General features: G+C 65.3%; 50 protein-coding genes, 2 tRNA genes and 1 pseudogene (1 of these 53 only partly in view). 32 read left to right on the top strand and 21 right to left on the bottom strand.

Annotated elements, in window-relative coordinates:
* Nucleotides 1-96 precede the first annotated feature (96 nt).
* Nucleotides 97-1026 (bottom strand): class I fructose-bisphosphate aldolase, encoded by a 930-nt coding sequence (locus tag DFP89_RS02350; RefSeq protein ID WP_114347753.1) that lies wholly within the window; start codon nt 1024-1026, stop codon nt 97-99.
* Nucleotides 1027-1149: 123 nt separating this feature from the next.
* Between DFP89_RS02350 and DFP89_RS02345 the strand changes: the two genes are divergently transcribed.
* Nucleotides 1150-1356: a hypothetical protein gene (locus tag DFP89_RS02345; protein WP_114347752.1), complete on the top strand. Its 207-nt coding sequence runs from the start codon at nt 1150-1152 to the stop codon at nt 1354-1356.
* Between the two features lie 58 nt (nt 1357-1414).
* On the opposite strand, the gene DFP89_RS02340 is transcribed toward DFP89_RS02345, so the two are convergent.
* On the bottom strand, nt 1415-2611 hold the full coding sequence (locus DFP89_RS02340; RefSeq protein WP_114347751.1) for a phosphoglycerate kinase: 1197 nt from the start codon (nt 2609-2611) through the stop codon (nt 1415-1417).
* Between the two features lie 202 nt (nt 2612-2813).
* Between DFP89_RS02340 and DFP89_RS02335 the strand changes: the two genes are divergently transcribed.
* The 4 genes from DFP89_RS02335 to DFP89_RS02320 all read left to right on the top strand — a co-directional run bounded on the left by DFP89_RS02335 (nt 2814) and on the right by DFP89_RS02320 (nt 5102).
* Nucleotides 2814-3323, top strand: coding sequence for a peptidylprolyl isomerase (locus DFP89_RS02335; RefSeq protein WP_114347750.1), 510 nt, complete (start codon nt 2814-2816; stop codon nt 3321-3323).
* A complete protein-coding gene (locus tag DFP89_RS02330) occupies nt 3313-3906 on the top strand; it encodes a peptidylprolyl isomerase (protein ID WP_114347749.1) in 594 nt (197 codons plus the stop codon). Before DFP89_RS02335 ends, DFP89_RS02330 begins: the two co-directional genes overlap by 11 nt.
* 150 nt (nt 3907-4056) lie before the next feature.
* The gene (locus DFP89_RS02325) at nt 4057-4626 is read left to right on the top strand and encodes a DUF2585 domain-containing protein (protein ID WP_114347748.1); all 570 of its coding nucleotides are present in this window, start codon (nt 4057-4059) and stop codon (nt 4624-4626) included.
* A 14-nt stretch (nt 4627-4640) separates the two neighbouring features.
* Complete coding sequence (locus DFP89_RS02320; protein ID WP_114347747.1) at nt 4641-5102, top strand: YaiI/YqxD family protein; 462 nt, start codon at nt 4641-4643, stop codon at nt 5100-5102.
* Nucleotides 5103-5132: 30 nt separating this feature from the next.
* Here DFP89_RS02320 and tyrS read toward each other — a convergent pair whose 3' ends face one another.
* On the bottom strand, nt 5133-6371 hold the full coding sequence (tyrS, locus tag DFP89_RS02315) for a tyrosine--tRNA ligase (protein WP_114347746.1): 1239 nt from the start codon (nt 6369-6371) through the stop codon (nt 5133-5135).
* A 56-nt stretch (nt 6372-6427) separates the two neighbouring features.
* Here tyrS and DFP89_RS02310 point away from each other — a divergent pair, with 56 nt between their 5' ends.
* The 9 genes from DFP89_RS02310 (at nt 6428) to DFP89_RS02270 (ending at nt 12344) form a co-directional block, all read left to right on the top strand.
* A complete protein-coding gene (locus tag DFP89_RS02310) occupies nt 6428-7543 on the top strand; it encodes an anhydro-N-acetylmuramic acid kinase (RefSeq protein ID WP_245948569.1) in 1116 nt (371 codons plus the stop codon).
* Nucleotides 7544-7697: 154 nt separating this feature from the next.
* Nucleotides 7698-8564, top strand: coding sequence for a hypothetical protein (locus DFP89_RS02305; RefSeq protein WP_114347744.1), 867 nt, complete (start codon nt 7698-7700; stop codon nt 8562-8564).
* 142 nt (nt 8565-8706) lie between these two features.
* A tRNA-Asp gene (locus DFP89_RS02300) sits at nt 8707-8783 on the top strand.
* 28 nt (nt 8784-8811) lie between these two features.
* Nucleotides 8812-8888: transfer RNA gene (locus tag DFP89_RS02295), tRNA-Asp, on the top strand.
* A gap of 133 nt (nt 8889-9021) precedes the next feature.
* Complete coding sequence (locus DFP89_RS02290) at nt 9022-9498, top strand: SspB family protein (protein WP_114347743.1); 477 nt, start codon at nt 9022-9024, stop codon at nt 9496-9498.
* Nucleotides 9499-9689: 191 nt separating this feature from the next.
* A complete protein-coding gene (gene fumC, locus DFP89_RS02285; RefSeq protein WP_114347742.1) occupies nt 9690-11084 on the top strand; it encodes a class II fumarate hydratase in 1395 nt (464 codons plus the stop codon).
* Nucleotides 11085-11089: 5 nt separating this feature from the next.
* Complete coding sequence (locus DFP89_RS02280; RefSeq protein ID WP_114347741.1) at nt 11090-11302, top strand: DUF4169 family protein; 213 nt, start codon at nt 11090-11092, stop codon at nt 11300-11302.
* A complete protein-coding gene (locus DFP89_RS02275) occupies nt 11295-11561 on the top strand; it encodes a ribbon-helix-helix domain-containing protein (protein WP_114347740.1) in 267 nt (88 codons plus the stop codon). Before DFP89_RS02280 ends, DFP89_RS02275 begins: the two co-directional genes overlap by 8 nt.
* Before the next feature lie 39 nt (nt 11562-11600).
* Nucleotides 11601-12344, top strand: a complete 744-nt coding sequence (locus DFP89_RS02270; protein WP_114347739.1) for a YebC/PmpR family DNA-binding transcriptional regulator — start codon at nt 11601-11603, stop codon at nt 12342-12344.
* A gap of 40 nt (nt 12345-12384) precedes the next feature.
* Here DFP89_RS02270 and DFP89_RS02265 read toward each other — a convergent pair whose 3' ends face one another.
* On the bottom strand, nt 12385-13248 hold the full coding sequence (locus DFP89_RS02265; RefSeq protein ID WP_114347738.1) for a LysR family transcriptional regulator ArgP: 864 nt from the start codon (nt 13246-13248) through the stop codon (nt 12385-12387).
* Nucleotides 13249-13346: 98 nt separating this feature from the next.
* Between DFP89_RS02265 and DFP89_RS02260 the strand changes: the two genes are divergently transcribed.
* Both DFP89_RS02260 and DFP89_RS02255 read left to right on the top strand, forming a co-directional pair.
* The gene (locus DFP89_RS02260; RefSeq protein WP_114347737.1) at nt 13347-13943 is read left to right on the top strand and encodes a LysE/ArgO family amino acid transporter; all 597 of its coding nucleotides are present in this window, start codon (nt 13347-13349) and stop codon (nt 13941-13943) included.
* 37 nt (nt 13944-13980) lie between these two features.
* Nucleotides 13981-14907 (top strand): DMT family transporter, encoded by a 927-nt coding sequence (locus DFP89_RS02255; RefSeq protein ID WP_181870213.1) that lies wholly within the window; start codon nt 13981-13983, stop codon nt 14905-14907.
* Nucleotides 14908-14957: 50 nt separating this feature from the next.
* Here DFP89_RS02255 and DFP89_RS02250 read toward each other — a convergent pair whose 3' ends face one another.
* A complete protein-coding gene (locus tag DFP89_RS02250; protein ID WP_114347736.1) occupies nt 14958-17039 on the bottom strand; it encodes a serine/threonine protein kinase in 2082 nt (693 codons plus the stop codon).
* A gap of 139 nt (nt 17040-17178) precedes the next feature.
* Between DFP89_RS02250 and tssH the strand changes: the two genes are divergently transcribed.
* Together tssH and DFP89_RS02240 are read left to right on the top strand one after the other, a co-directional pair.
* Nucleotides 17179-19953: a type VI secretion system ATPase TssH gene (gene tssH, locus DFP89_RS02245; protein ID WP_114347815.1), complete on the top strand. Its 2775-nt coding sequence runs from the start codon at nt 17179-17181 to the stop codon at nt 19951-19953.
* 33 nt (nt 19954-19986) lie between these two features.
* A complete protein-coding gene (locus DFP89_RS02240) occupies nt 19987-20619 on the top strand; it encodes a hypothetical protein (RefSeq protein ID WP_114347735.1) in 633 nt (210 codons plus the stop codon).
* Here the strand turns inward: DFP89_RS02240 and DFP89_RS02235 are convergent, their stop codons facing one another.
* The 4 genes from DFP89_RS02235 to DFP89_RS20645 all read right to left on the bottom strand — a co-directional run bounded on the left by DFP89_RS02235 (nt 20620) and on the right by DFP89_RS20645 (nt 30962).
* Nucleotides 20620-22560 carry a caspase family protein gene (locus tag DFP89_RS02235; protein WP_114347734.1) on the bottom strand — a complete coding sequence of 647 codons (1941 nt, stop codon included), beginning with the start codon at nt 22558-22560 and terminating at the stop codon, nt 20620-20622.
* Entirely contained in the window at nt 22560-28073 is a 5514-nt protein-coding gene (locus tag DFP89_RS02230) for an MBG domain-containing protein (protein ID WP_181870212.1), read from the bottom strand. Before DFP89_RS02230 ends, DFP89_RS02235 begins: the two co-directional genes overlap by 1 nt.
* Nucleotides 28024-29781 carry a ShlB/FhaC/HecB family hemolysin secretion/activation protein gene (locus tag DFP89_RS02225; protein WP_114347732.1) on the bottom strand — a complete coding sequence of 586 codons (1758 nt, stop codon included), beginning with the start codon at nt 29779-29781 and terminating at the stop codon, nt 28024-28026. Before DFP89_RS02225 ends, DFP89_RS02230 begins: the two co-directional genes overlap by 50 nt.
* Nucleotides 29782-30269: 488 nt before the next feature.
* Nucleotides 30270-30962, bottom strand: a complete 693-nt coding sequence (locus DFP89_RS20645) for an OmpA family protein (protein ID WP_245948568.1) — start codon at nt 30960-30962, stop codon at nt 30270-30272.
* Nucleotides 30963-31090: 128 nt separating this feature from the next.
* Between DFP89_RS20645 and DFP89_RS02215 the strand changes: the two genes are divergently transcribed.
* The 4 genes from DFP89_RS02215 (at nt 31091) to DFP89_RS02200 (ending at nt 37622) form a co-directional block, all read left to right on the top strand.
* The gene (locus tag DFP89_RS02215; RefSeq protein WP_114347731.1) at nt 31091-31858 is read left to right on the top strand and encodes a PP2C family protein-serine/threonine phosphatase; all 768 of its coding nucleotides are present in this window, start codon (nt 31091-31093) and stop codon (nt 31856-31858) included.
* Nucleotides 31855-32736: a M15 family metallopeptidase gene (locus DFP89_RS02210; RefSeq protein ID WP_114347730.1), complete on the top strand. Its 882-nt coding sequence runs from the start codon at nt 31855-31857 to the stop codon at nt 32734-32736. Before DFP89_RS02215 ends, DFP89_RS02210 begins: the two co-directional genes overlap by 4 nt.
* Nucleotides 32737-32799: 63 nt before the next feature.
* Nucleotides 32800-35187 carry an ImcF-related family protein gene (locus tag DFP89_RS02205; protein ID WP_181870211.1) on the top strand — a complete coding sequence of 796 codons (2388 nt, stop codon included), beginning with the start codon at nt 32800-32802 and terminating at the stop codon, nt 35185-35187.
* Nucleotides 35188-35279: 92 nt separating this feature from the next.
* A complete protein-coding gene (locus DFP89_RS02200; RefSeq protein ID WP_114347728.1) occupies nt 35280-37622 on the top strand; it encodes a type VI secretion system Vgr family protein in 2343 nt (780 codons plus the stop codon).
* A 141-nt stretch (nt 37623-37763) separates the two neighbouring features.
* Here the strand turns inward: DFP89_RS02200 and DFP89_RS02195 are convergent, their stop codons facing one another.
* A complete protein-coding gene (locus DFP89_RS02195; protein ID WP_114347727.1) occupies nt 37764-38192 on the bottom strand; it encodes a VOC family protein in 429 nt (142 codons plus the stop codon).
* A 153-nt stretch (nt 38193-38345) separates the two neighbouring features.
* Here DFP89_RS02195 and thyX point away from each other — a divergent pair, with 153 nt between their 5' ends.
* Nucleotides 38346-39251 carry an FAD-dependent thymidylate synthase gene (gene thyX / locus DFP89_RS02190; protein WP_114347726.1) on the top strand — a complete coding sequence of 302 codons (906 nt, stop codon included), beginning with the start codon at nt 38346-38348 and terminating at the stop codon, nt 39249-39251.
* Between the two features lie 175 nt (nt 39252-39426).
* Here the strand turns inward: thyX and choV are convergent, their stop codons facing one another.
* From choV to choX, 3 genes are all read right to left on the bottom strand, one after another.
* Nucleotides 39427-40482: a choline ABC transporter ATP-binding protein gene (choV, locus tag DFP89_RS02185; RefSeq protein ID WP_114347725.1), complete on the bottom strand. Its 1056-nt coding sequence runs from the start codon at nt 40480-40482 to the stop codon at nt 39427-39429.
* Entirely contained in the window at nt 40475-41326 is an 852-nt protein-coding gene (gene choW / locus DFP89_RS02180) for a choline ABC transporter permease subunit (RefSeq protein ID WP_114347724.1), read from the bottom strand. Before choW ends, choV begins: the two co-directional genes overlap by 8 nt.
* 106 nt (nt 41327-41432) lie before the next feature.
* Entirely contained in the window at nt 41433-42386 is a 954-nt protein-coding gene (gene choX, locus DFP89_RS02175; protein ID WP_114347723.1) for a choline ABC transporter substrate-binding protein, read from the bottom strand.
* A gap of 130 nt (nt 42387-42516) precedes the next feature.
* Between choX and betI the strand changes: the two genes are divergently transcribed.
* From betI to betA, 3 genes are all read left to right on the top strand, one after another.
* Nucleotides 42517-43086: a choline-binding transcriptional repressor BetI gene (gene betI, locus DFP89_RS02170; RefSeq protein ID WP_114347722.1), complete on the top strand. Its 570-nt coding sequence runs from the start codon at nt 42517-42519 to the stop codon at nt 43084-43086.
* Nucleotides 43083-44540 (top strand): betaine-aldehyde dehydrogenase, encoded by a 1458-nt coding sequence (betB, locus tag DFP89_RS02165; protein WP_114347721.1) that lies wholly within the window; start codon nt 43083-43085, stop codon nt 44538-44540. The genes betI and betB overlap by 4 nt, the downstream gene beginning before the upstream one ends.
* An 84-nt stretch (nt 44541-44624) precedes the next feature.
* Nucleotides 44625-46277: a choline dehydrogenase gene (gene betA, locus DFP89_RS02160; protein ID WP_114347813.1), complete on the top strand. Its 1653-nt coding sequence runs from the start codon at nt 44625-44627 to the stop codon at nt 46275-46277.
* A gap of 1 nt (nt 46278) precedes the next feature.
* Here betA and DFP89_RS02155 read toward each other — a convergent pair whose 3' ends face one another.
* Nucleotides 46279-46809 (bottom strand): YceD family protein, encoded by a 531-nt coding sequence (locus DFP89_RS02155; RefSeq protein WP_114347720.1) that lies wholly within the window; start codon nt 46807-46809, stop codon nt 46279-46281.
* Nucleotides 46810-46923: 114 nt separating this feature from the next.
* Here DFP89_RS02155 and DFP89_RS02150 point away from each other — a divergent pair, with 114 nt between their 5' ends.
* Nucleotides 46924-47379, top strand: a complete 456-nt coding sequence (locus tag DFP89_RS02150) for an outer membrane protein assembly factor BamE (RefSeq protein ID WP_114347719.1) — start codon at nt 46924-46926, stop codon at nt 47377-47379.
* 72 nt (nt 47380-47451) lie between these two features.
* Here the strand turns inward: DFP89_RS02150 and msrB are convergent, their stop codons facing one another.
* Nucleotides 47452-47841, bottom strand: a complete 390-nt coding sequence (gene msrB / locus DFP89_RS02145; RefSeq protein ID WP_114347718.1) for a peptide-methionine (R)-S-oxide reductase MsrB — start codon at nt 47839-47841, stop codon at nt 47452-47454.
* A gap of 107 nt (nt 47842-47948) precedes the next feature.
* On the opposite strand from msrB, the gene DFP89_RS02140 reads away from it, so the two are divergent.
* Together DFP89_RS02140 and tgt are read left to right on the top strand one after the other, a co-directional pair.
* Complete coding sequence (locus tag DFP89_RS02140) at nt 47949-48707, top strand: GNAT family N-acetyltransferase (RefSeq protein WP_114347812.1); 759 nt, start codon at nt 47949-47951, stop codon at nt 48705-48707.
* A gap of 43 nt (nt 48708-48750) precedes the next feature.
* Entirely contained in the window at nt 48751-49881 is a 1131-nt protein-coding gene (gene tgt, locus DFP89_RS02135; protein WP_114347717.1) for a tRNA guanosine(34) transglycosylase Tgt, read from the top strand.
* 18 nt (nt 49882-49899) lie between these two features.
* Here tgt and DFP89_RS02130 read toward each other — a convergent pair whose 3' ends face one another.
* Nucleotides 49900-50355, bottom strand: coding sequence for a hypothetical protein (locus DFP89_RS02130; protein ID WP_147273258.1), 456 nt, complete (start codon nt 50353-50355; stop codon nt 49900-49902).
* A gap of 217 nt (nt 50356-50572) precedes the next feature.
* On the opposite strand from DFP89_RS02130, the gene rnd reads away from it, so the two are divergent.
* Both rnd and DFP89_RS20640 read left to right on the top strand, forming a co-directional pair.
* Nucleotides 50573-51745: a ribonuclease D gene (rnd, locus tag DFP89_RS02125; protein ID WP_181870222.1), complete on the top strand. Its 1173-nt coding sequence runs from the start codon at nt 50573-50575 to the stop codon at nt 51743-51745.
* A 477-nt stretch (nt 51746-52222) separates the two neighbouring features.
* Nucleotides 52223-52348, top strand: a pseudogene (locus DFP89_RS20640) (IS3 family transposase); the annotation flags it as partial.
* A gap of 2 nt (nt 52349-52350) precedes the next feature.
* Here the strand turns inward: DFP89_RS20640 and DFP89_RS02115 are convergent.
* From DFP89_RS02115 to hisA, 3 genes are read right to left on the bottom strand one after another with little or no spacing between them, the layout of a single operon-like run.
* Nucleotides 52351-52662: a phosphoribosyl-ATP diphosphatase gene (locus DFP89_RS02115; RefSeq protein ID WP_114347714.1), complete on the bottom strand. Its 312-nt coding sequence runs from the start codon at nt 52660-52662 to the stop codon at nt 52351-52353.
* Nucleotides 52659-53420 (bottom strand): imidazole glycerol phosphate synthase subunit HisF, encoded by a 762-nt coding sequence (gene hisF, locus DFP89_RS02110; RefSeq protein ID WP_114347713.1) that lies wholly within the window; start codon nt 53418-53420, stop codon nt 52659-52661. The genes DFP89_RS02115 and hisF overlap by 4 nt, the downstream gene beginning before the upstream one ends.
* Before the next feature lie 27 nt (nt 53421-53447).
* Nucleotides 53448-54164: a 1-(5-phosphoribosyl)-5-[(5-phosphoribosylamino)methylideneamino]imidazole-4-carboxamide isomerase gene (hisA, locus tag DFP89_RS02105; RefSeq protein WP_114347712.1), complete on the bottom strand. Its 717-nt coding sequence runs from the start codon at nt 54162-54164 to the stop codon at nt 53448-53450.
* A 180-nt stretch (nt 54165-54344) separates the two neighbouring features.
* Here hisA and DFP89_RS02100 point away from each other — a divergent pair, with 180 nt between their 5' ends.
* Nucleotides 54345-54731, top strand: a complete 387-nt coding sequence (locus tag DFP89_RS02100; RefSeq protein WP_114347711.1) for a DUF2147 domain-containing protein — start codon at nt 54345-54347, stop codon at nt 54729-54731.
* A 71-nt stretch (nt 54732-54802) separates the two neighbouring features.
* On the opposite strand, the gene hisH is transcribed toward DFP89_RS02100, so the two are convergent.
* Nucleotides 54803-55432 carry an imidazole glycerol phosphate synthase subunit HisH gene (gene hisH, locus DFP89_RS02095; RefSeq protein ID WP_114347710.1) on the bottom strand — a complete coding sequence of 210 codons (630 nt, stop codon included), beginning with the start codon at nt 55430-55432 and terminating at the stop codon, nt 54803-54805.
* Nucleotides 55432-55974, bottom strand: partial view of an imidazoleglycerol-phosphate dehydratase HisB gene (gene hisB / locus DFP89_RS02090; protein WP_114347709.1) — the 3' portion only. It continues 45 nt past the right edge of the window; only the last 543 of its 588 coding nucleotides appear in the window; its start codon lies off the right edge, out of view; its stop codon occupies nt 55432-55434. The genes hisH and hisB overlap by 1 nt, the downstream gene beginning before the upstream one ends.

The following is a 55974-nucleotide window of genomic DNA, read 5'->3' as shown; positions in this document are numbered from 1 at the left end:
AGGAAAAGGGCGCCCATCGGACGCCCCATTCTTTCATGCCGAAATATCCCGGGGTGTGGGGCAGAGCCCCACGACGCCAGAACTCAAGCCTCGAATTCAGGCCTTGCCCAGATAGATGTCGACCAGCTTCTGCAGCATCTCCAGCGCATCCTCGCGCGAACGCTGGAAGCTGTTGCGCCCGATGATCGAGCCGTTGCCGCCGCCGTCGCGGATGGCACGCGCATCGTCAAAGACCGCGTCCGCACCCTTGGCGGCGCCGCCCGAGAAGACGACGATGCGGCGGCCGTTGAACGAGGCTTCCATGCAATGCGCCACGCGCTTTGCCTGGGTCGCGACGTCGATCTTCTTGTCCTCATAGACCTTTTTCGCTTCGGGCAGCATCAGGTGATCCGTGGAAAGCTTGATCTTGATGATATGGGCGCCGATCAGCGCGGCGATCTGGGCGGCATAGGCCGCGACATCGATGGCGGTCTCGCCGTCCTTGGTGATCGCCTCGCCGCGCGGATAGGACCAGATGACGGTCGCCACGCCCTTGGCGGCGGCTTCCTTGCGCATCTCGACGATCTCTTCGAACATGTCCAGCGCCATGTCCGAGCCCGGATAGATGGTGAAGCCGATGGCCGCGCAGCCCAGACGCAGCGCGTCATCGACCGAGGCGGTGATGGCCTGATTCTTGCCCGCCGTGTTCGACATCAGCGAATTCGCGGAGTTCACTTTCAGGATGGTCGGGATCTGGCCGGCAAAGGTGTCGGCGCCGGCCTCGATCATGCCCAGGGGCGCGGCATAGGCGTTCAGCCCGGCATCGATGGCCAGTTGATAATGGTAATGGGGGTCATAGCCGGCCGGGTTCGGCGCAAAGCTGCGCGCCGGGCCATGCTCGAAACCCTGATCGACCGGCAGGATGATCATCTTGCCGGTGCCGGCCAGCTTGCCGGTCATCAGCATGCGCGCGAGCTGCGCCTTCACGCCGGGGGTTTCCCCCTCGTAATTGGCCAGGATCTTGCGGACGGTGTCGGTCATCGGCATCGGAGGCTCCATTTTGTTTGCTGGCTGCTTAGCAGACCGGCGGGCAAGGGCAATCAGGGTTGCGCTAACGGGAACCCCAGAGCCGCGCCAGAGTTGAAAAAAGACCAGTATGGGGGAAATGTCATGGCCAATGAAGATCCTGACAGCATTCCGGAACAATTCCGCCAGAACCGGCCGTTCTTCATGGTTTTCGCTCTGGCGATCGTGATCGCGGTCGGCGCCTTCCTTTACGTCCTGTTCTCGGATGCCGAGGAAAGCGATGTCGGGCGCAACATGCCGCCCGCGACAGGCACATCCGCGCCAGCGCCAGCCGCGCCGGCGACGAACTGAGCGGAAGATGCAAAAGGGGGCCGCGCGGCCCCCTTTCGGTTTCGATGCGAAAGACGCCTCAGCGCTTTTTCAGCGCCGCGACGCCGGGCAGGGTCTTGCCCTCCATCCATTCGAGGAAGGCGCCGCCGGCGGTCGAGATATAGGTGAAATCATCGGCGACCCCGGCCTTGTTCAGCGCCGCCACCGTATCGCCGCCCCCGGCGACCGAGATCAGCTTGCCCTCGCGCGTCAGCCTTGCCGCGGCCTGCGCCGCGGCATTGGTCGCGGCGTCAAAGGGCGGGATTTCAAAGGCACCCAGAGGGCCGTTCCAGATCAGCGTGCGGCAGCCCTCGAAGACTTCGGTGATCGCGTCCACGGTCTGCGGCCCGGCATCAAGGATCATCGCATCGGCGGGGCATTCCTCGTCGGGCAGGATCTCATGGGCGGCGCCGGCCTTGAACTCGCGCGCCACCACCACATCGACGGGCAGATGGATCTCGCAGCCGGTCCTGGCGGCCTTTTCGAGGATCTCGCGGGCGGTGTCGGCCATGTCGCGTTCGGCCAGCGACTTGCCGACCTCGGCGCCCTTGGCGACCATGAAGGTATTGGCCATGCCGCCGCCGATCACCAGATGATCGACCTTTTCGATGAGGTTGGACAGCAGGTCGAGCTTGGTTGAGACCTTGGCGCCGCCGACCACGGCGACGACCGGGCGCTGCGGATTGCCAAGGGCCGCGTCCAGCGCCGTCAGCTCGGCCTCCATCAGCCGGCCGGCGGCGGCGGGCAGCAGATGCGCCACGCCCTCGGTTGAGGCATGAGCGCGATGCGCGGCGGAAAAGGCGTCATTGACATAGATCTGGCCCAAGGCCGCCAGCGAGGCAGCACAAGTCGGATCGTTAGTTTCCTCGCCCGGATAGAAGCGGGTGTTTTCCAGCAGCAGCACATCGCCGGGTTTCAGATCGGCGACGGCGCGCTTGGCGGGGCCGCCCACGGCCTCGTCCGAGAATTTCACCGGCTGGCCAAGCGCGGCCTCCAGTGCCGGCAGGACGATTTTCAGGCTCATGGCATCGACTCGTTTGCCCTTGGGACGGTCGAAATGCGCCATCAGCACCGGAATGCCGCCCTTGGCCTGAATATCCTTGATGGTCGGCACGATCTTTTCGATCCGGGTCGCGTCGGTCACCTGTCCGTTTTCGACCGGAACGTTCACGTCCACGCGTACGAGCACGACCTTGCCGTCAAGGTCGAGGTCGTCGATCGTGTTGAAATCCGCCATGTCACATCCTTTCGTGATCGGCCGTCGCCCCTTGCGCGGTTTTCCCGCTGATCGCGGCCCTGCGCGGTTTTCCCGCATCATGACATTCTCGTCAACCGGCACGAGAACCGTGCCCGGCGGCAAGCTGCGCATCGCGCCCGGCGTTGTCTGATCGGTCCGAAAGGCTTAAGTCTGCGCCGAGGCTTTCACCAAGGAGAACCCCATGGCCGAGATCAAGGATCCCGAAAACACCGTCATCATCGAGCTGAAGGACGGCCCGGTGGTGATCGAACTGCTGCCCGACGTGGCCCCCAAACATGCCGAGCGGATGAAGGAACTGGCCCGCGCCGGGAAATACGACAATGTGGCCTTTCACCGCGTGATCGACGGCTTCATGGCCCAGACCGGCGATGTGGAACATGCCAATATGGAAAACAACTACAATCCGGGCCGTGCGGGCACGGGTGGCTCGGACCTGCCGGACCTGCCGGCCGAGTTCTCGCGCCTGCCCCATGACCGTGGCACGCTGGGCGCTGCGCGCTCGATGAACCCGAACTCGGCCAACAGCCAGTTCTTCATCAACTTCAAGGATAACCATTTCCTGAACGGGCAGTACACGGTCTATGGCCGCGTCATCGACGGCATGGAGCATGTGGACAAGATCGTTCGCGGCGAGCCGCCGGCGAATCCGGACCGCATGATCTCGGTCAAGGTGGCTGCCGATGCTGAATAAGTTCCTGATCCCCGCCATGGTTCTGGCTGCGGGTGCCGCGCAGGCCGAGGGTCTGCCGGGCGTCTCGGACGGCCCCGGCCCGAATCTGGTGATCGAGGTTGCCGACAGCGCCGGTCAGTCCAAGGGCAAGATCGTGCTGGACCTCTACAACGACAAGGCCCCCAAGCATGTCGAGCGTCTGCTGACGCTGGCGAAATCGGGCGCCTATGACGGGGTGGTGTTCCATCGCGTGATCGACGGCTTCATGGCCCAGACCGGCGACGTGGAATTTGGCAAGCATGGCAGCGATACCGCGCGTGCGGGCATGGGCGGCTCGTCCATGCCGGACCTGCCGGCCGAGTTCAACGATGTGAGCTTTCAGGCCGGCACCGTCGGCATGGCGCGTTCGCAGGACCCCAACAGCGCCAACAGCCAGTTCTTCATCGACCTGGCCCCGGCGACCTTCCTTGACGGGCAATATACCGTGGTCGGTCAGTTGGTCGACGGCTGGGACGTGCTGAACGCGGTGAAAAAGGGCGATCCAGCCGCCAATGGCGCCGTGGTCGACCCCGATCACATGCTGAAAGTCACGGTCGAGGAATAAGCGGCATCGCCGCGCGAATTGGCCCCGTGCAGCCGCGCGGGGCTTTTTCATGCCTGCATGCTGATGCCGCACATGCGAATTTGCCGCATTCCCGCGCCAAAATTCCGCAGGCCATGGACAGCGGCCTGCGCTGTGCTTACTCGCCCGCATATGTTGACACGCAAATCCCTTCCATACTGGATCACGGCGCTGATCGTCGCCCTTGCCGCGTTTTGGCTTTTGTGGATCGGGCGCGAGCCGATCTGCAAATGCGGCTATGTCAAGCTCTGGCACGGCGAGACCATGAGTTCCGAGAATTCGCAGCATCTGGCCGACTGGTACACGCCCTCGCATGTCATCCACGGGCTGCTGTTCTATGCCGGACTGTGGCTGGTGGCGCGGCGACTGTCCCTTGGCGGGCGGCTGGCCATCGCCACGCTGATCGAGGCGGCATGGGAGATCGTCGAGAATTCGGATGCGGTGATCGAGCGCTATCGCGCCGTCACCATCTCGCTGGATTATTACGGCGACAGCGTTCTGAACTCGGTTGCCGATATTCTGGCGATGATGCTGGGCTTTTTCCTGGCCTCAAGGCTGCCGGTCTGGGCCTCGGTTGCGCTGGTCATTGGCTTTGAGGCGCTGACCATGTATCTGATCCGCGACGGGCTGGCGCTGAACGTGCTGATGCTTATCTCGCCGCTGGATGCGGTCCGCGACTGGCAGGCGGCGCTGCCGCGCTAGGAATGGGGGCAGGGATGACCACGCTTTATATCGACGCCGATGCCTGCCCGGTCAAAGCCGAGGCCGAGCGGGTGGCGACCCGCCTGCGCCTGCCGATGGTGCTGGTCTGCAATGGCGGCTTGCGGCCCTCGGCCAATCCGCTTGTGTCGCTGGTCATCGTGCCCGAGGGGCCGGATGTCGCTGACCAATGGATCGCTGAGCATTGCGGACCGGGGGATGTGGTGGTGACCTCGGACCTGCCTTTGGCCGATCGCTGCATCAAGGCCGGTGCGCAGGTCATCCAGCACAATGGCGAGGTGCTGACCCAGGCCAATATCGGCCCGCGGCTGGCGACGCGCGACCTGATGCAGGATCTGCGTGCGTCGAACCCGTTCATGCAGGGCGGCGGCGCGGCATTTTCCAAGGCGGACAGGTCGTATTTCCTGCAATCGCTGGACCGGGTGATGACGGCAGCACAGCGCCTGGACCGCAGTTGAAAAGGGCCGGGGTTTCCCCCGGCCTTTCGCTTATCCCACCTGCACCATGCGGTGCTTTTTCTTTCCGACCGAGACCTTCAGCCCGTCCCCGATCAGCGCCGCATCCACGGCGAATTGCGGGTCGCTGACCGGCTCGTTGTTCAGCCGCAGCCCGCCCTCGGCGATCAGGCGCTTGGCTTCCTTGCCCGATGCGGTGATGCCGGTCTGGGTCAGCAATTGCACCACCGCCAGCGGCAGCGCATCGGCGCCGATCAGCGCAATCTCAAGATCGCCGCCGGCGCCGCCTTGCTCAAAGACCTCGCGCGCGGTGGCTTCGGCCGATGCGGCGGCCTCGGCCCCGTGCAGAAGCGTCGTCACCTCATTGGCGAGGATGATCTTGGCGGCGTTGATCTCGGAGCCGGAAAGCGCGCCAAGACGGTCGCATTCCGCCACCGGCAGCTCGGTATAAAGCTTGAGGAAGCGGCCAACATCTGCGTCCGTGGTATTGCGCCAGAACTGCCAGAACTCATAGGGCGACAGCATGGCGCCGTTCAGCCAGACCGCGCCGCCCTGCGACTTGCCCATCTTGCGCCCGTCCGAGGTGGTCAGCAAAGGCGAGGTCAGACCCCAGATCTCGCCCTCAAGCACGCGGCGGGTCAGGTCGATGCCGTTGACGATATTGCCCCATTGGTCGCTGCCGCCCATCTGCAACCGGCAGTCATAGCGCCGGTAAAGCTCAAGGAAGTCATAGGCCTGCAGGATCATGTAGTTGAATTCAAGAAAGCTCAGCGACTGTTCGCGATCCAGACGCGACTTGACCGATTCAAACGACAGCATCCGGTTGACGCTGAAATGCCGGCCGATATCGCGCAGGAAATCCAGATAGTTCAGGCTGTCCAGCCATTCGGCATTGTTCAGCATCATCGCCCGGCCATTGCCGTAATCCAGATAGCGGGCAAAGACCTGCTGCATGCCGTCGATATTGGACTGGATGGCGTCGGGGGTCAGCAGCGGGCGTTCCTCGCTGCGGAAGCTGGGGTCGCCCACCTTGGTGGTGCCGCCGCCCATCAGCGTGATCGGGCGGTTGCCGGTCTTTTGAAACCAGCGCAGCATCATGATGTTCAGCAGATGCCCGACATGCAGGCTGGCCGCCGTGGCGTCATAGCCGATATAAGCCGTGACCGGACCGTTGATCAGGGCGTCATCCAGCGCCTGCAGATCGGTGCAGTCCGCCAGATAGCCGCGCTCCGTCATGACATGGAGGAATTCGGATTTGGCACGGTAGGTCATGGGCTGTTCCTTTCGAATGGCGCGGATATACCGGGGGAAAGGGCAAAGGGAAAGCCATGAGACAGGGAATGCTGCGCGCATTGGGGATGATGTCGGGCACCTCGCTGGACGGGGTGGATGCGGCGATCATTGAGACCGACGGCGCACGTATCGCAGCATTCGGGCGCAGCGCCTATCGCGCCTATTCGGATAACGAGACCGCGGTTCTGCACGCAGCCCTTGGGCAATGGCCGGGCGGCCCTGTCGTGCCCGACGCGGCCAACCTCTCTGTCGCCGCCCATGCCGCGCTGGCCGAGGATTTCCCCGAGGCCGAGCTGGTCGGCTATCACGGCCAGACGCTGGCCCATGATCCGGGCGGGCGGGGCACCCATCAGGCGGGCGATGGTGCGGCGCTGGCGCGGCGGCTGGGCCGTCCGGTGGTCTGGGATTTCCGCAGCGAGGATGTGCGTCGGGGCGGCGAGGGCGCGCCGCTTGCGCCCTTCTTTCACTGGGCCTGCGCCGAATGGGCGATGGGGCAGGGGCTGCTGCCTTGCGCACCGGTGGCCTTCTTGAACCTTGGCGGGGTCGGGAACCTGACATGGGTCGATCCCGCCGCCCCGGCACCCGAGTCGCCGGGCGCCTGCATCGCCTTTGATACCGGCCCGGCAAATGCACCGCTGAACGACCTGATGCGCGCCCGCCGACAGGCCGCGCGTGACGAGGGCGGCCGGCTGGCTGCCGCGGGGCAACCCGATGAGGGGATCATTGCGCGTTTTCTTGAGCATCCGCATTTTGCCCGGTCCTTGCCGAAATCGCTGGACCGGGATGCCTTCCCGGGGCTTGGGCACGATGTCCGGGATCTTTCTGACGCAGATGCCGCAGCGACCCTGACCCATGCGGCGGCGGCGGCGGTGGCGGCGGGGGTGGCGCTGTTGCCGCGCCCGCCCGAACTGGTGCTGGTCTGTGGGGGCGGGCGGCACAATGCGGCGATGATGGCGGCGCTGGCCGGGCGGCTCGATGCCCGCGTGGCTCCCGTCGAAGAGGCGGGGCTGGATGGCGACATGCTGGAGGCACAGGCCTTTGGCTGGCTGGCGGTGCGGGTCTTGCGCGGGCTGCCGACCTCGGGTCCCGGGACGACGGCGGCACCGGGGCCGGTTTGCGGCGGGCGCATCAGCCATCCGCGCGGGTGCTGAGCGCCCCCTGCGCGGGTGATTTCGGCGATGTGAACGCATGCCATGCAAAAGCTCGGGAACGATGCGGCGCATGGCGACGTTTGCCCTTTATGCGAAGACCGATCCCCAAAGGATGCGGCCATAAAAGACCGGACTGCCGAAAAGGACCTTGCCCATGAAATCTCTTGTCATCGCCGTGACGGCTCTGGCGCTTGCGGGGACTGCCATCGCGCAGACCGAACTGCCGAAGGCGCCCGTTCCCTCGACCGAACAGCAGGTTCAGGATGCGGCGAAGGCGGCGGATCAGGCGGCCGATACGGCTGCGGCGGCAGCCGAGACTGCGGTGTCCGAGGCAGGGGCCGCAGCCGAGAAGGCGGCGGATGAGGCAGCGGATGCAGCGGCCCGGGCCGGTGATGCGGCGGCGCAGGCTGCCAAAGGGGCAAGCGAGGCCGTGGCAATCGAAGCGACCGATGCGGCAAAGCAGGCGGCCGAAGAGGCTGCCGCGGCTGCCGACAAGGCCGCCGCCTCGGCCAGCAAGGCGGCCGATGCCGCCGCAGATGAGGCAGCCAAGGGCGCGACAGAGGCCGAGGACGCGGTCGAGGGCGCAGCCGATCAGGCGACCGGCGAAATGGCCGAGGGTGAACCCGTCGCGCCCCCCGTCATTGCCCCCGACGTGAATGCCCCGGCGATCTCCGAGGCCGATCCGGGCGTGCTGGGCAGCTGGGTCACCAGCCGCAATATCTGGACGACCAACCAGCCCTCGACCACAGTCTGGGTCGATCCCGCGCTCGATCAGCGCCCGGCGGAATGGCAGAACATCGCCAAGATCAACGACATCGTGCTGGGCGATTCGGGCGAGCAGGTCGTCGGCTATATCGCCGATATCGGCGGCTTTCTGGGCATCGGCGCGAAAAAGGTCCTGTTGGGGCCGGATGCGATCCACCTGCTGACCATTGGCGACGAGACGTTCTTCGCCACCAACTACACCAAGGAAGAACTCGAGGCGCTGCCCGATTTCGACGAAAAGACCGTGCGCAAGTAACGTCTGCCTGCAGCGCTTGTCATGGTCTGGGGCGTCCCTATTGGGGCGCCCCGCATTTTTTCCCAATATCGGTCTTGACGGGCACCGCCCCCATGCGTAAACCCCCTCGCACCCCGGACGGCGATCCGGGCACATGGTCTGCGCGGTTGTAGCTCAGTCGGTTAGAGTACCGGCCTGTCACGCCGGGGGTCGCGGGTTCGAGCCCCGTCAACCGCGCCAGAACCATGAACATCGCCGGAAACGATGCGCGGTTGTAGCTCAGTCGGTTAGAGTACCGGCCTGTCACGCCGGGGGTCGCGGGTTCGAGCCCCGTCAACCGCGCCATTTTCCAGCCTTGAAGTGATCAGGCGCCCTTGTGGCGCCTTTTATGTTTACGCTGGGGCAACTTGGGTTCGGCAGGGGCTTTTCAACCCGATTCAATTCCCTATGCTGACCAGCAAGTACGACGGAGGATGTCATGGCACGCGGAATCGATTACGGCGGAATGATGCACCGCGCCATGCAACGGCTGATCGCCGAGGTCCTGCAGGCGGTCGCGACCGAGGGCCTGCCGGGCGACCATCATTTCTTCATCACCTTCGATACCCGCGATTCGGATGTCGAGATGGCGGACTGGCTACGCGAGCGCTATCCCGAGGAAATGACCATCGTCATCCAGCATTGGTTCGAGAACCTCGAGGTCACGCCCGAAGGCTTCCGCATTACCCTGAATTTCGGCAATTCGCCCGAGCCGCTTTACGTCCCCTTCGACGCGCTGCGCACCTTTGTTGATCCTTCGGTGGAGTTCGGCCTGCGCTTTGAAAATCACGACGATGACGACGACAGCGACGAGGACGAGGACGAGGACGACGGCGATCTTGAGCTGGACGACGAGCCCGGCGAAGGCCCCAAGGGCGGGGCCGAGGTCGTCAGCCTGGACAAGTGGCGCAAGTAGGCCGCCCGGCCGCCCTTTCACGGCATGAGACAAGGCGGTCCCGGCGCGAAAGGCGCGGGGCCGCTTTTTCGTTCCGCGCCCCGGCATTTCAACCTCTCGACCGTGAGCGCTAACTGCATACATTCGTATACTGATTGCGAATCCGCCACGTCACGGCTAAAAACGCCGCGAAACCGTGAGGGATATTTCACATGACCAAGACCCGCACCGAGACCGACAGCTTCGGCCCGCTCGAGGTTCCCGCCGACAAATACTGGGGCGCGCAGACCCAGCGCTCGATCATCAACTTTCCCATCGGCTGGGAAAAGCAGCCCGTGGCCATCGTGCGCGCGCTTGGCGTGATCAAGCAGGCGGCGGCGCAGGTGAACATGGCGACCGGCAATCTGGATGCGGAACGCGGGCGTGCGATGGTGCAGGCGGCCTCCGAGGTTGTCGCGGGCAAGTTCGACGACAACTTCCCGCTGGTGGTCTGGCAGACGGGTTCGGGCACGCAGTCGAACATGAACGCCAACGAGGTGGTCTCGAACCGCGCCATCGAGATCATGGGCGGCGAGATGGGCTCGAAAAAGCCCGTCCACCCCAATGACCATGTGAATATGGGGCAGTCCTCGAACGACACCTTCCCGACCGCGATGCATGTCGCCATCGCCATGCAGGCGCGCGACGTGCTGATCCCCGGTTTGGAAAAGCTGCACAAGGCGCTGGTCGCCAAGGCCGAGGAATTCAAGGATATCATCAAGATCGGCCGCACTCATACGCAGGACGCAACGCCCCTGACCTTGGGCCAGGAATTCGGCGGCTATGCCCATCAGGTCGAAAAGGGCATCGAGCGGGTCAAGCTGGCGCTTGGCGACATCTATGAGCTGGCGCAGGGTGGCACCGCCGTCGGCACCGGGCTGAACACCAAGAAGGGCTGGGACACAGCGATTGCCGCCGAGATCGCCAAGATCACCGGCCTGCCTTTTGTCACCGCGCCGAACAAGTTCGAGGCGCTGGCCGCGCATGATGCGATGGTGTTCTTTTCGGGCGCGCTGAAGACGGTCGCGGGATCGCTGTTCAAGATCGCCAATGACATGCGTCTGCTGGGTTCGGGGCCGCGTTCGGGTCTGGGCGAACTGATCCTGCCGGAAAACGAACCCGGCTCGTCGATCATGCCGGGCAAGGTGAACCCGACCCAGGCCGAGGCGCTGACCATGGTCTGCGCCCATGTCATGGGCAATGACGCGGCCATCGGTTTTGCCGGCAGCCAGGGCCATTTCGAGCTGAACGTCTATAACCCGATGATGTCCTATAACGTGCTGCAATCCATGCAGCTTCTGGGCGATGCGGCATCGTCATTCACCGACAACATGGTCGTGGGCACGCAGGCGAATATTCCGCGCATCGACAAGCTGATGAAGGAATCGCTGATGCTGGTCACGGCCTTGGCGCCGACCATCGGCTATGACAACGCCACCAAGGTCGCCAAGACCGCCCACAAGAACGGCACCACCCTGCGCGAAGAGGCGATTGCGCTTGGTTTTGTCGATGGCGAGACCTTTGATCGTGTCGTGCGTCCGGAGCTGATGGTCGGTCCCGAGGACTGAGCATCGTGACCGGCGCCGGATCGGGCAAAGTCATCAACTTGCGGGCGGCGCGGAAATCCGCCGCCCGCGACGCCGCCCGTGCGGCAGGCGATGCGAATGCGGCGAAATTCGGCCGCAGCAAGGCGCAAAAGCGGGTTGAAAAGGCCGATGCCGACCGCGCCGCCCGGCATCTGGACGGGCATCGTCGCGACAAGAGCAAGGAGCACGGCGATGACTGAGGCATTTGTCCTGCCGGCCATGTCGGCCCCGGTCAAGCGGTCGGTGACCATTGGCGGGCATCGCACCTCGGTCAGCCTTGAGGAGCCCTTTTGGCGCGAGCTGAAGCTGATCGCGCGCCGACGCGGCGAAACCACCGCCACGCTGATCGCCCAGATCGACCACCGCCGCCCCGCCGATGTCGGGCTGGCGACCGCCTTGCGGCTTTATGTGCTGTCCGAGTTGAGGCAAATGCTTGCAGCCCCGGACCCGGCTGACTAAAAGCGCCAGCGATACATTTCAAAGGATCTGGAAAGCACCATGGCAGGCCATTCCAAATGGGCCAATATCCAGCATCGGAAAGGGAAGCAGGACAAGCTTCGTTCCAAGCTGTTCTCGAAACTGGCCAAAGAGATCACCGTCGCCGCCAAGATGGGCGACCCCGACCCCGACAAGAACCCGCGTCTGCGTCTGGCGGTCAAGGAAGCCAAGTCGAATTCCGTCCCCAAGGACGTGATCGACCGCGCCATCAAGAAGTCGCAGGGCGGTGACGCGGAAAACTATGACGAGATCCGTTACGAGGGCTACGGCCCGAACGGGATCGCCATCATCGTCGAGGCAATGACCGACAACCGCAACCGCACTGCCTCGAATGTGCGCAGCTATTTCACCAAATATGGCGGCGATATGGGGCAGACCGGCTCGGTCAGCTTCATGTTCGACCGCAAGGGCGAGATCATGTATCCCGCCAGCGCCGGTGACGCGGATACGGTGATGATGGCCGCGATCGAGGCCGGGGCCGAGGATGTCGAAAGCGACGAGGAAGGCCACTGGATCTATACCTCGGACACCGATCTGGGCGAGGTTTCGGCCGCGCTTGAGGGGGCCTTGGGCGAATCCGAGACCGCCAAGCTGATCTGGAAGCCGCAGGCCCCGACCGAGATCACCGATCTGGAAACCGCGCAGAAGCTGATGAAGCTTCTGGATGCGTTCGATGAAGATGACGACGTTCAGAACGTGACCGGCAATTTCGACCTGTCGGATGACGTGGCCGCCCAGCTTTGAGGCCGGTGCCTCCGGCGGGGATATTTGAGTGAAGAAGAAATCAGGGTCGCAGGTCTTCTGCGGCCCTTTTTCGTATCGCGCCGGTCAGGGAGGCCAGTGCGGGGCGGATGGCGCGCTGGACGTGCCAGTAAAGCGCGATATCGAGCGGCAGGTCGGGGGCCAGATGCGCAAGGCGGTTTGCGGCGAGGGCAGGGGCGGCCATGCTGTCGGGGATCATGCCCCAGCCAAGGCCCAGTTCGACGACGCGGGCAAAGGCCTCGGAGGCGGGGACCTGATGGCCGCTCAGGTGCAGTTTCGTGCCGGTGAGCGATTCTGCCCAGCGGCTTTGGGCGGCGTCCTTCATGTTGAAGATGACCGACGGCGCCCGGCGCAGCGCGGCTTCGGTCACGCCATCCGGGAAATGCCGGGCGATGAATGCGGGCGTTGCCAGCGCGTGATAGCGCATGTGCCCCAGCGCATAGGCGTCGCAGCCCGGCACCGGCTCGGGGTCGGAGCTGATCGCGGCCGAGACCTCGCCCTTGCGCAGCCAGTCGCGGGCATGGTCCTGATCGTCCACCACCAGGTCATAGATCACGTCAAGCGCCGTCATCACCCGCGGGAACCATGTGGCCAGGCTGTCGGCATTGACTGCCAGCCGCAGCGTGGCCGGGGCGGCGCCGGGATCCGTCCCCAGCGCCTGTTCCAGCACCCGCACCTGATCGAGATGCTGCATCAGCCGCAACCCCATGGCCGTGCCGCGCGCTGGCGGACCGCGATGGATCAGCACCTCGCCCATGCGTTCCTCAAGCCCCTTGATGCGTTGCGAGATCGCCGAGGGCGTCACGCCAAGTGCCGCCGCCGCCGCCTCGAACGAGCCGCGGCGGATGATTTCGGCAAGGGCGGCAAGGGCGGCATAGTCGAGCATTAAGTTTCACTTAATCTGGGTAATTTATTTTAGTTTGTCTGAATACGCGCCTTCGGGCAAGAGAGGGGCAACAGAAAGATCGCATAACGGAGCGTGCCATGAGTGCCTATCTTGCCGGTTTCGGAACCAGCCTGTCGCTGATCGTCGCCATCGGGGCGCAGAACGCCTTTGTGCTGAAACAGGGCCTGTTGCGGCACCATGTCTTTGCCACCTGCGCCTTTTGCGCGCTGTCGGATGCGCTGCTGATCACGGCCGGAGTGATGGGGGCGGGGGCGATCGCCTCAAGCGCGCCATGGTTTCTGGAGGTGATGCGCTGGGGGGGCGTGATCTTTCTGCTGGCCTATGGCGCCAAGGCGTTTCTGGCCGCGTGGCGGGGCGGCGCGGCGCTGAAGGCCGGACAGGGGGCGGCGAGCCTTGGCGCGACGTTGGCGGTCATTGCCGCGCTGACCTGGCTGAACCCGCATGTCTGGCTGGATACGGTGGTGCTGCTCGGCTCGATTTCCTCGGGCTGGCCGGACAAGACCGGCTTTCTGATCGGGGCGGTTTCGGGGTCGATCATCTTCTTCTTTGCGCTGGGTTACGGGGCAAGGCTGCTGGCGCCGGTCTTTGCCAAACCCATCGCCTGGCAGGTGCTGGATGTGCTGGTCGGGCTGGTGATGTGGTCCATCGCGCTGGGGCTGATCCTGCACGGCTGAGCTTGTATCGGGGCGCGATAGCGGGCATGCCGGTCGGATGACCGACATGCCCGCTTCCGCGTCCCGCAGTGATCTGGCCGGTATCCTGTGGATGCTGGCCACGGGCCTGTGCTTTGTTGCCGTGAATGGCACCGTGCGCTGGCTGGGCGTGGCGCTGCCCGCGGCCGAGGGCGCCTTCATCCGCTTTGCCTTTGGCCTGATCTTCCTGATCCCGGTGCTGGTGCCGGCGCTGCGGCAGGGGTTCTCGCCGCGGATCTGGCGGCTGTTGATCCTGCGCGGGGGCCTGCATGTGCTGGCGGTGGTCCTGTGGTTTTATGCCATGGCCCGGATCACCGTGGCCGAGGTGACGGCCATCGGTTTTCTCAATCCGATTGTCGTCACGCTGGGTGCGGCGCTGCTGATGGGTGAGCGGATCTCTTGGCGGCGAGCGCTGGCCATTCTGGTGGCGTTGACCGGGGCGATGATCGTGCTGCGTCCCGGCATCCGCGAATTGCAGGCCGGGCATCTGGCGCAGCTGGGCGCGGCTTTGGCCTTTGGCAGCTCGTATCTGGTCGCGAAACGCCTGTCCGAAGCGCTGCCCGCGACGGTGGTGGTGGCGATGATGTCGCTGACTGTCTGTATCGGGCTGGCGCCCCTGGCGGCGCTGAACTGGGTGCCGCCCAACCTGGAACAATGCGCGGTGCTGGCGGGAACGGCGCTTTTCGCGACCGCCGGCCATTATGCGATGACGCGGGCCTTTGCCTCGGCACCCCTGACCGTGACGCAGCCGGTGGTGCTGCTGCAACTTCTATGGGCGGCGCTTCTGGGGGCGCTGGTCTTTGGCGAGCCGGTCGATATCTGGGTCATGCTGGGAGGCGCCATCATGATCGGCGCCATCTGTTATATCACCTTGCGCGAGGCGCGGCTGCGGCGGCGCGCGGCGCCCGGGCCTCATGTCCTGACGCGGGGCCGCAACTCCTCGTGATCTCATCCGGGAGATGCCGCGCCATTGCCGGAATGACGGCTGGAGGGCTGTCACTGCCGCGCATCGATGATGCGCGAGGCGACGCCGATGATCTGGTCCTCGCGGCCCTTCAATGTCTCGGCCAGCGCCTCGGCGACCGAATTGACGCTTTCGTCGCGCGGCCGGCGCAGGTCGAACAGCGGCGTTTTCGACAGGATCGCGATGACCTCGGACTTGCCGTAATCGCCCTCGGAGACCTGGACGGCAAGGCGGCTGGCATCTTCTTTCAGCTGCTCGAGCGACCACAGCACCCGCACCCGCCGGATGCCGTTATCGACCTGGCCCAGATCGTCCACCATCGCGTCGGTCTGGTTGATGTTTGGCAGGACGTGAAAGACCTTGCCGGTATTGTCCACGACCATCACCCATAGCGATGCGCCGGTGATATTGGCGGGAAACTGGATATCGACGACCGGGTTGTCGCCGGTCTGGAAGACGCCGGTCAGCGCGGCCTCGCCGGTCGCGCCGCGCCCCAGCCAGATCGACATCGCGCCAGCAGGGACGGGCGGCAGGACCGACCGGATCCGGCACAGATCCTCGTTCAGGACCTGCGCCTGAATCTCGAGGCTGCGGTCGCCGATCACCGGGGCGAGGGTGGACCTGATCGTTTCGGCGTCCTGCGGCCGGGCAAGGGATCCCGTCAGGGTGATGGTGTCGAGCAGCGCGAATTCGCCGGGCTGATCGGCCGGGGCGGTCAGCGCGCCGCAGGTGGCCAGACGGTCGAGATATGGCTGCAACGCCGCCCAGCCCAGCGTCTCCGGCCCGGCGACCAGCTCGGCCTGCAGCGTCATCCCCCCGGGTGAAGGCCATTCCGCCAGCCCGGCCTGCATCGCATCGCGCGTCGCGGTATCGGGTGCGATGCCGGCCAGTCTGGCGGTGTTGCCGGTCACGGATATCTCCCAGCGGGACAGCGGCGCGGCCAGCGCGAGCAGCTTTGCCACATCCCCGGGCCAGGTCTTGTCGGGCATGCCGGTCGCAAGGGTCAATGCGTTCTCGGGCGGGGGGCTGCCCGAGGCGTCGCGGAATGCGTTGCGCAGGGCGGCGGCGGTTTCGCCATCGGGCGCATTGCCGGTCAGCGTTCCACCCGCGCCGGGAACAAGGCTTGCCGTCAGAAGATAAGGGTTGGCCTCGGGCAGGGCTGGGGTGAAATAGCCCGTCGCCCACAGCCCACCCGCGACCGCCAGCGCCGCCGCAAGAGCGGCCGGCAGCAGCAGGCGCCGCTTTTTCCTGCCCGATTCCGCAGGTTTGTCACGCTGCGTGTCGGGTTTAAGCCAGCGCTCCAGCCGCTCCAGCGCCTCGGCCGCGCTTTGCGGGCGCCGCGCCGGGTCGGGGTCGGTCAACCAGTCGATCAGGTCCTTGAGCGGCGCGGCGAGCCCGGAAGTGTCGAGCGCCCGACGCTTGAAGCGGACCACCTCGCCGGGGCTTGTGCCGACCCGCGGCACCTCTTCGCGGGCGGCGGCCAGCAGCAGGGCACCAAGCCCGTAGAAATCCGACCGGTAATCCGCCTTGCCATCCAGCTGCTCGGGCGCGGCATATTCGTATTTTCCGGCAAACTCGTTGCCGACAATGGTGCGCGCGCCGGCAGCGGTATCCTTCGCGATGCCGAAATCGATGATCGTCGCACGCTCCGGCCTGCCGTCGCGCAGGATGATGTTGTCGGGGGACAGGTCGCGATGCACGATGCCCCGGCCATGGGTCGCGGCCAGCCCTTCCAGAACCCGGTGCGCGACGATCATCAGCGCCCGATCATCGAGACGGCGTTCCAGCATCACCTGATTGAGGGATGGCCCCTCGATATGATCCATCACCAGGAAAACCTGACCGGAATCCGATCGCGAACATTCCGAATAACGCACAACGGCATCATGGATGATGTTGCGCATCTGTTCTTCGCGTTTCATCAGATCAAGATAATCGGCATTTGCTGAAAATTGCTGATTCAGCGCCTTGATCGCGACATCCCGCTCGACGACCTGGTTATGGGCGAGATAGACCTCTCCGGTGCCGCCGCGGCCAAGTATCCCTATGATTTCATAGGTGTTATTCAGGATCTGGCCGGGCTTGAAGATGTCTGATGGCAAGGGGTCTTTCATCACATCGGCTCCGTCAGAAGTTTTCTTGCCAAAACTGTCGCTTCAAGATGGGATTCAACTTATCATAATGGGGCGCATTGCCGTCTATAAATCTGACGGCACCGTCAACAACCGCCTGTCATATTCGGAGATGACTTCCATGGCTGCACGCGGGTCCCAAGAAACCATCAAGAGAAAAGAACTTGTCGGCAAGCTGAACCCGGTTTGTCTGAAAGCGTTTTCCGAGGCCGCGCAGGCGGCAAAGCGGCGCGGCAATCCCTATGTCGAACTGGTGCATTTCATCACCGCGCTGGCCGATACCGAGCGTTCGGACATGGCGATCCTGCTGGAGGCGGCGGGCATCGACCGGCATCGTTTCGACGGTGATGTCTTGCGCGCCACCGACGCGCTGCCGCATGGCGCCGGATCGGTCGAGGAGTTTTCGGACCACATCTTCCGCGCCATTCAGGAAGCCTGGAGCTATGGCTCGCTGGAATTCGGCGACGACACCGTGCGCTCGGCCTATGTGCTGCTCGGGGCGCTGCAGGTGCCGGTGCTCGAGGGGCTGCTGTTCAAGATCAGCCTTGAATTTGACAAGATCGACCCGGCGGCGATGTCGGGGCAGCTGGACGATCTGCTGGTCCAGTCGATCGAGCGGACCAGCACGGCCGAACCGGCCGAGGCCAAGCCGGGCCGGCCGAAACCCGGCGGCAAATCGGCGCTGGACCAGTTCGCCACCAACCTGACCGCGCGGGCCCGCGACGGCAAGATGGACCCGGTCGTCGGCCGTGATGCGGAAATCCGGCAGATCGTGGATATACTGCTGCGGCGCAAGCAGAACAACCCGATCCTGACCGGCGAGGCCGGCGTCGGCAAGACCGCCGTGGTCGAGGGTTTTGCCCAGAGGCTGGCGCGTGGCGACGTGCCGCCGCAATTGCGCAATGTCGAACTGCACATGCTGGATATCGGGTTGATGCAGGCCGGCGCCAGCGTCAAGGGCGAGTTCGAGAAGCGCCTGAAATCGGTGATCGACGAGGTGCAGTCCTCGGACGTGCCGATCATCCTGTTCATCGACGAGGCGCATACCCTGATCGGCGCGGGCGGCGCGGCCGGCACGGGCGATGCGGCCAATCTGCTGAAACCCGCCCTGGCGCGTGGCGAATTGCGCACCATCGCCGCCACCACCTGGGCCGAATACAAGCAGCATATCGAACCTGACCCGGCGCTGACCCGCCGCTTCCAGACCGTCAAGATCGACGAGCCTGACGAAACCAAGGCCGTGCTGATGTGCCGTGGCATCGCCGGGGTGCTGGAAAAACACCACAAGGTCGAGCTGCTGGACGAAAGCATCGAGGCGGCGGTGAAGCTGTCGCATCGCTATATCCCCGCCCGGCAGCTGCCCGACAAGGCGATCAGCCTGCTGGACACCGCCTGCGCGCGGGTCGCCGTCTCGCAGCACGCCACCCCGGCCGAGGTCGAGGACCTGCAGCGCCGGCTGATGGCACTTGAGATCGAGCAGGGCATCATCGATCGCGAGGAGGCGATCGGCATCGAGGTGGCAGAGCGCCGGGCCGAGGTCGAGGCCGAACTGGCCAAGGCGCAGGCCGCGCTGGAGGCGGCGAATGCCCGATGGGAGGCCGAAAAGGCGCTGGTGGGCGAGATCCTTGATCTGCGGGCGTTGCTGCGCCGGGCGGGCGCGCGGCTGGACGATACCGGCGATCTGGGCGATGCGGGCGAGGTGCTGGCCGAGGGGGCAGGGGCGCCGCACCCCGACGCGCCAGCCCCCGATGTGTCAGCCCCCGACGCGCCAGCCGATGACGCCCCGGACGCGGCCCCGGCTTTTGACCGCGCGGCGACGCTGGTGACGCTGAAACAGAAGATGGCCGAGCTGGTGCAGGCGCAGGGCGAATCGCCGCTGATCCTGCCTTCGGTCGACAAGGCGGCGGTGGCCTCGGTGGTGCAGGACTGGACCGGCATTCCCATGGGCCGGATGCTGGCCAGCCAGACCGAAAAGGCGCTGGCGCTGGCGGTCAACCTGGCGCAGCGCGTGGTCGGGCAGGATCACGCAATGGAGATGATCGCGAACCGCATCCAGACCTCGGCCGCCGGGCTGAAATCGCCGGAAAAGCCGGTGGGCGTGTTCATGCTGTGCGGCCCTTCGGGCGTCGGCAAGACCGAAACCGCGCTGGCCCTGGCCGAGCTGATGTACGGCGGCGAGGACAACATGATCTCGATCAACATGTCCGAATTCCAGGAAGCCCATACCGTCAGCACGCTGAAAGGCGCGCCGCCCGGCTATGTCGGCTATGGCAAGGGCGGCATCCTGACCGAGGCGGTGCGCCGCCGCCCCTATTCCGTGGTGCTGCTGGACGAGGTCGAAAAGGCCCATCCCGATGTGCATGAAATCTTTTTTCAGGTCTTTGACAAAGGTATGATGGATGACAGCGAAGGCCGACGAATCGATTTCAAGAATACGCTGATCCTGCTGACCTCGAATGTCGGGTCCGAGGAGATTATGGCGATGACGGTGGACGGAACCAGCGCCGCCGATCCTGACGAGTTGAACGCGGCACTGCGCGCGCCGCTGCTGAAAGAGTTTCCGGCCGCGCTTTTGGGCCGGGTGGTGACGATTCCCTATTACCCGCTGTCGGACGTGATGATCGAGGCCATCGCCGGACACAAGCTGCGCGGCATCGGCAAGCGATTGGCCGAGGGTTACGGCGCGGAACTGGTGATCGGCGAGGGCGCGATGCAGGTCATCAAGGACCGCTGCTCCGAGATCGAGTCGGGCGGGCGGATGATCGACGCGATCCTGACCAATACGCTGATGCCGGAACTGAGCCGACATATCCTGAACTATCGGCTGGAGGGTAAGGAGTTGCGGAAGGTCACGGTGAATGGGGGGGAAGGGGGTTTTGGCTATGAATTTGAGTAAACCGATGATGGGCTTTGGGGAAAGGCTTGTGACATGAGCGGGGGGTACAACAAAAAATTCGTCACGAAGAAGGAGGCTTTCGTCATGGAACACGTGTTTGTCGGGGCTGTCCGACCAGACGTGCTTCCAACCCAAAGCGGTATTTTCAGGTTCAGTATTCAGGATTCGGCAAGCTTCAAGGGTTGTCTGGAAATTGTCGAGCGCGCTGAAGGCAGCGGTGGCATTGAGGCCTATTGGCTGCCTTGGGAACCGGGAAGGGTCGTTTCGATAGATGTGGCCAAAGACGCAAAGTTCTTCTTCACAAGCCGTCTGGACGGTTGCCAGTTCCGCGCGGCAGCCCTGGACGGCAAGACTGTCAAGATGATGCATGTCGCCGGAGACCGTACGGGAATTGGCACGACAACCGAAACGCGCAACACCGCAGCACAGGAAGAACTCAACGACAAAAAAGCATGGGGTCGATCGCGCGCCCTGTCCATGTCGATAGAACCCGGCCAGGAAGGGCCGTATCGGCAGGTCGGATATGGCGGTGATATCTCATGGTGCAACGTATTTGGTTTCAGGTCAGGCAAAGCTTGGCATATCTGGTATCAAACTTGTGAGTACAATAAGGAAGAAAAGCGGGTGCAAATGAACACTCAGAAGCTGAGTTACAGTTTGGGATGATCATTGGTCCCGATCTGTGAGGATTTCCGCATCAAACCCGCCCCCCCGCCACTGCTCCAGCGCCGCATTGAAGGCCGGTCCCGGCTGTCCATCCACATCGCTGGCATAAAGCCCCGCCGCCGCCAGCCGCAACTGCACCTGCGCGATGGTGTCCTTTGACCACTCGGCCGCATTCCGGGTCAGGTCCGCCAGCACCGCGCCGCCATCCTCGGCCGCGCCGCGCAGCAGCAGGTTCGCCGCCTCGCCCGGATCGCGCGCGACGCCGCGCCCCTCGTCCAGCAGGATCGCCGCCGCGCGATAGCTGTCATATTCGCCGTCCCGCGCCGCGCGGCGGAAATAGTCCAGCGCGTCCCCGGGCTTGCCGACCGCACCGTCCTGCGCCAGCACGCCCAGATTGAAGGTGGCCTTGGCCGAACCCTCATCCGAGGCGCGGCGCAGCAGCGCGATGGCGCGGTCGGCATCCTTGGGCAGGTCCTTGCCCTCGAACAGCGTGACGGCCAGGTTGATCATCGCATCCGAGCTGCCGCCGGCCGCCGCCTGTTCGTAAAGCGCCATCGCGCCGGGAATGTCCTGCGCCATGCCGTTGCCGCTTTCCTTCAACTGCGCCAGGCTGACCATCGCCCGCAGATCGCCCCGCGCGGCGGCGGTCTGATACAGATCGATGGCGCGGGACAGATCGCCCGAGGCCGCCGTGGCCCGCGCCAGCAGCGCGATGTAATGCGGCAGGTTCGGCGATTGCGTGACCGCCGCCGAACAGGCCCGGATCGCGGCCACGGCATTTTGCTGCAAGCGCTCATAGGGCACGCCGGAATTGCCGGCGGTGGCGTCGCGCGGATGCGTGGCCAGCCGGTCGCATAGCGCCCCGGGGGTGGTGTCATCCAGATCGGGCAGCAGCGCCAGCAATTGCCGGGCCTCATCGGCATGGCTGCCCTTGGGATAGCGGTCCAGATAGACCTGCAGCAGCGGCCGGATGCGGCTGCGCTGCGCCAATGTCCACAGCTTTTCCGCCTCGGCCTCGGGGTTCGTCATGTCGAGCGACCGGGTCCGGGTGCCGGTTTCCAGATAGGCCAGCGCGTCGCCGACATGCGCGCCCTGCGGATAGCGGTCAAGGTAAAGCGACATCAGCGCCTCGTCCCGCAGGCTGGAGGCGACCTGATAGAACAGCGATTCCTCGGACAGGCCGGGCGGGCTGGTGTCAAAGGCGAATTGCCGGGTCAGCGACGAGTTTTCCCACGGGACCTGCTGGCCGCCGGTCGCGGTCATCACGTCGCGCCGCACGGCGATCATCAACTCGGATATCTGCTGGCCCGGCGTGTAAAGATGATTGAGCAGCGCCCCGGTGAAAAAGCTGTTCCGCCCGGTGCCGTCATAGGCGACGTTGCCGGGCTGGGTGGCATAGACGAACAGGAAATCCGCTTCGGTCCCGATCCGCGCCAGACCGCTGCCAAGCGCCGGATCGCCCGCCAGCGTCGCGCCAAAAGGATTGTCGCGGCAGGCGTCCAGAATGACCAGCTTCAGCCCCTTTGCCTGGCCCATCGCCCGCAGGATGTCGGTGATGGCGACGGTCTCGGTCACGGCCTCGGTGGCGCGGGTGATCGCGGCATCGGTCGGGATCAGATAATTCTGGCCGCCGACCTGAAAGCCGTGCCCCGCATAGTAGAACAGCGCCACATCGGCATCGCGCGCGGCCTCGGCGAATTCGCCGGTGGTCCGCAGCATGCCCTCGCGCGTGAGGTCGCGGCCAAGGATGACGTCAAAGCCCAGCCCCTCGAGCGCCACCGAGATATCCAGCGCGTCGTTCCTGGGGTTCTCGAGCGCGCCGACCGCCTGATAGTCCGAATTGCCGATGACCAGCGCGACACGCCCTTCGGCCAGGGCTGTCCCGGCGCCAAGCCACAGCGCCACAAGCAGGACAAGGACCGCCGGACCGCCCCGCCACATCAAAGTCCGATGGCCCGCGACAGTTCGATATTGACGCTGTCGACGGCCTTGACGACGCGCGCGGCGGTTGCAGTCTGGATGCGGGCAAGCTCCGGGTCCTCGGCCCGAACCAGCGTGATCGCCTTGCGGATTTCGTTCGAGGCGGTGGCGACGGCGCCGCGTGCCTCGTTGATGGCGTCGCGGCGGATGGCGGCGCGTTCGACATCGCTTGAGGCGCTGGCCAGGCGCCGCTCGGCGCGGAGGCGGGCCGCGTCGACATTGCGGCGGGCATCGCGCACGATCTGGGCGACATTCTCCATGCCGGGCGGCAGATCGGTCGAGATCTGGTCCAGCTTGTTGGCGAATTCGTTCAGCGCGTCCGACAGGCAGGCAAGATAGCGGCTGACATCGGTGTCGTTCTGCGAGCAGGAATCGGCGGCGATCTCCAAGATCGTCGAGATGTCGTCCACCGCTTCAAGCGTTTCGGCGGCCCTGTCTGTCACGTCCACCGTGGTGCCGCCCGGGTCCGGCGGGGTGCTGTTGGGTGTCTCGACCACGACAACGGGATTCGCGACGCTGCCGCGCGGATCCGAGATGGTGCCGCCGGGGTCCCAGGGCGGGGTGTTCGGGCCAGGTCTGTTGCCGTCCGGGTCGGGGAGGACGTCGGGTGGGTTCGGAAGGCCGGGGACCGTCTCCATCGGCGGGCGCGGGAAGACGTCGGGAATGACGTTGGGACTGGCGCCGGGAAGCACGCTCAGCGAGCCGGCAGTATAGGTGATGGTGTAGTTTTCCAGCCCGCTGCCCGTCGCCCCTCCGGCGGTGATCGCATAGGGGCTGTCGGCCAGCGAGGCGCCGGGAAGCGCACCAAGGCTGGCCAGCTCGACCCGGTCGACCCGATCCGACAGAAGCAGCCCGGAGGTGGAAAACTCGGTTCCGTTGAAGGTCAGGCTCTCGCCGAACCGCTTGGAAAGGTCATTCGCGGTGATGGTCAGCGCGGCGCGATCAACCGTCATCTGGCCGTCCAGATAGGTGATGTTGTAATTCGACAGCCCCTCGCCCGAGGCGCTGCCGGCATTGATCACATAGGGTCCGCCGGCCACGCCGGCCGTGGCAACGGCGCCGGTGCTGGTCAGCGCGACACGGCTGACCGCATCGTCGAACAACAGCCCCGAGGTCGTGAACTCGGTGCCCGCGAAGGAAACAGTCTGGCCATAGGTCTTGGAGAGGTCATTCGCGGTGATGGTCAGCGCGGCGCGATCGACCGTCATCTGGCCGTCCAGATAGGTGATGTTGTAGTTCGACAGCCCCTCGCCCGAGGCGCTGCCGGCATTGATGGCATAGGGTCCGCCCGCCACATCTGCGGTGGCGGCGGCGCCGTCGCTGGTCAGCGCGACACGGCTGACCGCATCGTCAAACAACAGGCCGGTGGTCGTGAACTCGGTGCCGGCAAAGGACACACCCTCGCCATAGGTCTTGGTGATATCGCTGGCGGTGATGGTCAATGCCGCGCGGTTCACGGTCATCTCGCCGCCGACATAGGTGATGGTATAGTTCGAAAGTCCGTCCCCCGAGGCGTTGCCGGCATTGATGGCATAGGGCCCGCCCGCCACATCGGCCGTGGCAACGGCGCCCGCGCTGGTCAGTGCGACCTGATCCACCGTGTCGTCGAAGAACAGCCCCGAGGTCGTGAACTCGGTGCCGGCAAACCCGACCGCCTCGCCATAGGTCTTGGTGCGGTCGCTGGCGGTGATGGTCAGCGGCGCCGGGGTGATGCGGTAGCTTGCCGACAGATCGACGACCCGGTAGCGCTGGCCAAGCAGGCTGGTCAGCGCGGCCGTGGCCAGCGTGAACCGGCCGGTGCCGACATTGATGTCGGGGAAGGCGATGCTGTCAAAGACCGCATCGGTATCCAGCGTATCGCCTTCGGGGGCGAAGACATAGGCCAGGGGCCCGCCCGAGACCGTGCCATCGGTCGAGGCGCTGCCCGTCAGCCCGTATTGCACGGTAAGGGCATTCGGCCGGGCAAAGACCACGCGGTCGATGGAATATAGCGCCGGATCGGCGCCGGTGTCGCCGGGTGCCCAGGTCGTGGCGAAATTCCAGCCCTGCGCCCCGGCCACCGCCATGAAGGCGGCGGTGTTGTGGAAGGTGGCGGTGCTGAGGGCGGTGCCATAGCCGGGAAGCGTGCCCGGTGCCTGCCCGGACCGGCCACGGTCCCAGAAGGATGCGCTCACCGTGGTTGCCGGCCCCCCCCCGCCCGTAAGCGAGTTGTCGTTGTGTCCGATCAGGCCGCCGACGCGTGTTCGAATGTTTCCCCCCGCAGGCGCGCCCGCCTCGACCGCGCCGACGGAATAGGTGTTCCTGATCGCGCCGCCGAAAGTGGCACCGACCAGTCCGCCAACGTCCTGCATGAAGCCCGAGGTCGCGTCGACGTCGCCGTTTGCGTAGCTGTCGATGATGACCCCGCCGCCATTGTTCCGTCCGGTATGACCGCCGGCATAAAGCCACTGCTCCTGGGTGACGGCCGTCACCGTCCCATGCGCGGCGGTTCGGGTCATCTCGGGGACTGCGTCGCCCATAACCGTGTTCAGGCCAGCGAAGCCGCCGATCGACGTATCCGAGACGTTCGACCCTGTGGCTGCGCTGTGAGAGAAAAAGACGTTGCCGCGGCTATAGGCGTCGGTGATGCTGCCGCCATTCTCGCCGACGAAGCCGCCGACATGGGCACTGCCAAGGCCGGTGGCGGTTACCCTGACATTGCCGGTTGCGTAGGCACGATCGATCGTGTTGCCCTCGGCATTGGTCCCGACAAGGCCGCCGGCGATCATCGGCGCCTCAAAGGAACGGCCTTCGCCGCCGTTATATTCGATACGGACATTGCCGGTGGCAAAGGAATCGCTGATCGCGCTTTGGGCGATGCCCACCAGCCCGCCAAGGGTTGCCTCATTGCTGGTCATCGCGCCACTGGCTGCGGCGCTGACGACATAGCCCGAAGCGCTGGAGGACGAGATGGCGCCAGAACTGTCGCCGACCAGCCCGCCGGCTACAAAGCGCGCGCTATCGGTGAGATCGCCGCGAATATTCGCCGACGATCTTGCCTCGGAAATGGTCGCGCCCTCGGTCAATCCGGCGATGCCGCCGGCTGCGGTCTGCCCCTCACCCAATGCCAGCACATTGCCGGTGCTGGTGACCCCGGTGATCAAACCGTCCTCGCTATAGCCGACGATGCCGCCAATCCGGGCTGCGTAATCCCCGCCAGCCAGCGAATCCATGGTGGTGGAGTCGCGCACCGTGCCATCAAAGCGGGAATCGGTGATGCTGCCTCCCTGCAACTCGCCGACCAGCCCGCCCAGGGATCTGGTGGAAGAAAAGGTCGAGCGCGCTGTGCTGACCAAGCCTGCGGCCGACACGTTCTCCAGCACCGTATCGCTTGCGTAGGCCACCACGCCAGCGGCGATAGTTTCGCCGGTCACGGAAAGCGCCGTCAGGTCCAGATCGCGGATTTCCGCTTCAAGGGTGTTATAAAACAGTGCTGCGCCGACCCGATTCACATAGAGTCCGTCAATCGTATGTCCGCGCCCGTCCAGCGAGCCGGTGAATACGCCATCAATGCCACCGATCGGCTCAAACCCGGCAATTTCCTCGCCGAAATCGTTCCATCCCGAGGTGCCGGTGGCGTCGATATCGGCGCCAAGGGCGAAGTGCATACTGGCATGGCCGAGCGCCGCCATGCCTTGCAGTCCGTAAACATCGGTCAGGATATAGGGATTGGCCGCGGTCCCGGCTCCGCCCGTGGCGCGCAGGAAGGTCGCGCTGGCTTGCTCGACCCGGAAATCGTTTGCGTGAAATGCGGGCAACACGGCGCTGAGCTGTGACCAGCTTCCGGCGTTCAGTTGGAACCTGTCGACATCGATCGCGCCGGTTGCCGAGATATCTCCATCTGCCGTCAGGTCCAGGCGTCCATTCAGACCGGTGATGTCGCCGCTGATGATGATATCGTTGGCTGCCCGCATGGTGAACGTCGTGGCGGCCGTCCAGTCGATATCCGCAGAGATCGTGATGTTTCCCTCATCTGGGCAAGAGGGACAGACAGCATTCGTGTCAAGCGTCAGACCTGCAACAAGCGCAAGCTGGGCCTCGGCCGTGGCCTCGCTCATTGTGCCCGGGATGGACAGGTTCTCCGGATCCAGCAGCAACTGGCCCCAGTCGCCGCTGCGCGCCCGCAGATCCGCCAGGCCGTTATAGCGAAGGTCGCCGTGGCTTGAGACCTCGACAAAGCCGCCATCGCCGGATTCGCTGCCGCCGCGGGCCGAGATGCCGCCGTTGAATAGCGTGCGCTGATCTGACCACAGTACGATGCGACCGCCATCGCCGCGGGTCAGCCCGTCGGCCCGGATCCGGGTGTCGGCATCGACGGTCAGGGTGCCGGCGCGCTGCATGTCGCCATCGCCGCCGAAATCCCCGCCGACGCGGATCACCCCGCCGCCTGCGTTGCCGCTGGCATCCAGCGTTGCGCCCGCCAGCGCGATGCGTGCGCCGGTGATGTCGATGCGGCCGCCCGAGGGCTGCGGCGGCCGGGCCGAACTGTCCGGCGACAGATCGAGCGATGGCGGGGCCGCGCGTGTCGAGACCCTGCCGCTGACCCGCACCGTGCCGCCCGCGCCACCGCCCAGCACAATGGCGCCGTTGCGCAGCGAAACCGAGCGCGCTTCGGCGACGCCCGACAGGTTGATCGCCTGGCGCGCCGCGTTGCGCGCGGTCGCGGCCTTCAGCTCGATCCGGCCGCCATCGGCCGACAGCCGGCCGGAATTCGTGACCAGCGCGCGCTGATCGCCATCATCGCCCGAGGGCAGCGTCACCTGCAGGAAGCCGTCGCCCGACAGATCCAGCGTCGCGCGCTCGCCTGCGCCCAGTCCGATCCGGCCCAGCGGTGCGCTGATGGTCCCGGAATTGTCGACCCGCCCGCCGATCAGCGCGGCATAGCCGCCGCGGCCGACCGAAATCACCCCGCGGTTCGTCACCCCGGCCGATCGGCCCTGGCCGCCATAGTTCAGCCGCCCCGCGTTGAAATCCTGGTCCGAGATATCCAGCGTCGAAGCGACAAAGCCGCCCCCGGTCTCGACCCGGCCATTGCGTCCGATGAAGATGCCGTTCGGGTTGACGATATGGACCTGGCCATTCGCGGTCAGCCGGCCATAGATATTGCTGCCGGTATCGCCGGTGACGCGGTTCAGGATGGCGCTGTCGCTGGAGGGCTGCCGGATATCGACCGAGGCCCCCGTGCCAATCGAGAAGCTGTTCCAGTTGACCACCGCGCGATCCGAACCCTGCGTGATCACCATGGTCTGGGTTCCGGGCGTGGCGATTCCGACGCTGCCGCTGACGACATTGGCGCCGGTGGGCAGGGGATCGGCCAGACCGATGGCCGGTACGGCGACGATCAGCGTGCAACAAAGCAGCGCCGCCTTCAGGCGTCTGCCACGGTCAGAACCGGAAATTTCCCGAAAGGCTGAAGCGTGTATTGTCCGGGCCATCGTCCCGCTCTCCCCTGCCATATTCGATTCTCAAGGAACTTGACCGATACCGTGAACCGCTCTGCGACAGCAGATCGAGGCCGATGCCATAGGCATGGGCATTCTCGCTTGACGATTCCACGACGGTCGGCCGCTCGATCGACACCGATCCCGCGCCGGCGAAGACATAGGGGCTCAGCATCAGTGGCATGCCGCTGATCGCGACGCTGTGCGGATAGGAAAGTTCGGCGCGCACGACCCAGCCGCTGTCGCCGCGCAGCGCCCCGGTGTCAAAGGCCGACAGCTCCCCCGGCCCGGCGATGCTGAACTGTTCCGATGTCAGCAGCGGATCGCCGAACGAGGTCTGAAACCGACCGGTCAGGCCAAGCGCGAAGCGCTCGCGGATCGCCCGCTGATGCATGACCGAGCCCGAGAGCTTGGTGAAGACCGCATCCGCCCCCTGCCGCGACAACGGGGTGCCGCCCCGGGCCTCGTCGGCGGTGCGGGCGCCAAGCGCGTCCACCCCGTGCGACAGGATCAGTCCGGCCTCCGACAGGTTGCCATCGGCATGGTTATAGGACAGCGTCGTCGCCGCCCGCAAAATGGTCAGCCGGTCCTCGAAGATCGGCAGGTCGAACCCGCGCAGCTTTTGCCGGTCGCGCTGCCGGTCGATGATGAACTGGCTGGTCAGGTTCATGGCCCGCGACCGGATCCAGGGATAGATGACCCGCAGCGACTGGCGGTCGAAATCCGACCGCGTCGGCACATCGTCATTGTCGGGCGTGGTGTCGCTGGAGGTCACTTCGAGATTGAAGGCAAGCCCCGAGGGGCCGGTCGGGACCATCGCGCCCAGTGCCAGAATGCGGTAGCGCGGATCCTCGGAAAAGACCCGCTCGGGCGAGGCGGAGAACCGGCCGTAAAAGGTTTCGCCATAGCCCAGCGGGCTGTTCAGCTCGAAGCCGGAATTCAGCACGAGGCCGTTCAGATCGTCTGGCGCGATGCTGCCCAGATCGGACGGCGCGAAATTGTCGAAGCCGATGAAGCCCGTCACCTTACGGAATTGCGGATCCAGCGCGATGACCGTGCCGCCGGGCCGCTGGCCGGCCGCAAGCGCCGAGCCAAGGGCCACGCCCGAGACATCGCCCGCCAGCAGCAATTGCCGCTCCAGCTCGGTCATGGTCAGACCCTTCTGCCCGACCAGCGGCCCGGTCAGGCTTTCGATCCGCCGGCGGACCTCGGGCGGGACACGCGAGGTGTCGACCGTCTCGACAAAGCCGTCGACCACCTCGACCCTGAGCCTGCCGCCATCGCGCAGCGTCTGCTGCGGCAGCACCACCCGCGTCAGGGCAAAGCCGGCCTTGGCATATGAGGCCTCTAGATCGGCGGTGGCGTCAAAGAGCTCCGAAACCGGGATCCGCCCGCGCGTCAGCCGCGCCTCGAAGGCGGAATTGGCGGCTGCCATCTGCGGAAAGGCACCGTCGATGCTTACACCCGACAGGGTAATGCCGATCTGCTCGGAGCCGGGCGGGGCCTGGGTGCCGGTCTGACCGGTAAAAACCACCGAGCCCGACAGGTTGCGCAGCGGCGGCTGGAAGGATTCGGGCGTCACCGAGCTGGCGGTCTGCGCCTGGGCCGAGGGCGAGACCAGCCCCAGCGTGACCGCCGAAACAATCGCGGCGCGTCGCCAGAATGCAGCGCGATTAAAACCGTTCGCCTCGGCGTCGGGCATACTCTTTCCTCCCACGGTATAAGCTCAGAGGAATAAAATCTTATTCAGAGTATCGTGATATTGTTCGATGTCTAGCGCGATATTTCAAAATGCGTGATGCTGTGGCGGGATTTCCGAATTCGTGGATATGGTCATTGCGGCAGGCGGTCCGATATGCGCCCGCGCAACGTGGTGACGAATTGCGAATATGGTGAAATATCGGATTCGACCGGGCACGGGTTTCAAGAATACTGCATTGTTCTGTCCCGGCGATCTTTGGCCCGGCCAGATCTAGGAAATCCCGGATATCGCCGCCCTGCATATTCATTGGCGCCTCGGGTGGCAGGGCAATGGGCGCGGCGCAAACGTCTCCTGTTCGGGGGTGTCGTATAAGCTGCGGACTTCTTTGGTTTACTGATTCGGTATTTTGATACTGCGCCAGAAAATTTCGGTCGCCGTGTACAATTCCCCGACCGCGCGGTCTGCGGGGCAGGGGGTATTCCGTCGTCTCAGCTGAGGGCCTGGAACTCGACCCGGCGGTTTTCGTCGGCGCGCGGGTCGTCCTGATTCAGCGGGAAACGCTCGCCCAGTCCAAGGGTCTCCAGCCGCGAGGCGGTTATATTGCAATCCTCGACCAGATAACGTGCGACTTCCTTGGCGCGCAGGACGGACAGGCGTTCATTATAGGTATCCGTGCCGGCAGTGTCGGTATGGCCGACGATCCGGAACAGCTGCACGTCGCTGAGTTTCATCGCCTGACAGATCTTGTCGAGCCGGGGTTTCTGATCGTCCGCCAGCGCCGCGCTGTCAAAGCCGAACTTGATCTGCAGATTGACCTGCAATTCGGGGTCCAGTTGGCCAAAGACCAGCGGTGCCGTGGTCGTGGTCGTGGTTGCGGTCGCCGCGACCAGCGGCTTGTTCGGGTCCATCGGCGTCGTGTCGGTGCTGGTCGGGGCATCCGTGCTTGCGGTGACCGACACGCCCTGCTGCGGCGCGGTTTCGGCGGCATCGACGCCCTCGACCGCGATCAGCTTCAACCCGCGGGTCTGGCCAAGCCCGCTTGATTGGGCCTCGTGAAAGATCTGCTTCTGCTTTTGCCAGGCGCCCAGCACCTGATCGACCGACAGGTCATCCTGCGCCAGAGCCGGAGCGGTCCCGATCAGCGTCGTGGCAAGGGCAGAAAAGATGAATCTGGCGCGCATGACGAAACCCCAGCGGGAAAAAGTTTTGTGGCAACCCTCGGCTAGGTTATCATCAATTGCGATGCAGTTCAGCCAATTTCCGAGGCACGGATGATACTGACGCCTTTGCCGCGCAATATGTGCCGCCAATGTCCGAACCGATAACCCGGCCGCCGCCGCTTCACTCGGTCGCCGCGCCGCCGGTATTCCGCGGCAGCGGCGTGACCCATGCCGGGCAGGTGCGCGAACGCAACGAGGACGCGATCCTGACCGATCCCGCCGGGCTGCTTTGGGCGGTGGCCGATGGCATGGGCGGTTATGGCCATGGCGACATGGCCTCGGACATGGTGATCGACCGGATCGCGGTGCTGTCCGACAGCGCGCTGGCCGCGCCCGGCCTGCGCATGCAGATCGAAGAGGCGAACCGCGCGATTCTGGCCAAGGCGGCCGAGCCGGGCATGAATGCCATGGGGGCGACCGTGGTGGCGGCGATGATCCAGAACGGGGTCGCGACGATCGCCTGGGTCGGCGATTGCCGTGCCTATCTGTGGCGGCGGGCCGGGTTGCGGCTGCTGACCCGCGATCACACCGTCGTGCAGGAAATGGTCGATCAGGGCCTGTTGCGCGACGAGGCCCGCGAGGCCCATCCCGAGCGTCACGTTGTCACCCGCGCCGTCGGGGCCGAGCCCTCGGTCGAGGTCGATACGCTGACGCTGCCGCTGGTCGCGGGCGACCGGCTGTTGCTGTGTTCGGACGGGCTGACCGTCTGCCTGCACGATGCCGACATTGCCCGGATCGTCGGCGGCGCCGGCGAGCCCGTCGACCTGTGCCGGGCGCTGGTCACCGAGGCGCTGGTGAACGGCGCCCCCGACAATGTCTCGGTGGTCTGCATCTTTGCGCAGGGGCAGGCGGCATGAGGCAGGGCGCGCTGATCGGACCGATCATCATCGCCATCGGCCTTGTGATTGCGGCGATCGCGTTTGCCGTGGTCGGGGCCCTGCTTCAGACCGCCGATGGCAGCGCCGAGCTGCGGCTGAACCGCAACGAGGCCGAGCTTGCCCGCCAGCGCGGCGAGATCGACACCCTGCGCACCGATCTGCGCGACGCCCAGGTCGAGATCGACCGGCTGTCCGAGGAAATGGCGATGCAGGCCGCGCGGCCGCAGGCGATGCCGGTGCCGGCCGCCTCTGAGGTGACGGTTGCCGCCCCCGATGTCACCGGCGATGACGGGGTCGAGGATCACGGCGGCGTCGATGCGATGACCGAGGTAATGCGGCTGGCCAAGGCGCGGTTCAACAAGGGCGTCACCCAGCCCGGCAACCGGGTCATGCTGGACCTGCTGGGCCATCCGCGCGACAGCTATTCCGCCGATTGTCAGCCGGTCACCCAACCGCGCCTGAAATCGCTTCTGGAAACCCGCCAGATGGGGCCGATCACCGTCACCATGATCCGCCCGGCGCTGGATAGCGTCGAACGGATTCTGGCCAAGCTGCAAAAGACCGAGCCGGAAATCTACACCGCGCTGGGAACCGCTGGCGCGCTTTGCGCGCGGCTGATCCGCGGCTCCAGCAGTTCGGTCTCGAACCATTCCTGGGGCACCGCGATCGACCTGAAGCTTGAGGGCCAGCTGGACGGTTTTGCCGATGGCGGCACGCAGTTCGGGCTGCTGCTTCTGGCCGAGCTTTTCAACGAGGAGGGCTGGTTCTGGGGCGCGACCTACAGCCGCGAGGACTCGATGCATTTCGAGGTCGGGGTCGAGACACTGCGCAAGTGGCAGGCCGAAGGCAAGATTTGAGCGATGGCAGGCAGCGCGGCACAACCTTCCCCATTTGACCGCGCCGCCGAACCGATGCTGCAGATGATCGACGATCTCGATCTGCGCGCCAGGCGCGGGGCGCGCCGGCTGATCGACGAGGCGCAGGCGCTGCTGGACCGATTCGAGGCCGATGCGCTGCGCGGCGGCGCGCCCAAGCCGGCGATCAAGCCGGCGCGCTACGGGCTGGCGGTGCTGTTGGATCACCGGGCGCGCACGCTGCCGCAGATCGAACCCGGCACATGGTCGGTTCTGGTGCGTCGGCAGCTTTTCGACGGGCGCGACATGTCGCTTGCCCGGATCCGCGAATTTCGCGCCAAAGCCGCGGCCGAGGGCGACAGCTTTGCCGCGCTAGATCGCTTTCTTGCCGGGCTGATCGCGCGGGCCGAGGCCGGGCGCCACGCCCATCGCCGCCATGGCGGCGGAGGCTGGGGCTGGAAGGTTGCGGGCTTCGTGCTGGCGCTCGTGCTGGGCCTTGCCGGATATGCGGCCTTTCTGGAATACCGCTTTCACCAGCGCATCAGCGCCAGTTTCGATGCCGAGGCGCTGACCATCGGGCTGGACCGGCCGCATGAGGGCGCCGATCTGACCCGGCGGCTGGCGGATCTGCGGGCGGCGGTTGCGCGCGTCAGCGCCGCCGCCGCCCATGCCCCCCTGAAGCGCAGCGTCCGGTTGCCGGTCTATGACAGCGAGGCCCGGGCCGAGGCCGCCTATGCCGAGGCCGTGCGCCGGCATGTGCCGGGCGCCATCGCCGGCGGGCTGGAAACGGTGCTGGCGACCGAGGGCGAGGGGCTGGTCCTTTACGACGCCCTGCGCGCCTGGTCGGTGCTGACCGGCGATGACGACTGGGCGCCCGGCTATCTGGCCGGCTGGCTCGAGGACAATGGCGCCGCCATGGGCATTGCCGGGCTTGCCGCGCATGTCGACCGGCTGGCCGGACCCAGCCCCGACATCCAGCCCCGTGACCCGGAATTGCGGGCTCAGGCGCAGGGATTCGCCGCCGAGGTCGCCGAGCCTGATCGCGCCTGGCTGGAACTGCTGCGATCCGGGCAGATGCGCGCCCTGCCGGAATGGAAACCGGAAACGCAGGTTCCCGGCCTGTCGCAGGTGCTGCTGCGTCGCTCGGGGTTGCCGGTCGAATCCCCGCTGCCGGGACTGTTCACGCAGGCCGGCTGGGACTATGCCCGCGATTATGGCGTCGGCGTCGCGGTGCAGAAGGCGCGGGCCATCGCGCCGGTGGTCACCGGACAGACGCTGGCGCCGGAAAACCGCTCTCCCGACCTGCTGATGGACCGGCTGTTGGCCGAGACGGTCGCGACCTGGAACGAATGGCTGGCCGATCTGCGGGTGCGGCCCTTCAGCCAGCGCGATACGGCCATCGTCGTCTCGGGCCAGCTCGCCCAGCCCGACAACCCGCTGACCCGGCTGCTGCGCGAGGTCTGGCTGCAGGCCGGAGGCAGCGACCGGCGGCGTAGCCATGAACAGCAGCTGCGTCTGGCGCGCGAATTCGGCCCGATGATCCAATATGTCGAACAGGGTCGCATGGCCGAGATCTCGGCCCTGTTCGCCTCGCTGAATGTCGCGCTGAGCGCGGTCGACCTGCAGCAGCGTCGGGGCATGGAGCGGCTGATGAGCATTCAGGACAAGGCGCGCTCCATCGTGGCGCTGAAAAGCGCGCCGCGGATCGTCGTGCAGATCGCCGAGGATGTTCTGGCCCAATCCGCCGCCCCGCAGACCGACATGGCCGATGGCGGCAACCCTCTGACCCGGCAATGGCAGCAGCAGGTGTTTCCGCTTTGCCAGCAGACCGTGCAGGGCCGCTATCCCTTTGCCGACGGCCCCGATGCGGGGGCTGCCGAACTGGCCGCGCTGTTTGGCCCGCAGGGGCTTCTCAGCGTGTTTATGCAGCAAAGCGCCTTGCCGTTTCTTGAAACCGCCGAGACACCCTGGCGCTGGAAGCCCGAGGCCCGCTTCGAGGGGCTCAGCCCCGAAAGCGCGCAATTCTTCGAACGCGCGGCGCAGATCTCGAAAGGGCTGTTCGGTGCCGGCCACACATTCGAGCATTCGCTGAGCCTTGCCGCCCTGGCCGAGCGCGGCCAGACCCTGTTCGCGATCGGCGGTGTCGCCCGGCCCCTGCCAGCCGGTGGCGAGACGACGCAGTTGAGCTGGCCCGGCCCCTCGCCCGATGCCGGGGTCGAGATCAGCTTTCGCGAAGGCACGGATGCCGGGCGGCTTGTCCATCCCGGGACCTGGGGGCTCATCCATCTGATGGACGGGCTGCGGCTGCGGCTGCGCGATGACGGCGCCCGCGTGCTGCTGGACCTGCGCAGCAATACCGGCCGGGTGTTTCTCGAGATGGGTTTTGCCGACAGCCTCAACCCGGTTTCGGTGCGCGGTGCGATGCGGGGGTTCGACTGCCCCCCGAACCTGTAAGCCAACGCATTTCCCGTCAGCGGGATTTGCCTATATACTGGCCGGGATCATGTCGCGATCCGACCTTTTCCCGCCTGTTCAAGGGAGCAGCCATGCCGACCGATCGTTTTGCCAAGTTGACGACGCCCTTGCCGGGGGACGAGATGCTTGCCTCGACACCGATGACGGATTTCACCGGGCTGGCCTTTCAGCGGATGCGCGGCGACGACGGGATCAGCCGCTGCTTCGAATATGAGATCAGCGCGATCAGCGGCACGCCGGATGTCAAGGCGGACGCGCTGCTGGGCGCCGAGGTCGGGCTATGCGTGGTGACGGATCGCGAGAAACCGGACTGCAAGCGGTATTTCCACGGCATCGTCGACCGCTTCCACTTTGCCGGCACCGACGAGGAGGGGCACTGGCTTTACCGCCTGGTCGTGCGGCCGCGGATGTGGCTGCTGAGCAAGACCACCGACAACCGGATCTTCCAGGAGAAATCGGTCAAGGACATCGTCAGCGAGGTGCTGGACCAGCACGGTTGCTCTGACTACGAATGGGACCTGCGCGGCACGCCAGCGCCGCGCAGCTACTGCGTCCAGTATGGCGAGAGCGATCTCGATTTCGTCCAGCGACTGCTGGAGCACGAGGGCATCTTCTATTTCTTCCGTTTCACCGACGGCAAGCACACGCTGGTGCTCTGCGACGACCTGGAGCTGCTGCAAGCTGCCGATGGCGGCGAGAAACTGGCTTTTCGCGAAAAGGCGGCCGACCGCTATGGCGGCGGCGGGGTGATCTCGCGGTTCAGCCGCGTGGACGGGATCGTCCCGGGCAGCCACAGTCTGACCGATTACGATTTCGAAAAACCCTCGGCCGACCTGCTGACCAAGACCGACAATCCCGGCGACCACGCCGGGGCAGACGGCGCGCGCTACAGCTATCCGGGCCGGTATGTCGAACATGGCCGTGGCGGCGACCTGGCCGATATCCGCAATCAGGAAGACCAGGTCCATGCCCATGTCATCACGGCCCTGTCGACGGCCTCGGCGCCGGCGGCGGGCAATATCTTCGACCTGATCGAGTTTCCCCGACAGCAGGAGAACATCACCTATGTGATCGAGCGGGCGGCCTACGACATCCGCGGTGAAGGCTATCGCAGCCCGCGGGCCGAGAAAGGCGCCGCGCAACGTCCGGGCCAGTCCCTGCACGAGGGCTTCACGCGCGAGGCCGAAAGCGCGGGTTTCGCCGCCCTCTACACGCTGCTGCCCCGGTCCATCACCTACCGGCCGCCGCGGGTGACGCCCCGGCCGTCGATGAAGGGGCCGCAGACGGCGGTGGTGGTCGGGCCGGCGGGCGAAGAGATCTACACCGACAAGTACAGCCGGGTGAAGGTCCAGTTCCACTGGGACCGGCTCGGCCGGTCCAACGAACACTCAACCTGCTTTGTCCGCGTCAGCAGCGCCTGGGCGGGTTCCGGCTGGGGCTTCATCCACGTGCCGCGGATCGGTCAGGAGGTCATCGTCGACTTTCTCGAGGGCGATCCCGACCAGCCGATCATCACCGGCCGGGTCTATAATGCCGAGCAGATGCCACCCTACGAGCTGCCGGGCAACGCCACCCAATCGGGCTGGAAATCGAACTCGTCGCCGGGCGGCGGCGGCTGGAACGAGCTGCGTTTCGAGGACAAGAAGGGCAGCGAAGAGGTCTATTTCCAGGCCGAGAAGGACCATAACGAGCTGGTCAAGAACAACGAATCGCGCCAGATCGGCAATGACTGGTTCGAGGATGTGGGCCATGACGCGACGCAATCGATCGGCCATGACCGGACCGAGTCGGTCGGCAACAACAAGTCGACCAGCGTCAGCGTGGACCGCACCGTCAATATCGGTGACAACGATACCGAGACCGTCGGCAAGGACCGCTCGCTGACCGTAGGCATTAACGAGACGATCTCGGTCGGGTCGAACTCGACCGAGACGATCGGCGCGAACCACAGCCAGACCGTCGGCGCGAACCAGACCATCAGCGTCGGCTTGGCGCGCACCGACACGGTCGGCGCCGCCGAAACCCGCACCATCGGCGCGGCACAGGCGCTTACCGTCGGCGCGGGACGGGCGGTAAGCGTCGGCGCCGCGCAGGTCCATGCGATTGGCAGCGATGACAGCTGGAGCATCGGCGGCAATCAGTCGACCGAGATCGACGGCGACCAGTCGCTGCAGGTCGGCAAGTCCAAGACCGAGACCATCGGCGAGAATATCAGCTCGGATGCCGGCAAGAACATCGTGATCAAGGCCGGCGACAGCATCACGCTGACCTGCGGCAAGGCGAAACTGCAGCTGAAAAAGGACGGGACCATCGTGATCGAGGGCAAGGACCTGTCGATCAAGGGTTCTGGCAAGATCGGCATCAACGCCTCAAGCGATGTCACCATCAAGGGCAGCACGATCAGCCAGAACTGAGATCGGGCAGGGCATCGGACCCGCCGGTCGGGCGGCCCGATCATGTCCTTGCCCGGTCAGCGGTCGAAACCGGCCGGCCCGGGGCTATCTGCCGGACCGCGCCACCTTGTCCATCGTGTGCCGGGCAGGGGGGCGGCGGTATTACCAATGGCCGGTATTCGCCATGCCGGCCCAGGGCTCTTGCGGGGGCAGATGCGCGCCCTCTTGCAGGATCTCGATCGAGACATTGTCGGGGCTGCGCACAAAGGCCATGTGCCCGTCGCGCGGCGGCCGGTTGATGGTCACGCCCGCATCCATCAGCTTCTGGCAGGTCTCATAGATATTGGCGACCCGATAGGCGAGATGGCCGAAATGCCGGCTGTCCGAGGGCAGGCCCGCATCTCCGTCCCAGTTGTAGGTCAGCTCGACCGGGCATTCCGGCTGGCCGGGCGGCGCCATGAAGACCAGCGTGAAGCGGCCCTGTTCGCTGTCCATGCGGCGGATTTCCTCAAGCCCCAGAAGGCGATAGAACTCCATGCTCTTTTCAAGATCCAGCACGCGGACCATGGTGTGCAGATAGCGGATCGTCATTCCTGTTCCCCTTGCAATGGTCTGGGTGCAGCTTGGCATCCCTTGGCCGCCCCCGCAACCGGTGCAGCGCCGGCCGCCCGCGACGATACAGCCGGTTGATTGGCGCGCGCACAAGTGCCACAAGATATGCCCATACAAGCCAAGGATTCCGCCATGCCGCTTACCCCCGAACAACAGGCCGAAATCGACGAGCAGCGCGCCAATCCGCGCCCCACCCTGCGCGCCGTGTCCGAGGGGATGGAAAAACACCTGTATCTGGCGCATCCGGTGCTGGATCACGGGCTGATCCGCGTCGTCGACTATATGGGCGATGATGCCGCGATCACTCAGGCCGCCCGGGTCAGCTATGGGCGCGGCACGAAATCGGTCAGTACCGACGAGGGGCTGATCCGCTATCTCATGCGGCATTGGCACTCGACCCCGTTCGAGATGTGCGAGGTGAAATTCCACGTCAAGCTGCCGGTCTTTGTCGCCCGGCAATGGATCCGCCACCGCACCGCGAATGTGAACGAATATTCGGCGCGCTATTCGATCCTTGACCGCGAATTCTACATCCCCGCGCCCGAGCATCTTTCGGCGCAATCGGCCGTCAACCGTCAGGGCCGCGGCGAGCTGCTGGAGGGAGAGGAAGCCGCGCGTGTCCTTGACCTGCTGCGCGAGGACGCGATGCGCAGCTATGACCATTACGAATCGATGCTGAGCCAGGACGGCCAGAAGGGCCTTGCGCGCGAGCTGGCGCGGATGAACCTGCCGGCGAATGTCTATACGCAATGGTACTGGAAGGTGGACCTGCACAACCTGTTCCATTTCCTGCGCCTGCGCGCCGACAGCCACGCCCAATACGAGATCCGCGCCTATGCCAATGCGATGTGCGACATCGTGCGCGACTGGGTGCCCTTCGCCTATGCCGCCTTCGAGGATTACCGTCTGGGCGGGGTGCAGCTCTCGGGCAAAGGCGTCGAGGTTCTGAAACGCCGTCTGGCCGGCGAAACCGTCACCGAGGAAAACAGCGGCATGAGCAAGGGCGAATGGCGCGAATTCGAGGGGCTTTGGGGATAACCCATCCCCGGAGGGGCGGTTGTCGGCACCAAAGGCGATCCGCGCCCGCCAGCGTCTGAAATAGGCCGATCAAGGGGCGACGATTGCCCATCCGGCGGATGTCCGGGCGAGGACCCCGCGCCGTGACATGGCAAATGCGCGGCCTGCGGCGCATATCCGCAGGCCCGCGTTGTCCCTAATGCTCGCTCGCGCCACCGCCAGCGGGCGTGCTGACCAGCCGCGTCATCAGGCTTAGCCGCGTCACCCGGCCACCGCCCTGCAGGGCCAGCGCCTCGGCGCCGGTTTCGGTCATCAGCCGGATCAGCTCGCGCACCGGGGTTTCGCGGTCGACAAGGGCATGATCGGCGGGGATGTCCCCGGCGGCCGCCGGTTCGGCCACATCCTCGGCGGTCAGCACCGCCAGCGGGTTCATATGGGCCACGAAATCCTCGACATAGGCATTGACCGGGTTGGCGATGATCTGGCGCGCGGTGCCGACCTGCACGATGCGGCCGCCCTCCATCAGGGCGATGCGGTTGCCGATGCGGAACGCCTCGTCCAGATCGTGGCTGACAAAGACGATGGTGCGCTGCGCCTGCTTTTGCAGCTCAAGCAATTCGTCCTGCAGGCGGGTGCGGATCAGCGGGTCAAGGGCCGAGAAGGGCTCGTCCATCAGCAAGACCGGCGCCTCGGTCGCAAAGGCGCGCGCCAGACCCACGCGCTGCTGCATGCCGCCCGACAGGTCGCCGACCTTGCGATCCGCCCAGTCGGTCAGCCCGACCGTCGCCAGTTGCGCATCGACGCGGCTGCGGCGCTCGGCCGGGGGGACATTGGCCAGTTCCAGCCCCAACCCGACATTCTCGCGCACCGAGCGCCAGGGCAGCAGGCCGAATTGCTGGAAGACCATGGCGATGCGTTCGCGCCGGATGCGGCGCAACTCGGTGCTGGATGCATTGGTGACCGAGACCATGCCATTGCCGTCCCAGATCCTGACCTCGCCCCGGCAGACCGCGTTGAGGCCGTTTACGGCGCGCAAAAGCGTGGACTTGCCCGAGCCGGAAAGCCCCATCAGAACCAGAATCTCGCCCTCGCGCACGGAAAGCGAACAGTTGTGGACGCCCAGCACCTGCCCGGTTTCCGCCTTGATCGGGCCGCGCGCCAGACCCTGATCCATCAGCGGCAGGGCGGCATGGGGGTCCTCGCCAAAGACGATGTTGACATTGTCGAATTCGACGGCGTTCCGCTCAGTCATTGCGACCCCTTACGCGCAGCATCCGGTCCAGCATGATGGCGACCACGACGATGATGATACCGCTTTCGAAACCCAGCGCGGTGTTGACGCTGTTCAGGGCCCGCACCACCGGCACGCCCAGCCCCGAGGCCCCGACCAGCGCCGCGATGACGACCATGGACAAGGACAGCATGATGGTCTGGTTCAGCCCGGCCATGATCTGCGGCAGCGCGCTTGGCAACTCGACCTTCCACAGAAGTTGGCGGGGCGTGGCGCCAAAGGCGGTGGCGGCCTCGACCAGCGCGGTCGGGGTCGAGCTGATCCCCAGATGCGTCAGCCGGATCGGCGCCGGCAGCACAAAGATCACCGTCGCGATCAGCCCCGGCACCATGCCGATGCCGAAAAACACGATGGCCGGGATCAGATAGACAAAGGTGGGCAGGGTCTGCATCAGGTCCAGAACCGGCCGCATCCAGGCGTAAAGCCGGGGCCGGTGGGCGGCGGCGATGCCGATGGGCACGCCGATCACCATGCAGACCACGCAGGCCGACAGGACCAGCGTCAGCGATTGCATGGTTTCTTCCCAATAGCCCTGATTGAGGATGAACAGGAACCCCAACGCCACCAGCAGGCAGGTCTGCCAGCTGCGCTGCAGGGCCCAGGTTAGCGCCACGGCCAGCGCGGTAAACACCAGCGGATGCGGGAATTCCAGAACCTTCAGGATGGCGCCGATCAGCCCGTCCAGAAGCCCCGAGATGAAGTTGAAAAAGGCGGCTGCGTGCAGGTTCAGCCAGTCGAACAGGGCTTTTGCGGTCTTGCCGACCGGGATCTTGGTCCCGGTCAAAAGCTCAGTCAGTTGGTCCATGCGTCATTGTCTTTCTGCCTGTCGTTCCGATGGGCGTCAGTTGGCGCGGGTCGCGGCCGCTCTGGCCAGCGAATGAGGGCGGGGGCTTCTTGCCCCCGCCAAAAGATCACTGATCCAGCGCTTCGGTCAGCGCGGCGGCGGCATCGCCACCCTCGGTGGTGGTCACGCCCGCAAGCCAGGGCGTCGCCGCGTCGGGATTGGCTTTCAGCCATTTCTTGGCCGCATCCGCGGGCTGTTCGCCATCGTTCAGGATCAGGCCCATGACCTCGTTTTCCATCGGCAGGGTGAATTCGAGGTTCTGCAGGAACTTGCCCAGATTGGGACAATCGGTGGCAAGGCCCGCACGCACATTGGTATCGACGCGCGCGCCGCCCAGATCGGGGCCAAAGATCTCGTCGCCGCCGGCCAGATAGGTCAGCTTGAACTGGCTGTTCATCGGATGCGGCTCCCAGCCCAGAAACACCACCGGCTTGCCGGCGCTGTCGGCGCGGGCGACCTGCGCCAGCATCCCCTGTTCGCTGCTTTCGACGATCTCGAAGGTGCCAAGGTCGAACTTGTTCTGCGCCACCATGTCCAGAAGCAGTCGGTTGCCGTCATTGCCCGGCTCGATCCCGTAGATCTTGCCTTCCAGCGCGTCCTTTTGCGCAGCGATCTTGGCGTAATCGTCGATGCCCAGATCGGCGCCGGCCTTGTTGGTGGCCAGCGTGTATTTCGCGCCGGTCAGGTTGGTGCGCAGCACCTCGACCGTGCCCGAATCGCGGTAGGGCTTGATGTCGTTTTCCTGGCTCGGCATCCAGTTGCCCAGAAACACGTCCACATCGTCCTTGGCCATGGCGGTATAGGTCACCGGCAGCGACAGGATCTTGGTCTCGGTCTGGTAGCCAAGCGCCTGCAATACGGTCGAGGCCAGCGCGGTGGTCGCGCTGATATCGGTCCAGCCCACATCCGAGAAGACGACCTTGCGGCACTCGATCGGTTCCTGCGCATGGGTGGCACCTGCGGTCGCGATTGCGGCGCCGAGGCCGGCGGCAAGAAGGGCGGTGCTGCGGCGAAATGTCATCTTGTTCTCCCTGTTGTCTTGACGGGTCAGTCGATTAAGGCTTTCTTTGATTGACGAGTCAATCAAAGATCAGCTAGCTGCGGACTTCCTGCCCGAAAACGGCGCACTCGGCAAAAAACGGTGTACTTTCATGCCCAAACTTGGCGCTGAACCTATCCGAAAGGCGGCATTAATCAAAGCCGCGATCGTGACAGTGGGTCGCAAGGGCTCTCTGGACGTCACCGTGGCGCAGATCGCGCGCGAGGCGGGCATGTCCACCGCTCTGGCGCATCACTATTTCGGGTCCAAGGAACGCATCTTTCTGGCGGCGATGCGCCATATCCTGACGCAATACGGCAATGCCTCGCGTGAGGCGCTGAAGGGCGCGGATACGCCCCGCGAGCGGCTTTTCGCCATCATCCATGTCAGCTTTGGCGGCATGAACTTTGAGCGTGAGACGGCTGCCGCATGGCTGAACTTCTATGCGCTGGCGCTGGTTGACGCGGATGCCGCGCGGCTTTTGCGGGTCTATCACCGCCGGCTCCGCTCGAATCTGGTGCTGTGCCTGCGGCCGCTGGTCGGGGCCGATGCCCCGGCCACAGCACTGACGCTGGGGGCGCTGATCGACGGGCTTTACCTGCGCGGCGTGCTGTCAACCGAACTCGATGGCCCGACTGCCGAGGGCCTTATTCTGGACTATCTGCAAAAGGTGCTGCCATGAGCCAATCCTCCCCGCTTTCCGCCCAGCCCAAGGCCAGCCTTTACATCAATGGCGCCCCTGTCGAGGGCGAGGGGGCGGCGCTGCCGGTCCATTACCCCTATACCGGCGAGGTGATCGCCACCCTGCATGAGGCAAGCGCCGCGCAGGTCGCGCAGGCGACCATGGCGGCCGAGGCGGCCCAGCCCGTCTGGGCGGCGCTGCGCCCGGTCGAGCGTGGCCGGGTGCTGATCCGCGCCGCCCAGATCATCCGCGAGCGCGCCGAGGAACTGGCGCGGCTGGAGACGCTGGATACCGGCAAGCCCATTCAGGAAACCCGCGTCGCCGACTGGCCCTCGGGGGCGGATGCGCTGGAATATTTCGGCGGGCTGGCGCCCACGGTGACCGGCCAGACCATCCCGCTGGGCGGCGATTTCGTCTATACGATCCGCGAGGCCTTGGGGGTATGCGCCGGCATCGGCGCCTGGAACTATCCCAGCCAAATCGCCTGCTGGAAGGCCGCGCCGGCCTTGGCCATGGGTAATGCGATGGTTTTTAAACCAAGTGAGGAAACGCCGCTAGGGGCCTTGAAACTGGCCGATATTTTTACCGAGGCCGGGCTGCCTGCGGGTATCTTCAATGTGGTGCAGGGGCGCGGCGCGGTGGGGGCGGCTCTGGTCACCGATCCGCGCGTGGCCAAGGTCTCGCTGACCGGCTCGGTGCCGACGGGGCAAAAGGTCTATGCGGCGGCGGCGGCTGGCATGCGCCATGTGACGATGGAGCTGGGCGGCAAGTCGCCGCTGATCGTCTTTGACGATGCCAGCCTTGAGGATGCGGTGGGTGCGGCGATGCTGGCGAACTTTTATTCCTCGGGGCAGATCTGTTCGAACGGAACGCGGGTTTTCGTGCAGGAAGGGATCCTGCCCGCTTTTCTCGAGCGGCTGGCCGCGCGGGTGGCCGGCATCCGTGTCGGCGATCCTCTGGATGAGGCGACCCAGCACGGCCCCATCGTCAGCCCGGCGCAGGCCGCGAAAATCCGCGCCGCCGTCCAGAGCGGGCTGGCCGAGGGCGCGCGGCTGGTCTGTGGCGGCCCGGGCGAGGGCGCCTTCGTGCCGCCCACGGTCTTTGCCGACACCACGGACGAGATGGCCATCGTGCGCGAGGAAATCTTTGGCCCGGTGATGTCGGTCCTGAGCTTCGCCACCGAAGCCGAGGCTGTGGCGCGCGCCAATGCCACCGATTACGGGTTGGCGGCGGGGGTCTTTACCCGCGATCTGGCGCGCGGGCATCGTGTGGCCGCTGCGTTGCAGGCTGGGACCACCTGGATCAACGCCTATAACCTGACCCCGGTCGAGGCGCCCTTTGGCGGGGTGAAGCTGTCGGGGATCGGGCGCGAGAACTCGGCCGCCGCCATCGAGCATTATTCGCAGCTGAAATCCGTCTATGTCGGGATGGGAGGCGTCGATGCGCCTTACTGATGGGCAGCGCCGCGCCCGTGGCACGGGTGGCATGGATATTTGGATGAAGAAGAAATCCGCGGCCTGCCGCGCATGGGGGCGGGCATGACGCCGGATTATGTCATTGTGGGGGCGGGTTCGGCCGGTTGTGCGCTGGCCTATCGGCTGGTCATGGCCGGAAAGCGCGTCGATCTGATCGAATATGGCGGCTCGGATATCGGGCCCTTCATCCAGATGCCGGCGGCGCTGAGCTATCCGATGAACATGCGCCGCTATGACTGGGGGTTTTCATCCGAGCCCGAGCCGCATCTGGGCGGGCGCCGGCTGGTCACGCCGCGCGGCAAGGTGCTGGGCGGCTCAAGTTCGATCAATGGCATGGTCTTTGTCAGAGGCCACGCCAAGGACTTTGATTTCTGGGCGGAATCTGGCGCGGATGGTTGGGCTTACGCCGATGTTCTGCCCTATTTCAAGCGCATGGAGACCTCGCATGGCGCGGTCAGCGATTATCGTGGCACCGAAGGTCCGCTGCATGTGACGCGCGGCTCGCGCAAGAATCCGCTGTTCAACGCCTTTATCCGGGCGGGGCGCGAGGCCGGCTATCCGACGGTCGAGGATTATAACGGCGCCCGGCAGGAGGGATTCGGCGCCATGGAGGCGACGATCTGGGAGGGGCGGCGCTGGTCGGCGGCCAATGCCTATCTGCGTCCGGCGCTGGAAACGAAGCTGCTGCGGCTGCGGCGCGGGCTGGCGCAGCGCGTCGTTTTCGAGGATGGGCGCGCCGTTGGAGTCGAGGTCAGAAATGCGCGTGGTATCAATATTTTCCGAGCGGGTATTGAGGTGATCCTTGCCACCAGCTCGATCAATACGCCCAAGCTTCTGATGCTGTCGGGGATCGGCCCGGCCGAGCATCTGCGCGCGCATGGGATCGAGGTTCTGGCTGACCGGCCCGGCGTTGGCGGCAATCTGCAGGACCATCTTGAGGTCTATATGCAATATACCGCCACCAAGCCGATCACGCTTTACAAGCACTGGAACCTGTGGGGGAAAGGCTCGATCGGAGCGCAATGGATGGCGACGGGGACCGGGCTTGGCGCCTCGAACCAGTTCGAAAGCTGCGGCTTCATCCGTTCGGCCGCCGGGGTGGAATATCCTGATATTCAATATCATTTCCTGCCGCTGGCGGTGCGCTATGACGGCAAGGCCGCGGCCGAGGGTCATGGCTTTCAGGTCCATGTCGGGCCGATGCGCTCGAAATCGCGGGGCACGGTGCGGCTGAAATCCGCTGATCCGAGTGAAGCGCCCGAGATCCGCTTCAACTACATGTCCCATGCCGATGATTGGGCCGAGTTCCGCGCCTGCGTGCGCCTGACCCGCGAGATCTTTGCCCAGACCGCCTTTGCGGATTTCAAGGGGCATGAAATCCAGCCTGGCGAAGGGGTTGTCAGCGATTCCCAGATTGATGACTTTATTCGCGAACATGCGGAATCGGCCTTTCATCCCTGCGGAACGGCGCGGATGGGGCGGGCGGGCGATCCGCTGGCCGTGGTCGATCCCGAATTGCGGGTGATCGGGGTCGAGGGGTTGCGCGTTGCCGACAGTTCGGTCTTTCCGCGCGTGACCAATGGCAACCTGAACGCACCCTCGATCATGACCGGCGAAAAGGCCGCCGATCACATCCTTGGCAAGGGCATGCTGGCACCATTGAATTTGGGGCCGGAGATGCCGGCGGACTGGCAGGAAAGCCAGCGTTCCGCGTGACTTACGAGGGTTTCTTGCCGTTCTTCATTAGCTCGGCGAGATTGGCGAAGGGCTTGCGGGTTTCCGCATCTTCGCCGGGTTCGGGGGCTGCGTCCAGCGCCGCACCCTTGGCGCGGGGGTATAGCGGCAGCGCCAGCGAAAGCTCTTCGGCCATGATCGCGGCAAGGTCGATGAACTGGCCCAAGGGCTCGATTTCATCGTCGGGCATCTCGACCTCGTCGCCCTCGGGTGTCGCGACATGGGGCGAGAAGATGCGCGCGACATCCTCGGCCAGATCGGTGGTGACCGGGGCCAGCGTGACCACGCAGGGCTGGGTCACGCGCGCCTCGAGCCGGCCTTCGACAGCCCAGGCATCGCCGTCGATGGCGCGGATGCGACCGGAAAAACGCAGCTTGTGCAGGGCGCTGATCCCCAGCTCGTTGGCTAGGGCCGCACGGGCGGGCGCATCGGGGCTCAGGGTGAACTCGGTCGGCTGGCGCGGGTTCAGATGCGCCACGCGAAAGCGGGTCTGCGATGGTTTCGATTCGGTCATCTGGAGCCTTTCGCGGGCAAATCCGCCCTTGGTCTGGATATTCTTGAGCGCGGGCCGCGAGTTTGCTAAGCCGTTCGGGCGGCGTCAACAGGCGCATAGAGGGACAAAGTGACGATGAAGATTTCCCGGCGGCGGATCGTGGCCCTTGCACTGGCTGCGCCTCTTGCCCTTGCTGCCTGTACGGCGACCTATCGCAATCACGGCTATATCCCCCCCGAGGAGGATCTGGCCCAGGTCGTCGTGGGCCAGACCACACAGGGCGACCTTGAGGGGCTGATCGGCAAACCCTCGGCGCAGGGCCTGCTGGCCGGCTCTGGCTGGTATTACGTCGGCTCGCGTTGGGAGTTCTATGGCCCGCGCCAACCGCGCGAGGTGAACCGTCAGGTTGTCGCGGTCAGCTTCGACGAATCCAGCACGGTGACCAATGTCGAGCGCTTCGGGCTTGAGCGCGGTCAGGTCGTGGTGCTGTCGCGCCGGGTGACCGATACCGGTGTCACCAGCCTTGGCCTGATCCGCCAGCTGATGGGCAATGTCGGCCGCGTTCAGGCGGGCGATCTTCTGACCGACTGATCCGGAACGGAGTTTCTGGCCGGGTTTTCGGGGCAGGGCGGCGGCAGGACCTGCCGCCGCCCCGGTATCCGCCTAGATCTCGGGGACGAAGCGCAGCGCCACGCCGTTGATGCAATAGCGCAGCCCCGTGGGTGGTGGGCCGTCGGGAAAGACATGGCCCAGATGCGCATCGCAGACATGGCAGCGCACCTCGGTGCGGATCATCGCGTGGCTGGTATCGCGATGCTCGTCGATCTTGCCGCCGGCGCGCGAAAAGCTGGGCCAGCCGCAATGGCTTTCGAACTTGGCATCCCCGTCGAACAACCGCGCGCCACAGCAGACGCAGTCGTAATGGCCCGGCCCGTTGGGAAAGCCGGGATGCGAGAAGGGCCGCTCGGTTCCCGCCTGCCGCGTCACGCGAAAGGTCTCGGGATCCAGCTCGGTGCGCCACTCGGCATCGGTCTTGGTGATACGCTCAGACATCTTCGGCCTTCTTTCCTGTTGCGCTGCTGTTACAAGATAGGCGCAAGACGTATGTGAACAAGTCAGGCGCGCCATTTCCGGGCCGCCAATCGGTCAGGCAGGGGACCATCATGGCATGGGCCAGGGGGCGATACGAGGTCAGCATCGCCGCTGACGACAGCGAAATCCGCGAGGCGCAGCGCCTGCGCTGGCTGTGTTTCATCGGCGCGCGGCAGGGCGGGACGGCCGAGGGCGGCCAGCTGGATGCCGATGATTATGACGACCGCTGCTGGCACGTGCTGATTCGCGACCGCGCCTTCGGGCAGCTGGTCGCCTGTTTCCGCATGCTGACGCTGGCTGGCGGGGCCGAGATCGGCGACAGCTATGCCGCGCGCCATTACAATCTGTCCCGGCTTCGCGGGTTCAGCGGCAGGATGGTCGAGATCGGCCGCTTCTGCATCCATCCCGAATGGTCCGACCCCGATATCCTGCGTCTGGCCTGGGCGGCCTTGGCACGGCATGTCGACGATCAGGATATCGAGATGCTGTTTGGCTGCTCAAGCTTCATGGGCACTGATGTTCGGGGCTATGAGGACGCCTTTGCCATGCTGCGCGAGCGCCATCTGGCGCCCAGGCACTGGCTGCCCCGGGTCAAGGCGCCGCAGGTGTTTCGCTTTGCCCGTGCATTGCGGTTGAAGACGCCTGATCCGCGCGCCGCCATGGCCGGGATGCCGCCCTTGCTGCGCTCTTATCTGGCGATGGGGGGCTGGGTCAGCGACCATGCGGTGGTGGATCGCCAGCTCGATACGCTGCATGTCTTTACCGGGCTGGAAATCCGCGCCATTCCCCCGGCCCGGGCGAAACTCTTGCGCGCGGCGGCGGCGTAACGCGGCTTTGCATCCGGCCGCCAAAACCCCTATGTGCCGGGCCATGAGCGACAGATTCTCCTTCTCCGTTGCGGCCACCGATGGCCGCGCCCGCACCGGCACCATCCAGACGCCGCGCGGCGATATCCGCACCCCCGCCTTCATGCCCGTGGGCACCGCCGCCACGGTCAAGGCCATGCTGCCCGAATCGGTCGCCGCCACCGGCGCCGATATCCTTCTGGGCAATACCTATCACCTGATGCTGCGTCCGGGCGCCGAGCGCGTCTCCCGGTTGGGCGGGCTGCACCGCTTTATGAACTGGCAGCGCCCGATCCTGACCGATTCGGGCGGCTTTCAGGTGATGAGCCTGGCCGGGTTGCGCAAGCTGACCGAAGAGGGGGTGACCTTCGCCAGCCATGTCGATGGCTCGAAACATTTCCTGTCGCCCGAAACCAGCATGGAAATCCAGCGCCAGCTTGGCTCGGATATCGTCATGGCCTTTGACGAATGCCCGGCGCTGCCCGCGACCGAGGAGGAAGTCGCGAAATCCATGCGCATGTCGATGCGTTGGGCACAGCGTTCGCGCGACGCCTTTGGCGACCGTCCCGGCCACGCGCTGTTCGGCATCATGCAGGGCGGCGTCACCCGCGAACTGCGCGAGGAATCCGCCGAGGCGCTGAAAGCCATCGGCTTTGAGGGCTATGCCATCGGCGGCCTTGCCGTGGGCGAGGGGCAAGAGGCGATGTTCGGCGTTCTCGACTATGCGCCGGGCTTCCTGCCGCAGGACAAGCCGCGCTATCTGATGGGCGTGGGCAAGCCCGACGATATCGTCGGCGCGGTCCAGCGCGGCGTTGACATGATGGATTGCGTGCTGCCCTCGCGCTCGGGGCGGACGGGGCAGGCGTGGACGCGCCGCGGTCAGGTCAATATCAAGAACGCCCGCCATGCCGACGACCCGCGCCCGCTGGATGCCGAATGCACCTGCCCGGCCTGCACCGGCTATTCCCGCGCCTATCTGCATCATGTCTTCCGCTCGGGCGAGATGATTTCGGGGATGCTGCTGACCTGGCACAACCTGCATTATTTCCAAGAGCTTATGCAGGGGATGCGCGATGCCATCGCCGGCGGGCGGCTGGATGCCTTCGTTGCCGATTTCCACGCGCAGCGCGCCGGGGGCGATATCGCGCCGCTGTAAACGCCGGATGCCCGGCGCTCAGACCCCGCAGCGTTCGCGAAAGGCGATGCGGGCGGCGCCGGTGCCCTTCATGTCCGATTCAAACAGCACCCTGCGGCTGCCCGAATTTTCCACGATCGACATGGACTTGGCATTGCCGAAAAAGTCGAGCGTATACGACGAAACCACGAACAGGCCGCTGAGCGATGGCCCTTCGGGGCTTACAGCCGAGGACCATTTGTCCATCCGCCCGTCCGGGGCCTCGATCCACATCATCACCGTCCGGACGCCTCGGAACAGATCGCCGCGCAACGTCTGATCATGCAGGTTGAACTCCAGTTGGTTGCTGCCCCGCCGGCAATGCATGGTCAGGATATACTGGCCTGAAAACTGCGAGGTGGTGACGGAATCGCGCTGCTTGTGCAGATCCCAGCCCAGGGCCGGCAGCGGCAGCAGAAGGCAGGCGATCAGCATCGTGGTCAGTCGGCTAGTCATCGTGTGCTCCCTTCGTTGGGGTTTTGACCATGACACCACAGCCCCCGATTCGCGGCAGTGCGGGCACAGGGTCCGGGATAAGCTGTGCCCGTGACACGGGAATGTCTTGAATTTCTGTCTACCTTCGCTAAGCCCGGGACGGAATCGATGGCGGACAACCCGCCGCCCTTGAAAGCAAGCAATGCCCGCAGACGCCCCCACCGGCCGCAAGTCCGAGATCCGCACCCTCACCACCACCGCCGAACTGGCCGAGTTCTGCGAGCTGGCCAAGGCGCAGCCCTATGTCACGCTCGACACCGAATTCCTGCGTGAACGGACCTATTATTCCAGGCTGTGTCTGATTCAGGCGGCGCTGCCCCCGGCCTCGGGGCCGAAATCGGCGGGCGGGCCGGCGGTGCTGATCGACCCTCTGGCCGAGGGCCTGTCGCTTGAGCCGCTTTACGACCTGTTCCGGCACCAGCCGACGGTCAAGGTCTTTCATGCCGCGCGGCAGGATCTGGAGATTTTCTTCCACGATGCCGGCGTCTTTCCCGATCCGCTGTTCGACACCCAGATCGCCGCCATGGTCTGCGGCTTTGGCGAACAGGTCGGCTATGAGACGCTGGTGAAAAAGATCGCCCGCCAGCCCCTGGACAAATCCTCGCGCTTTACCGACTGGTCGCATCGCCCGCTTTCCGAGGCGCAGGCCACCTATGCGCTGGCCGATGTGACGCATCTGCGCGCCATCTACGAATATCTGGCCGCCCAGCTCGAAAAGACCGGCCGCGCGCCATGGCTTGAGGAAGAGGCCGCCGTGCTGCTGAACCCCGAGACCTATATCACCCGCCCCGACGAGGCATGGGAGCGGATCCGCACCCGTTCCGGCTCACCGCGCTTTCTGGCGGTGGTGCGCGAGCTGGCCCGCTTTCGCGAGACCTATGCCCAGGAACGCGACGTTCCCCGCTCGCGCGTCTACAAGGATGACGCGCTGATCGAGCTGGCCTCGACCAAGCCTGTGACCGAGGCCGATCTGGCCAAGTCGCGCCTGCTTCTGCGCGAGGGGCGGCGCGGCGATATCGCCGCCGGAATCCTGGCCGCCGTCAAGGCTGGGCTTGAGACGCGCGATCTGCCCAAGCCCGCCCCGGATGAGCCGGGCCGCCCCGGCAATGCGGCGCTGGCGGAACTCCTGCGCGTGCTCTTGAAGGCCAAGGCCGATGCGGCGGGCGTGGCCGCGCGGCTGATCGCCTCGGCTGCCGATCTGGATGCCCTTGCCTCGGGCGGGCGCGACATGCCGGCCCTGCATGGCTGGCGGGCCGAGGTTTTCGGCAATGACGCCCTGCGCCTTGCTGCGGGCGAGATTGCGCTTTCGGCACAGGACGGTGCGGTTAAGGTGGTCGAGGTCCCGCGCTAGGGGCGGCGCGGGCCGATGGGGCGCGTGCTTGGCGGACATAGATGCCGCTGGCAAAGGCAAAAGAGTGCAAGGCTAGTTCGGTCATGGAGAATGACGTCAAAGCTGCTCATGCACATTGTGCCAATCATCGATCCGAGCTTGAAACCAGCCTGCAATGCGGCTGCTTCTACTGCTGCTCGGTGTTTTTTCCGCTGAGATCGAAGACTGGTGCGACGAAGGAAGAACCGCACTATGTCCGCGCTGTGGCATAGATTCAGTCATCGGTGATGCTTCGGGCTGTCAGGTGACAAGGCCTGAGTTCTTGAAACAGATGAATCGATATTGGTTCTAGACCGACGGTCCGGTCAGGACTCGCAACCGAGCCACTCACTTCTGATGCGATGACGCCTGACAGATGCGAACGGGAAAATCTGAACAGCCGGGATGAGTGGACGTTCCTTGCAGCGCCAGCGCGATATTGCAGGCGAGGAAAAGGCCATGGCTAGAGGCCGGTACCGGAACCACAGCCGTGCATTCAAGGCGAAAGTGGCTGTGGCGGTATTCAGGGGCGAGAAGACGCTGATCGAGTTGACGCAGGATTTCGACGTCCGTCCGAGCCAGATCAGTTACCCTCGCGCGGCCTTTTCCGCGATCCCCGAGCGGCCTTCGCGCCGGTCCAGCTCTGCCTCGACATCGGCCAGCGTCAGGTCGCGCGCGGCCAGCATCACCAGCAGGTGGTAAAGCGCATCCGCCGCCTCGCTGACCAACTTGTCGCGGTCGCCCTTGACCGCCTCGATGATCGCCTCGACGGCTTCCTCGCCGAATTTCTCGGCGCATTTCTCCGGGCCTTTGGACAGCAGCTTCGCGGTCCAGCTTGTGTCCGGGTCCGCGCCCTTGCGTTCGGCGATGGTCGCGGCCAGCCGTTCCAATGCGCTCATGTCAGCCTCACCGGGATGCCTGCTGCGGCCATGTGTTCCTTGGCCTCGCGCACCGAGAACGTGCCGAAGTGAAAGATCGAGGCGGCCAGCACCGCCGAGGCATGGCCCTCCAGCACGCCTTCGGCCAGATGTTCCAGCGCGCCCACCCCGCCCGAGGCGATGACCGGAATGTTGACCGCATCCGCGACCGCGCGGGTCAAAGGCAGGTTGAAGCCCGATTTGGTTCCGTCCCGGTCCATGCTGGTCAGCAGGATCTCGCCCGCGCCCTTGGCGGCGACAAGGCGCGCGAATTCGACCGCGTCGATGCCGGTGGGCTTTCTGCCGCCATGGGTAAAGATTTCCCATTTGCCCGGCGCCACGGTCTTGGCGTCGATGGCGCAGACGATGCACTGGCTGCCGAACCGGTCGGCTGCCTCGGCGATCACATCCGGGTTCGCCACGGCGGCCGAGTTGAAGCTGACCTTGTCCGCGCCCGCCAGCAGCAGCGCACGCACGTCGTGATGGCTGCGTACGCCGCCGCCGACGGTCAGCGGCACGAAGCAGGCCTCGGCAGTGCGGGTGACCAGATCGAACATGGTGCTGCGGTTTTCATGCGTGGCATGGATGTCCAGAAAGCAGATCTCGTCGGCACCGGCGGCGTCATAGGCGCGTGCGGCCTCGACCGGGTCGCCTGCGTCCACCAGATCGACAAAGTTCACGCCCTTGACCACGCGGCCATCGGCGACATCCAGACAGGGAATGACACGGGTTTTCAGCATGCTGCCGTTCTACCTTGCCGCGCGCCGTCAGGCCAGCGCCTTCAGCGCCGTGCGCAGGTCCAGCGCGCCATCGTAAAGCGCCCGGCCCGAGATCGCCCCGGCAATGACGCCGGTGTCGCGCAGGGCCTCCAGATCGGTCATCGAACTGACCCCGCCCGAGGCGATGACCGGAATGTTCACCGCCCGCGCCAAAGCCTCGGTCGCGCCGACATTCGGCCCCTGCATGGCGCCGTCGCGTTCGATATCGGTATAGATGATCGCGGCGACGCCCGCGTCCTGAAACTGCCGCGCCAGATCGGTGACCATGATATTGGTCTCTTCGGCCCAGCCGCGCGTCGCGACGCGGCCATTGCGGGCGTCGATCCCCACGGCGATCTTGCCGGGAAAGGCCATCGCTGCCTCGCGCACCAAGGCCGGGTTCTCGACCGCGACGGTGCCCAGAATGACCCGCGACAGCCCGCGCTCCAGCCAGGTTTCGATGGTGGCCATGTCGCGGATGCCGCCGCCCAGCTGCGCGGGCACGGTAATGGTGGCCAGGATCGCCTCGACGGCGGCCGCGTTCACCGGCTTGCCGGCGAAGGCGCCGTTCAGATCGACCAGATGCAGCCATTCGGCGCCCGCATCCTGAAAGGCACGTGCCTGCGCTGCCGGATCGCTGCCGAAGACGGTCGCTGCCTCCATGTCGCCGCGCAGCAGCCGCACGCAATTGCCGTCCTTGAGGTCGATGGCGGGGTAAAGGATCATCGCGTCTCTCCCTTGAGCTTGCGCCCCCTTTGCCACAGCCCGCCGCGATCCGAAACCCCCGGCCGGCCCGGCAATCCCCCGCAATGCCCCACAATATGCCCCCACGTCAGACTTGATCGCGGGAAATCGCCGCCCCCATTCTGCCCCGGATCACACAATCCCCGGGGAGGGGGAATCACCATGAAAAAACTGACGCTTGCCGCCATTCTGGCGCTGACTGCCACGGCATCCCATGCCGACGGTATTTCCGGCATCTTCCAGACCCAGGCGAATGACGACGGCAATGTCGGCTTCGTGGAATTCTATGATTGCGGCGGCAAGTTCTGCGGCAAGCTGATCCGCAGCTTTGACAAGGCCGGCAAGGAAATCAGCAGCCCGAACACCGGCAAGAACATCGTCGCCAACATGAGTGAGGACGGCAATGGCAAGTTCTCGGGCGGCACGATCTGGGATCCGGGCGCCGACAAGACCTACAAGTCCAAGATGCAGCTCGACGGCAAGACGCTCAGCGTCTCGGGCTGCGTCACTGTCTTCTGCAAGACCCAGACCTGGACCCGCGTGAAATAAGTCCCGGCTTCTTCTTCACGCAAGTATCCTCGGGGGTCCGGGGGCGGAAATCCCCCGGTCCGACCGCGCCTTCAGGGCTTCCAGCGCAGAAAGTTCGCGATGATGCGCAAGCCCACATCCTGCGATTTCTCGGGATGGAACTGGGTCCCGACGATATTGTCGCGCCCCACCACCGCCGTCACCGGCCCGCCGTAATCGGCACTGGCCAAGAGATGCGCGGGGTCCGTGACGCGAAACTGCCAGCTATGGACGAAATAGGCGTGATCGCCCGAGGCGATCCCCTCCAGCACCGGATGCGGGTTCAGGACCGCGAGGTCGTTCCAGCCCATATGCGGCACCTTCAGATCCGGCGCGCGGATGGCGTCGATCTCGCCGCCGATCCAGCCCAGGCCTTCGGTTTCGCGATATTCATGGCCCAGATCAGCCAGCATCTGCATGCCGACGCAGATGCCCATGAAGGGCACGCCCCGGTCCAGAACCGCCTCGCGCAGCACCTCGACCATTCCGGGCACCGCGTCCAGCGCCGCCCGGCAGGCCGGGAATGCGCCGTCTCCGGGCAGGACGATCCGGTCGGCCGCGCGCACCGTTTCGGGATCCGAGGTGACGATCACCTCGGCCCCGGTCTCGCGGCCCATCAGCGCGAAGGCCTTTTCCGCCGAATGCAGGTTGCCGCTGTCGTAATCGACCAGCGCCACCCGCATCAAAGTGCCCCCTTGGTCGAGGGCAGCACGCCCGCCATGCGCGGATCGGGCTCGACCGCCTCGCGCAGCGCGCGGGCCACGGCCTTGAAGGCGGCTTCGGCGATGTGATGCGAATTCAGCCCGTGGATGCGGTCCACATGCAGCGTGATGCCGCCATGGGTCGCCAGCGCCTGAAAAAACTCGCGCACCAGTTCCACGTCGAAGGTGCCGATCTTCTGCGTCGGGAAATCGACATTCCAGACCAGATAGGGCCGCGCCGACAGGTCCAGCGCGGCGCGGATCAGCGCGTCGTCCATGGCAAGGTGAAAGCTGCCATAGCGGCGGATGCCCTTCTTGTCGCCAAGCGCGGCGGTCAGCGCCTGACCGATGGCGATGCCGGTATCCTCGACCGTGTGGTGGTCGTCGATATGCAGATCGCCCGTGGCGCGGATGGTCATGTCGATCAGCGAATGCCGCGACAGCTGGTCCAGCATGTGGTCGAAGAACCCGACGCCGGTCTGGTTGTCATAAACCCCGGTCCCGTCAAGGTTCAGCGTGACCTC

Source organism: Paracoccus lutimaris (genome assembly GCF_003337565.1).
GTDB lineage: Bacteria > Pseudomonadota > Alphaproteobacteria > Rhodobacterales > Rhodobacteraceae > Paracoccus > Paracoccus lutimaris.
The sequence above is the reverse complement of the archived record's forward strand: the minus strand, read 5'-3'. Positions and strand labels throughout refer to the sequence as shown.

What these genes read in the sequence shown, in the direction of transcription:
- DFP89_RS02305 (WP_114347744.1), top strand. Translation starts at nt 7,698, where the DNA reads ATGAAATCTCTTGTCATCGCCGTGACGGCTCTGGCGCTTGCGGGGACT.
- DFP89_RS02200 (WP_114347728.1), top strand. Translation starts at nt 35,280, where the DNA reads ATGCCGACCGATCGTTTTGCCAAGTTGACGACGCCCTTGCCGGGGGAC.
- hisF (WP_114347713.1), bottom strand. Translation starts at nt 53,420, where the DNA reads ATGCTGAAAACCCGTGTCATTCCCTGTCTGGATGTCGCCGATGGCCGC.
- fumC (WP_114347742.1), top strand. Translation starts at nt 9,690, where the DNA reads ATGACCAAGACCCGCACCGAGACCGACAGCTTCGGCCCGCTCGAGGTT.
- DFP89_RS02250 (WP_114347736.1), bottom strand. Translation starts at nt 17,039, where the DNA reads ATGAAAGACCCCTTGCCATCAGACATCTTCAAGCCCGGCCAGATCCTG.
- DFP89_RS02115 (WP_114347714.1), bottom strand. Translation starts at nt 52,662, where the DNA reads ATGAGCGCATTGGAACGGCTGGCCGCGACCATCGCCGAACGCAAGGGC.
- DFP89_RS02330 (WP_114347749.1), top strand. Translation starts at nt 3,313, where the DNA reads ATGCTGAATAAGTTCCTGATCCCCGCCATGGTTCTGGCTGCGGGTGCC.
- DFP89_RS20645 (WP_245948568.1), bottom strand. Translation starts at nt 30,962, where the DNA reads ATGCGCGCCAGATTCATCTTTTCTGCCCTTGCCACGACGCTGATCGGG.
- thyX (WP_114347726.1), top strand. Translation starts at nt 38,346, where the DNA reads ATGCCGCTTACCCCCGAACAACAGGCCGAAATCGACGAGCAGCGCGCC.
- DFP89_RS02155 (WP_114347720.1), bottom strand. Translation starts at nt 46,809, where the DNA reads ATGACCGAATCGAAACCATCGCAGACCCGCTTTCGCGTGGCGCATCTG.
- DFP89_RS02325 (WP_114347748.1), top strand. Translation starts at nt 4,057, where the DNA reads ATGTTGACACGCAAATCCCTTCCATACTGGATCACGGCGCTGATCGTC.
- DFP89_RS02205 (WP_181870211.1), top strand. Translation starts at nt 32,800, where the DNA reads ATGATCGACGATCTCGATCTGCGCGCCAGGCGCGGGGCGCGCCGGCTG.
- DFP89_RS02195 (WP_114347727.1), bottom strand. Translation starts at nt 38,192, where the DNA reads ATGACGATCCGCTATCTGCACACCATGGTCCGCGTGCTGGATCTTGAA.
- DFP89_RS02310 (WP_245948569.1), top strand. Translation starts at nt 6,428, where the DNA reads ATGAGACAGGGAATGCTGCGCGCATTGGGGATGATGTCGGGCACCTCG.
- DFP89_RS02290 (WP_114347743.1), top strand. Translation starts at nt 9,022, where the DNA reads ATGGCACGCGGAATCGATTACGGCGGAATGATGCACCGCGCCATGCAA.
- hisH (WP_114347710.1), bottom strand. Translation starts at nt 55,432, where the DNA reads ATGCGGGTGGCGCTGGTCGATTACGACAGCGGCAACCTGCATTCGGCG.
- msrB (WP_114347718.1), bottom strand. Translation starts at nt 47,841, where the DNA reads ATGTCTGAGCGTATCACCAAGACCGATGCCGAGTGGCGCACCGAGCTG.
- tyrS (WP_114347746.1), bottom strand. Translation starts at nt 6,371, where the DNA reads ATGACCTACCGTGCCAAATCCGAATTCCTCCATGTCATGACGGAGCGC.
- DFP89_RS02350 (WP_114347753.1), bottom strand. Translation starts at nt 1,026, where the DNA reads ATGCCGATGACCGACACCGTCCGCAAGATCCTGGCCAATTACGAGGGG.
- DFP89_RS02335 (WP_114347750.1), top strand. Translation starts at nt 2,814, where the DNA reads ATGGCCGAGATCAAGGATCCCGAAAACACCGTCATCATCGAGCTGAAG.
- hisA (WP_114347712.1), bottom strand. Translation starts at nt 54,164, where the DNA reads ATGATCCTTTACCCCGCCATCGACCTCAAGGACGGCAATTGCGTGCGG.
- DFP89_RS02270 (WP_114347739.1), top strand. Translation starts at nt 11,601, where the DNA reads ATGGCAGGCCATTCCAAATGGGCCAATATCCAGCATCGGAAAGGGAAG.
- DFP89_RS02265 (WP_114347738.1), bottom strand. Translation starts at nt 13,248, where the DNA reads ATGCTCGACTATGCCGCCCTTGCCGCCCTTGCCGAAATCATCCGCCGC.
- DFP89_RS02260 (WP_114347737.1), top strand. Translation starts at nt 13,347, where the DNA reads ATGAGTGCCTATCTTGCCGGTTTCGGAACCAGCCTGTCGCTGATCGTC.
- betI (WP_114347722.1), top strand. Translation starts at nt 42,517, where the DNA reads ATGCCCAAACTTGGCGCTGAACCTATCCGAAAGGCGGCATTAATCAAA.
- choX (WP_114347723.1), bottom strand. Translation starts at nt 42,386, where the DNA reads ATGACATTTCGCCGCAGCACCGCCCTTCTTGCCGCCGGCCTCGGCGCC.
- choW (WP_114347724.1), bottom strand. Translation starts at nt 41,326, where the DNA reads ATGGACCAACTGACTGAGCTTTTGACCGGGACCAAGATCCCGGTCGGC.
- DFP89_RS02235 (WP_114347734.1), bottom strand. Translation starts at nt 22,560, where the DNA reads ATGTGGCGGGGCGGTCCGGCGGTCCTTGTCCTGCTTGTGGCGCTGTGG.
- DFP89_RS02100 (WP_114347711.1), top strand. Translation starts at nt 54,345, where the DNA reads ATGAAAAAACTGACGCTTGCCGCCATTCTGGCGCTGACTGCCACGGCA.
- betB (WP_114347721.1), top strand. Translation starts at nt 43,083, where the DNA reads ATGAGCCAATCCTCCCCGCTTTCCGCCCAGCCCAAGGCCAGCCTTTAC.
- DFP89_RS02275 (WP_114347740.1), top strand. Translation starts at nt 11,295, where the DNA reads ATGACTGAGGCATTTGTCCTGCCGGCCATGTCGGCCCCGGTCAAGCGG.
- DFP89_RS02340 (WP_114347751.1), bottom strand. Translation starts at nt 2,611, where the DNA reads ATGGCGGATTTCAACACGATCGACGACCTCGACCTTGACGGCAAGGTC.
- DFP89_RS02345 (WP_114347752.1), top strand. Translation starts at nt 1,150, where the DNA reads ATGGCCAATGAAGATCCTGACAGCATTCCGGAACAATTCCGCCAGAAC.
- tgt (WP_114347717.1), top strand. Translation starts at nt 48,751, where the DNA reads ATGAGCGACAGATTCTCCTTCTCCGTTGCGGCCACCGATGGCCGCGCC.
- DFP89_RS02215 (WP_114347731.1), top strand. Translation starts at nt 31,091, where the DNA reads ATGTCCGAACCGATAACCCGGCCGCCGCCGCTTCACTCGGTCGCCGCG.
- tssH (WP_114347815.1), top strand. Translation starts at nt 17,179, where the DNA reads ATGGCTGCACGCGGGTCCCAAGAAACCATCAAGAGAAAAGAACTTGTC.
- DFP89_RS02150 (WP_114347719.1), top strand. Translation starts at nt 46,924, where the DNA reads ATGAAGATTTCCCGGCGGCGGATCGTGGCCCTTGCACTGGCTGCGCCT.
- choV (WP_114347725.1), bottom strand. Translation starts at nt 40,482, where the DNA reads ATGACTGAGCGGAACGCCGTCGAATTCGACAATGTCAACATCGTCTTT.
- DFP89_RS02240 (WP_114347735.1), top strand. Translation starts at nt 19,987, where the DNA reads ATGAGCGGGGGGTACAACAAAAAATTCGTCACGAAGAAGGAGGCTTTC.
- DFP89_RS02225 (WP_114347732.1), bottom strand. Translation starts at nt 29,781, where the DNA reads ATGCCCGACGCCGAGGCGAACGGTTTTAATCGCGCTGCATTCTGGCGA.
- DFP89_RS02255 (WP_181870213.1), top strand. Translation starts at nt 13,981, where the DNA reads ATGACCGACATGCCCGCTTCCGCGTCCCGCAGTGATCTGGCCGGTATC.
- DFP89_RS02320 (WP_114347747.1), top strand. Translation starts at nt 4,641, where the DNA reads ATGACCACGCTTTATATCGACGCCGATGCCTGCCCGGTCAAAGCCGAG.
- betA (WP_114347813.1), top strand. Translation starts at nt 44,625, where the DNA reads ATGACGCCGGATTATGTCATTGTGGGGGCGGGTTCGGCCGGTTGTGCG.
- DFP89_RS02210 (WP_114347730.1), top strand. Translation starts at nt 31,855, where the DNA reads ATGAGGCAGGGCGCGCTGATCGGACCGATCATCATCGCCATCGGCCTT.
- DFP89_RS02130 (WP_147273258.1), bottom strand. Translation starts at nt 50,355, where the DNA reads ATGACTAGCCGACTGACCACGATGCTGATCGCCTGCCTTCTGCTGCCG.
- DFP89_RS02230 (WP_181870212.1), bottom strand. Translation starts at nt 28,073, where the DNA reads ATGGCCCGGACAATACACGCTTCAGCCTTTCGGGAAATTTCCGGTTCT.